Raw genomic sequence first — 57,671 nt, forward strand, 5'->3', positions numbered from 1 at the left:
CCGATGAATGCCACCCCTCGGCAGAGCGGCAAAGCCGCCGCCCGTGCCGCCAACAGTCAGCTCGTGCGCGACTTCGGGCTGCTGATCAAGTCCGCCACCCGCCTGGAACAGCGGATCGACAGCGCGCTGCGGCGGGAGTGCGGGATCAGTCACACCATGCTGGAGGTGCTCATACGGCTCTGCCGGCAGCCCGGCGAGGAGGTGTCGCAGCGACAGCTGGCCGACGACCTCACGCTCACCAGCAGCGGCACCACCCGGCTGATCGACCGCATGGAGGAAGCCGGTCTGGTCCGCCGCCTGCCGTCCCCCGAGGACCGCAGAGTGGCCCTGGTGGAACCGACCGATGAGGGCCGCACGGTGTTCCTGCGGGCCGCGCCGGTCCACGCCCGCGTGGTGGAGGAGTGCTTCGTCAAGCCGGTGGCCCCCGCCGACTACGCACGGCTGACCAGCGCACTGAGCGAGATCCACCAGGCGCTGGGTGAAGACGCCGGGTGACGACCTGACCGTCGGGGGTGTGGTCAGTCGCGGGGTATACGTCCCTTGCTGCGCATCGCGGTGAGGACGCGCTGCTCGGCCAGGGCGCGGCCGGCGGTGTGTGGGGTGACGTCTCGGCGCTCGGCCTCGTCGAGGACGGTGATCGTGTTGGCCCGCAGCCTGGTCGAGATCGCCTCGAAGATGGCGGTGGTGTCGGGCCGGAAGCCGGAGTAGCGGGCGTCCATCGCGAAGGCGGCGGCGACGACGCCTCCGGCGTTGGCCACGAAGTCGGGGAGCACGGTGATGCCGCGCTGGGCCAGGATGCCCTGTGCGTCGGAGGACGTGGGCAGATTGGCTCCCTCGACGACGAGTTTTGCCTTGATCTCGTGGGCGGTGGTGTGGTCGATGACGTCCTGCAGGGCGGCGGGCACCAGGACGTCGCAGTCCACGGTGAGTTCCGCGCCGGAGGCGAGCGTGGTGCCCCGGCCCAGGCGGCTGACGAAATGGTCACCGTGCGCTTCGCGGGCAGCCAGGAGCTCGTCGACGTCGAGCCCGCTGGGGTCGTGCAGGGCACCGTGGGCGGTGGAGACCGCCACGACGGTGGCGCCGAGTTCGGCGAACCGCCGGGCGGCCGCGCTGCCGACGGCACCGAATCCCTGGATGGCGACGCGGGCTCCGGCCAGGAGCAGACCCTGGCGCCGGGCCGCGGCGTCGGCGGTCTCGGCGACTCCGTAACCGGTGACGCCGAGCTTGTCGTACGCGACGCCGCCGAGGTGCTCGGGGGTGCCCACGGCCACCCCGCGGTCTCCCAGCTCGTCCTGGATGATGGCGGCGTCGCTCTCGGTGAGCCCCATGTCGAGTCCCATCACGTACTCGCGGGGCACCTCGTTGGACAGGGCCCGGGCGAACGCGCGCAGGATGGCCTCCTTGTCGCGGGAAGCCGGGTCGGCGACGATGCCGGCCTTGGCGCCGCCGTAGAAGAGGTCGACACTGGCCCACTTCCAGGTCATGACGCGGGCGAGGCGGGCCACCTCGTCGACGGTCACGTGGGGGCTCATGCGCGTTCCGCCCTTGCCCGCACCCCGGGCGGTGTTGTCGATGACCAGGACGCCCTTCATTCCGGTGCGCCGGTGCGAGACGACGACGATCTTCTCGGGGCCCCAGTCGTCAACGAGGGAGAGTGCGTCAGTCACGGGCGTTTTCCTTCTTCGTAGCGGGACTGCGGTGGGTGTGGGCGGCGGTGCCGGCCGTGGGCAGCGCCCGGGCGATGAGTTGCGCGAGGTGGGTGCCTGTGCGGTCGGTCTGCTGGGCGATCTGTGTGCGGCAGCTGAATCCGTCGGCGAGGATGTGCGTGTCGAGGGCGGCGGAGCGCACGGCGGGGAGCAGGACCTGCTCGCCCGCGGCGACGGAGACGTCGTAGTGGCCGCGTTCGAAGCCGAAGTTGCCGGCCAGGCCGCAACACCCGGATGCGAGCGCGGTGTTGTCGATGCCCATGCGGTGCAGCAGTGCGCTGTCGGCGCCGAAGCCGGAGGTCGCGTGCTGGTGGCAGTGGGTCTGGCTGATCGACGGGGCGTCCACGCGCGGGGGCTGCCAGTCGGCGGCCTGGTGGACGAGGAGTTCGGCCAGGGTGACGGTGGCTCCGGCGAGGCCGCGGGCGCGGGCGCGGGTGTGTTCGTCGCCGTCGAGGAGTTCGGGCAGATCGGTCCTGAGCGCCGCTGTGCAGCTGGGTTCCAGACCGACGACCGGTACACCGGCCTCGATCGCGGGGGTCAGGGCGGTGACGGTACGGCGTGCGATGCGTCGGGCGACGCCGAGTTGGCCGGTGGTGATCCAGGTCAGTCCGCAGCACTGGGTGCCGTCCGGGACCTGGACGCGGAAGCCGGCGTTCTCCAGCACCGCGACCCCGGCCCGGAGGACCTCGGGCGTGAAGTGGTTGTTGAAGGAGTCGACCCAGAGCATCACCGGGCCGCGTCCGCCGTCGCCCGGTGGTGTGCGGCGGCGGAACCAGGTCAGGAAGGTCTCGTCCGCGAAGCGGGGAATCTCGCGCCGGCCGTCGATGCCGCCCAGCCTCTTGACGACCGACGCCGGCCGGGAGGCGGTGAGGGCGTTGACCAGTCGCGGCATCCGGGCGGCCAGGCGTGACAGCAGCGGCAACCAGCCCATGGTGTAGTGCGAGGCGGGCCGCACGCGCCCCTTGTAGTGGTGGTACAGGAACTCCGACTTGTACGTGGCCACGTCCACCCCGACCGGGCAGTCGGCGCTGCATCCCTTGCAGGACAGGCACAGGTCGAGGGCGTCGCGGACCTCGGTCGACCGCCAGCCGTCGGTGATCACCTCGCCCTGCGTCATCTCGTACAGCAGGCGGGCGCGGCCTCGGGTGGAGTCCTTCTCGTCGAGGGTGACCCGGTAGCTGGGGCACATGACGTCACCGCGGTGAGCGGCGGTTCGGCATGTGCCGACGCCGACACAGCGGCGGGTGGCCTTGGCGAAGTCGCCGTCGTCGGCGTGGAAAGGGAAGACGGTGGTCAGGGGCAGTGGGGTGCGGTGCGGGCTGACCCGAAGGTTGCCGTCCACAGGCAGTGGTCGCACGATCATGCCGGGGTTGAGTCCGTTGTCGGGGTCCCAGATGTCCTTGAACTGCTCGAACAGGGCGACGACATCGGGTCCGTACATGAGCGGCAGCAGTTCGGAGCGGGCCTGGCCGTCGCCGTGTTCGCCGGACAGGGAGCCACCGTGCGCGGCGATCAGCTGCGCGGCGCCGGTGACGAAGGCGCGGAAGACGGCGGTGCCCTGCTCGGTGGTGAAGTCGAAGTTGATACGGACGTGCAGGCAGCCTTCGCCGAAGTGTCCGTAGACCACGCCCTGTAGGTCATACTGCTCGAGCAGACGGGTGAACTGGCGTAGGTAGGAACCCAGTTGGCCGGGTGGGACGGCCGCGTCCTCCCAGCCGGGCCAGGCTTCCGAGCCTCCCCCAGCCTCCGGCCGGGAGGTGCCCCCAGGCAGGCGGGTTGCCAGCCCCGCTCCGTCCTCGCGTATCCGCCACAGCCTCCCGGCTCGTACGGGATCGGTGATGACCTCACTGCCGGTGCACCCCGTGGCCTTCCGGGCGGTCTCGGCGAGTTCCGTCGCTCTGAGGGGCAACTCGTCCTCCGTCCCGCCGAGTTCGGCGAACAGCCATGCCCGGGCGGCGGGCAGGGTGTCGATCGCGGCGCGGGTCTCGGGGCGGGTGACGATGTCGGTCAGCGCCTGGTCGAGTCCCTCCAGCGCCAGCAGCCGATGGCTCAGCAGGGCGGGCACGGCGTCGGCGGCGGCGCCGGAGTCCTGGAAGCCGAGGACGACCAGAGCGCGGGCAGGCGGTGGGGAGATGAGGCGGACGGTGGCCGAGAGGATCACCGCCAGCGTGCCCTCGCTGCCGACCAGGGCCCGGGCGAGGTTGAAGCGGCGCTCGGGCAGCAGGTGTTCCAGCGCGTAGCCCGACACCTGCCGCGGGAACTGCCCCAGTTTCGTACGCAGCGCGGCCAGGTTGCCCTGGGCCAGCCGGTGCAGGGACGCGATCAGCCGCCCGCGGTCGTCACCGGCGGCGACGGCCTCGTCGATCTCCTGCTGGGTCATCTCGCCGAGCCGGACCACCGTGCCCCGGTAGGTGACCACCTCGAGTTCCAGGACGTTGTCGGCGGTGCGTCCCCAGGCCAGGGAGTGCGATCCGCAGGCGTTGTTGCCGATCATGCCGCCGAGTGTGCAGCGGCTGTGGGTGGACGGGTCGGCGCCGAACAGCAGGCCGTGGCCGGAAGCCGCCCTTTGCAGATCGTCCAGGACGATGCCCGGCTGCACCGTGGCCGTCCGCGCCTGTGGGTCCAGCGCGAGCAGCCGGTTGAAGTACCGGGAGAAGTCGAGCACGACGCCGGGCCCGACCGCCTGGCCGGAGGTGCTGGTACCGGCGCCGCGCGAGGTGACCGGCACCCCCAGGCGGCGGCACACGGCGAGCGTGTTGAGCACGTGCTGCCGCTCGCGGGGAAAGACCACGGCGAGCGGTATCTGACGGTAGTTGGAGGCGTCGGCCGAGTACTGTGCCCGGCTCCCGGCGTCACCGGCGACCGCTCCGCAGTCCCCTCGGCCGAGGGCGTCGGCCACCGCTGCCGCATCGGGACTGCCGAGGTCCTGGACTGTCGCGGTCACCGCGCCCCCTCCTTCGTGCTCACCGGTCCACCCACGATGCGGGGCGGCCCCCGGGCCCCACAAGGGCCAGCAGAACGAAAGAATTGACGCTCAAGGGCAAACAACGCTTATGCTCGGGGCCGGCTGTCCGCCCGCTCCCTCAGGAGTCCGTGTTGCTGAAGCCCCTGCACCTGCTCACGCTGAAGGCCGTCGTCCACAGCGGATCGTTCGCGATCGCGGCCCGCGATCTCGGCTACACCGCATCCGCGATCTCCCAGCAGATCTCCGCCCTGGAGAAGGAGACCGGACTGGTCCTGTTCGAGCGGGAGGCTCATGGGATCCGTCCGACGGCCGCGGCCCAGCGCCTGGTCGACCTCGGCGATCGTGTGCTGGCCGCCCTGGACGACCTGGATCACCAGGTTCAGGAGCTGGCCACCGGTGTCACCGGCCGATTGAGGCTGGGCAGCTTTCCCACGGCCGGCGTCAGGCTCGTACCGTCCGCCCTGTCGGCGTTCGTCGAGAACCATCCCCGTGCCCAGATCCAGCTGGAGGAGGGCGAGCCCGAGGAACTGGTCGCCGCGCTCGGCGACGGGGACCTGGACGTCGCCCTGGTGTACGAGTACGGGCTCAGCCCCCACTCCTGGCCCGATGGACTGACCCACCATCGGCTGGTGAAGGAGGACCTCGTGCTGCTCCGCGCCCGGGACAGCGGCCTGAGCGCGCATCTCCCCCACCTCTCCCGGGCCCGCTGGATCACCAGCCGAGAGGGCACCGCCGGTGCCCGGTCCGTCGTCCGGCTGTGCGCGGCGGCCGGGTTCGAGGCCGCGGTCGCGTTCCGCAGCAACAACTACGACGTCGTACGGGAGTTGGTGTCCGCGGGACTCGGGGTGGCGGTGGTACCGGCGCTCGGCCACGCGCCGAGCGACACCATTGAGGCCACCCGGCTCGCCCAGCGCTCGGCACACCGCACCGTGATGGCCCTGCACCGCAGCGAGAACAGCAATCCACTGCTGTCCACCATGCTGGACTCGCTGCGGCGGGCCGTGCCGGCGGACGAGCCGTTTCTGCACCTGGCCGAGCCGACGTGACCCTGCGTCTACCGCGCGGGAAGGTGGGCTACCGCGCGGGTCGCTCGCTCCCTGTCAGGCAACGGCAGCACGACAGGCCACCGTCGTGGCGGGGGTCACCACTGGCCTGAAACCATCACGCACGATGCCGGTCGGCAGAAGGGACCCGAGCGCGACACCTTGCGTCCCTGAGGGCAAGCAAAGCTGATGCGGGCATGGACCTTTCGCGGTCTCGCGGTTTTCCACTTCTCCGAACCAGGCCTGGGAAGTCCTGAGTTCACTCAGGCCGGTTCTACGGACGCGGGGAGATCGAGCGTTCCGTGGTCGACGATTCGGGCGTGACCTCTTCGCGAAAACGACAATCCCCCCTCTGAAGTGCAGTGATGGCGAGCGCGTAGTGCTGCTTCGACGAGCCTTGAAGCGTGCAAGAACGCGCCCGCGGGGTCGCAGAAGACGTTCGGCACAGCGTGGGGCGCGTGGGTTTGCCCGAGAAGGGGGTCGGGTTGAGCATGGAGTCACCTGACCGGCCCAAAGGGCCGCCGCTCGTGGCGGCGGCCCCCTGCTCGCAACAGGAGGCCGCCGGGCAGTTTGGGCGCAGAGGCGGTCAGCCGCCATGGGCCATGGCAGGGAATCCGGAACTCTCGAAGTCCGGTGTTCTGCCGTGCCGTTGCGCCAGAGCCTCGGACAGAAGGACTTCAATGGTGCAGTCCACTCTTTCCCTCGTCTCGGCCATCCTGGGAGTCCTTGGACCAGCTGTGGCCTTGGTCGTCGAACTTCGGCGGACCCGTTCCGAGCGTCGGGGCAGCTCTCACCGTCCTGACGTCGCTCCTGCGGACCAAGACGGCCGGCGGGACGACGCCGGCGAGGCCGAGAGGTAATCCAACGGACTGTGCAGCATCCTCGCCCCGCCCGTGCGCGATTCGTCCGCCACTTCCCGGTCGTCGGAAGAGATCACCAGCGTCTGTTCCGGCTGTTCGGCCAGGTGGAATGCGGTGTAGGCGAAATCGACCACCCCGCGTCCCGGGCGCTGCGGCCATCAGGCACGCGCTTCCGGGCTGCCCGCGGTCAGCTCGTCGGCCGCCTGGTTGTGGCTGAGCACGTCGTAGTTGCCGCCGATGACGTACGCCGGGTGCGGCTGGAGCAAGAGCGGGACGGCCGCCACCTCGGCAGCGAGCGGCTCGCGTTCTTCGGCTTCGGCCGCGGGCGGGTGACCGGTTCGAGGCGTACTTCGGGGCCGGACCTCAATACACGAGCCAAGCCGGAGAACACGAGCTAAGCCGGGGTATCGCGCCGGGTCTCGGCCACCGCCCGCAGGACGTCGACCAAGGCCGCCACCGTGGGCCGGCGCTCGGCGGAGGAGCGGAACATCACGACGATGTGCCGCTCGATCGTCTCGCGCAGCCTCACCACGTCGAAGCGCGAGGCACGCAGTCTGAGCATCAGATCCGTCACCGTGCTCACGCCGATACCGGCCTCGACCAGCGCCAGGGTGGCCGCGGTGTCCGTCACCTCGTGCCGCACATCCGGCTCGATGCCCGCCCGTCGGCAGGCGGTGCGCACGGCGCGGCCGTAGTAGCTGTCGGCCGACGGCATGATCCACCCCAGTTCCCGGGTGTCGGCCAGGGCGACCTCTTCGCGGCCGTCCATCGACCCGGTGGGCACCGCGAGGGAGAACCTCTCCCGGTAGAGCTGCGTCACCCGCAGGGCCGGATCGCGGCGGATGGGCACGTCGGGGTAGTCCAGGCCGAGTGCCAGGTCCACACCGCCGGAGGCCACGGCGTCGTACACCTCGTCCACGTCCATGTCGCGGCTGTGCACGGCCAGCCCGGGATGGGCCTCGTGCACGCGCCGCAGTGCCAGCGGCAGGATCTCCGCGGCGGCCGTGGCGAACAGGCCGACCCGCAGCACCCCGGAGACCTCGCCCCGGCTGCGCTCCAGCGCCTCGACAGCCTCGGCCTCCGTGGACAGGATCCGCTCGGCGTGACGGGCCAGCGTCCTGCCGGCGTCGGTCAGCTCCACCCGTCGCCCCACCCGCCGCAACAGCTCCATGCCCGTGGCCTTCTCCAGAGCGGCGATCTGCTGGGAGACACCGCCGGGGGTGTATCCCAGGGCCTGGGCCACCGCTGTGATGGTTCCGCGCCGGGTCAGCTCCACCAGGGAGCGCAGCTGAGAACTCGTCCAGTCCATATAGAGAATCTAATGGATCAGAAGCACCAACTGTTCATAGACGTCAACGGTCGGGTTGCGTCACCATGACGGACAGCTAGCTGATCAGCGTCTCTCCCCTCTCCGACGGACGAACTCACTGACGGCCCAAGCCACGCCCCGGACGAATACCCCTTCGGCTCGGGCGTCGGCCTCTGGAAGGGATCGGCATGTTGTCCTCCTCATCCACCGCGCCCGCCGCATCCACCGAATCTGCCGCATCCACCGAATCCGCCGCATCCACGTACCGCACCGTTCCACCGACAGCCGATGTCGTGATCATCGGCGGTGGCGTCATGGGTACGAGCATCGCCTTCCACCTGGCCGAGGCCGGGGTGACCGATGTCGTCGTGGTCGAGCGCGGCGACCTCGGGTGCGGCAGTTCGGGGAAACCGATCGGCGGAGTACGGGCCCAGTTCTCCGACCCGCTCAACATCGAGCTGGGCAGCCGCAGCCTGCGGGCCTTCGAGAACTTCCCCCGCCGCCCCGGTGCGGACATCCGCCTGGACAGCGTCGGCTACCTGTTCCTGCTCACCAGCGACCGGCAGGCCGCGGACTTCGAGATCAGTGTCCGGATCCAGAACGGCCTGGACGTCCCCACCCGCATGATCAGCCCCCAAGAGGCCCACCGGTTGTGTCCGTACGTCAGCACCGACGGCCTCGTGGCCGCCGCCTACTCCCCCACCGACGGCCACGCCCGCCCCGGCCTGGTCGTCCAGGGGTACGCCGACGCGGCGGCCAGGGCAGGGGTCAGGTTCGCCACGCACACCGCGGTGACCGGCATCGACACCACCGGCGACCGCGTCACCACCGTGCACACCGACCGCGGCCCGATCTCCTGCTCCACCGTCGTCTGCGCGGCGGGCGCCTGGTCGGGGCGGATCGGCGACATGGCCGGCATCAGCCTGCCGGTGCGACCGGTGCGCCGCCAACTCGCCTTCACCGAGCCCCTGGCGCCCCCGGTACCTCGTATCCCCTTCACCATCGACTTCTCGTCGTCGGCCTATTTCCACAACAGCGACGACGGGCTGCTGTTCGGCCTGGCCGACCCCGACCAGCCGGACGGCTTCGACACCACATGGACGCCGGAGTGGCTCGGCCTCTTCCGGGACGTCGTCCGGCACCGCGCCCCCGCGCTGGCCGACATGAAGACCTCCGGCGGCTGGGCCGGCCTGTACGAGGTCACCCCGGACCACAACGCGCTGATCGGACGCTCCGGCGAGCTGCCCAACTTCCTTTACGCCACCGGCTTCTCCGGCCACGGTTTCCTGCAGGCCCCGGCCGTCGGCGAGATCGTGCGCGACCTGCACCTGGACCGCACACCGTGCGTCGACATCTCCCCCTTCAGCGCCGACCGCTTCCAGGTCGGGGCCGAGATCCGCCCGGAGGCCCATGTGGTGTGAACTCCTGTGACCGCCAGCCCGATTGACCGCCCGTTGGAAAGGCAGACCCGTCGATGATCAGCCAGTGGCAGCTGCGCGCCGCCTTCGCCGCGCGGCTCTCGGACATGTACGGGCGGGAAGTCCCCGCCTACACCACGCTCGTGGACGTCTCGCGCGAGGTCAACGAGGATGTGCTGCGCGCACAGGGCGCCAACGCGGAACGGCTCGGCTCCATCAGCCGCGTGACCGCGGAACGGCACGGCGCCATCCGCGTCGGCACCCCCGCCGAACTGAGCCAGGTCGCCCGCGTCTTCGGTGCCCTGGGCATGCACCCGGTCGGCTTCTACGACCTGCGGGAAGCCGCCGCCAGCGCGATCCCCGTCGTGTCGACCGCGTTCCGTCCCGTCGACGGCGAGGAACTGGCCCGCAACCCCTTCCGTGTCTTCACCTCCATGCTCACCCCGGCGGACCCGCGGTTCTTCGACGCCGATCTCCGCTCCCGCCTGGAAGCGTTCCTCGCCGCCCGCGAACTGTTCCCGCCGGAGCTGCTCGCCCTGGCCGACCGGGCCGTGGCGGAACGGGAACTGCCGGACGCCGAGGCCGAGCGCTTCCTCCAACTCACCGTCGGTGCCTTCGAGTTGTCGACCGAACCGATCGACAAGGTCTGGTACGAGACCCTGGAGAAGATCTCCGCCGTCGCCGCGGACATCGGCGGCGTACGCAGCACCCACATCAACCACCTCACCCCGCGGGTCCTGGACATCGACGAGCTCTACCGGCGCATGACCGAGCGCGGTATCGAGATGATCGACGCCATCCAGGGACCTCCCCAGTGGAAGGGCCCCGATCTGCTGCTGCGCCAGACGTCCTTCCGGGCACTGGCCGAGCCCCGCGCCCAGCGCACCGAGGACGGCAGCGTGATCAGCGGTGCTCTGCGCGTACGATTCGGCGAGGTCGAGGCCCGCGGCATCGCGGTCACCCGCGAGGGCCGGGCGCTCTACGACCACCTGCTCGGTCTCGTCGACCAGCAGGCGGCACTCCATCCGGGTGCGGACCGGGCCGACCGGGCCGAACTCGCGCGCACGCTGTGGGCCGAGCACGTCCCCGGCACGGAGCGGGAACTCGCCGCCCAGGGTCTGGGGTACTTCACCTATCGCGTCGTGCCCGACCGGCCGCGGGACGGCAGCCGCCCGCCCACCGGCATCGACGACTTGGTGGAGCAGGGCTGGGTACGGGCCGAGCCCATCGTCTACGAGGACTTCCTGCCCCGTTCCGCGGCCGGCATCTTCCAGTCCAACCTCAGCGGTGAGGGATCCCGGGACAACGCCCAGGAAGGCGCCGCCTACGACAGCGAATGGCTCTCCGGCGCCATCGACCGCGAAGTCCTCGACCCCTTCGCCCTGTACGAACGGCAGCAGAACCAGTCTCTCGCCCAAGTCGCCCAGGAGCTGCGGCTCGACGGCACGCCGGGCTGACCCGCGGGTCCGGCCTCCTCACCCCTCACCACCGTCACCACCTTCTAGGGAGCATCATGACCAGCACCCCCCTGCCCACCACCGACGACCTGCGCGCCCGTGCCCGCGCGAGTCTGGAGCGCATCGGCGTGACCGTCCCGGAAGGCGCCGACTTCCAGGCCCGTACGCCCATCACCGGCGAGGATCTCTTCGGCCTGACCGCCGCGACCGCCGCCGATGCCGAGGAAGCCGTGGCCGCGGCCCGCGAGGCGTTCCTCACCTGGCGCACCACCCCGGCCCCGCGTCGCGGCGAACTCGTGCGCCGCCTCGGCGAGTTGCTGCGCGACCACAAGAGCGACCTGGCCGACCTCATCACCATCGAGGCGGGCAAGATCCGCTCGGAGGCGCTCGGCGAGGTCCAGGAGATGATCGACATCTGTGACTTCGCGGTCGGTCTGTCCCGCCAGCTCTACGGCCGCACCATCGCCTCCGAGCGACCGGGCCACCGCCTCGCCGAGACCTGGCACCCGCTGGGTGTCGTCGGCGTCATCTCCGCGTTCAACTTCCCCGCCGCAGTGTGGTCGTGGAACACCGCCGTCGCCCTGGCCTGCGGCGACACGGTGGTCTGGAAGCCCTCCGAGCTGACCCCGCTGATCTCCCTGGCCTCCGACCGACTGCTGGCCCAGGCCGCCGAAGAGGTCGGCGCCCCACGCGACGTACACCGTCTCCTGCTCGGCGACCGCACCCTCGGCGAGAAGCTCGTGGACGATCCGCGGGTCGCACTCGTGAGCGCCACCGGCTCCACCCGCATGGGCCGCGAGGTCGGCCCCCGGGTCGCGGCCCGCTTCGGGCGCAGCCTGCTGGAGCTCGGCGGCAACAACGCCGCCGTCGTCGCCCCGTCCGCCGACCTCGACCTCGCCGTCCAGGGCATCGTCTTCGCCGCCGCCGGCACCGCGGGACAGCGCTGCACGACCCTGCGCCGCCTGATCGTCCACCGCGACATCGCGGACACGCTCGTCGCGCGCCTGACGGCCGCGTACGCCAAACTCCCCATCGGCAGCCCGTTCGACGAGACCACCCTCGTCGGACCGCTCATCACCACCGCCGCCCTCGACGGCATGCGGGACGCCGTCGCCCGCGCTCAGGCGCAGGGCGGAAAGGTCCTGGCGGGCGGGAACCGGCGCCTGGCCGACACGGCACCCCGGGCCGCCTACGCCGAGCCGGTCATCGTCCGCGTCGACGAACAGACCGACGTCGTCCGCGAGGAGACCTTCGCCCCGATTCTCTACGTGCTGACCTACGACACGTTCGAGGAGGCCATCGCCCTGCACAACGACGTCCCCCAGGGCCTGTCCTCCAGCATCTTCACCCGCGACCAGCAGGAGGCCGAGCGCTTCCTCTCCGTCGAGGGCTCCGACTGCGGCATCGCCAACGTCAACATCGGTACCTCCGGCGCGGAGATCGGCGGAGCGTTCGGCGGCGAGAAGGAGACCGGCGGCGGCCGGGAGTCCGGCTCCGACGCCTGGCGCGCCTACATGCGCCCGGCCACCAACACCATCAACTACTCCAGCGAACTCGCCCTGGCCCAGAACGTCAGCTTCCTCTAGTTCCTCTGGTCCTCTGGGGGTCCTCTGGGTCCTCTGGGTCCTCTGGGTTCCTCCAGAGGTGTCCGACGCATCCGCGCGGGCAGGCGACCCGCGCGGATGCGTCATGCCCGCTCGCCTGACGCGTGCCGCTCAGGGAGCAGTCGCCGGCCGTGACGTGACGGACGCCGGCAGGTCCGGCTGTGGCGGACGCTCCGGTGCCCTGCGCAGGCTGAGCACCATGGTGAGGCCGCCACCCGGAGTGTCCTCGGCGTTGAGGGTTCCACCCATGGCCTCGGCGAACCCGCGGGCGACCGCGAGACCGAGGCCGACGCCGGCGCCGCGGGGGGCGTCGCCGTAGCGCTGGAAGGGCGCGAACATCCGTTCCCTCGCCTCCTCGGGGACACCGGGGCCACGGTCGACCACCCGGACCTCCACCCGGTCGGCGATGGCGCTTGCCGACACCAGTACCGGCGTACCCGCGGGGCTGTACTTGACCGCGTTCTCCACGATGTTCGCCACCGAGCGCTCCAGCAGTCCCTTGTCCACCGCGACCATCGGCAGGGTCTCGGGAATGTCCAGCCCCACGCTGTCCTCCGGCAGGCCGACGAGCGCCATCGGCACCACCTCGTCCAGGTCGACCTCCCTGATCAGTGGGGCCACGGTGCCGGTCTGCAGCCGCGACATGTCCAGCAGGTTGCCCACCAGGTGGTCGAGGCGGTCGGCGCCCTCCTCGATCGCGGCCAGGAGTTCGGCCTGGTCCTCCTCGGACCACTCGACGTCGTCCGAGCGCAGGGACGACACCGACGCCTTGATGCCGGCGAGAGGGGTGCGCAGGTCGTGGCTGACCGCGGCGAGCAGGGCGGTGCGGATGCGGTTGCCCTCGGCCAGTTCCTTGGCCTGCTGAGCTTCCTGCTTCAGACGCTGGCGGTCCAGGACGACGGCGGCCTGGGCGGCGAACGCGGCCAGCACCCGGCGGTTCTCGGCGGGCAGCACCCGGCCGGAGAGCGCGAGCGCCATGTGGTCCCCCACCGGCACGTCGACGTCCGCGGTGTCAGGGGACTGGCAGGGCCGCGGGCCCACACTGCCCGCGCAGGTCCACGGTGCCACGTCGCTCTCCCGCTCCAGCAGGGCGACCGACTCCATGGCGAAGGTCTCGCGGACCCGTTCCAGCAGCTCCTCCAGGCCGGTCTCGCCGCGCAGCACGTTGCCCGCCAGGAAGGACAGGATCTCCGACTCGGCGCGCAGCCGGGCCGCCTGATGGGTGCGGCGGGCGGCCAGGTCCACCACGGACGCCACCGACACCGCCACGGCGACGAAGACCACGAGGGCGACGATGTTCCTGGCATCGGCGATCATGAGCCGGTGCAGGGGCGGGGTGAAGTAGTAGTTCAGCAGCAGAGAGCCGAAGGCGGCCGAGGCCAGCGCCGGGTAGAGGCCCCCGAGCAGGGCCGCCGCCACCGTCAGGGTCAGGAACAGGAGCATGTCGTTCGCGAGGCCGAGGTCGGCGTTGACGCCGGTCAGGAGCAGGGCCAGGATCACCGGGCCGACCAGGCCCACCAGCCAGCCGGCGATGATCCGCGAACGGCCGAGCCGGGCGCCCCGCGCCACCGGCAGCCCACGCCCCTTGCCCGCCTCGTCATGGGTGATCAGGTGGACGTCCAGGTCGGGCCCGGAGTCGCGGGCCACCGTCGCACCGACGCCCGGCCCGAAAACGTACTGCCAGCCCTTGCGCCGTGAGACGCCGAGCACGATCTGCGTGGCGTTGGCGCCGCGCGCGAAGTCGAGGAGCGCCACCGGAATGTCGTCGCCGACCACATGGTGGAAGGTGCCGCCAAGGTCCTCCGCCAGCGTGCGCTGCAGGGCCAGTTCCTTCGGGGAGGCGGAGGTCAGGCCGTCGCTGCCGGCGACATAGACCGCCATCACCTCACCGCCCGCGCCCTTCTCCGCCAGCCGCGCGGCCCGGCGGATCAGCGTCCGGCCCTCCGGGCCGCCGGTGAGCCCCACGACAATGCGCTCGCGCGAGCCCCAGATCTTCGACACCTGGTGCTCGCTGCGGTACTCGGTCAGGTACGCGTCGACCCGGTCGGCCACCCACAGCAGCGCCAACTCCCGCAGGGCCGTGAGGTTGCCGGGGCGGAAGTAGTTCGACAGGGCCGCGTCGACCTTGTCGGGCTGGTAGATGTTGCCGTGCGCCATGCGGCGGCGCAGTGCCTGTGGCGACATGTCGACCAGGTCGACCTGGTCGGCTCGGCGCACGATCTCGTCGGGAACCGTCTCGCGCTGCCGTACGCCGGTGATCGACTCGACCACGTCACCCAAGGACTCCAGGTGCTGGATGTTGACCGTGGAGATCACATCGATCCCGGCGGCAAGCAGTTCCTCGACGTCCTGCCAGCGCTTGGTGTTGCGGGAGCCGGGGACATTGGTGTGGGCCAGCTCGTCCACCAGGGCCACCCGTGGCTGCCGGGCCAGCACGGCATCCACGTCCATCTCCGTGAAGACGCTGCCCCGGTACTCCAGCTCCTTGCGCGCGATCTCTTCCAGTCCGTGCAGCATCACCTCGGTGCGCGGCCGGTCGTGGTGTTCCACGAAGCCGACCACGCAGTCCGTGCCCCGCTCGATACGGCGGTGGGCCTCGGACAGCATGGCGTAGGTCTTGCCGACGCCCGGTGCCGCACCGAGGTAGATCCGAAGCGTGCCGCGTGCCATGTTCTCGTCTCTTCGGTCTGGAGGGGTCCGTCTGGAGGAGTCCGTCGGGAAGGATCCGTCTGGAGGGGGTCGTCCCGAGGGATCCGCCTGGAGGGGTCCGTCTCCAGTTTGCGTCGCGGCGGGGCCGTCGTCGGCGTGACCTCCGCGACAGCCCCCCGTCAGCTCTTCGCCACGAGTTCCTTCAGCGCGATGTTGAGTTCCAGGACGTTCACCCGGGGCTCGCCCATGAAGCCGAGGGTGCGGCCCTCGCTGTGCTCGCCGACCAGCTTCACCACCTGGGCGACGGACAGACCGTTCTTCTCCGCGACCCGGTGCACCTGGAGGTCGGCGTACTCCGGGGAGATGTCCGGGTCCAGGCCGGAGCCGGAGGACGTCACCGCGTCGGCGGGGACGTCGGACGGCTCGACCGTGTAGCCGGCCACCGAGTTGTCCTTGATGACCGCGGCTTTGGCGTCCTTGACCCATTTGATCAGCTCTTCGTTGTCGCCGGAGCGGTTGGTGGCGCCGGAGACGAGGAGCTTGTACCGGGTGTTGACGCTGTTGGCGCCCAGGCCGTTCTGCGGACGTCCCTGGAACCACTTCAGGTCGGGCTCCGGGGTCTCCTCGCCCCTCTTCAGCGGCAGGTTGTACGACTGCCCGATCAGGGAGGAGCCGACCACCGTGCCGTCCGCCCTGATCTCCGAGCCGTTGGCCTCGTCGTTGAAGAGCGCCTGGGCGACGCCGGTGACGACCAGCGGGTAGACGACCCCGGTGACCAGGGTCAGTACGAGCAGGGCCCGCAGGCCCGCGCCGAGCAGCCGGGCAGTCTTCACAAGGGAGTTGTTCATGTCCTTCACCCGACCCCGGGGATCAGAGAGATGAGTACGTCGATGATCTTGATGCCGATGAAGGGGGCGACCAGCCCGCCCAGGCCGTAGATCCCGAGATTGCGGCGGAGCATCCTGTCCGCGCTGACCGGGCGGTACCGCACGCCACGCAGGGCGAGGGGCACCAGCGCGATGATGATCAACGCGTTGAAGACGACCGCCGAGAGGATCGCGGAGTCGGGCGAGGACAGCCGCATGATGTTCAGCCTGTCCAGGCCCGGGTAGACCGCCGCGAACAGCGCGGGGATGATCGCGAAGTACTTCGCCACGTCGTTGGCGATGGAGAAGGTCGTGAGCGCGCCCCGGGTGATGAGGAGCTGCTTGCCGATCTCGACGATCTCGATGAGCTTGGTCGGGTTGGAGTCGAGGTCGACCATGTTCCCGGCCTCTTTGGCCGCCGAGGTGCCGGTGTTCATCGCCACGCCGACGTCCGCCTGGGCCAGTGCCGGGGCGTCGTTCGTGCCGTCGCCGGTCATCGCGACCAGTTTGCCGCCCGCCTGCTCGCGCTTGATCAGCGCCATCTTGTCCTCGGGGGTGGCCTCCGCGAGGAAGTCGTCGACGCCCGCCTCCTCGGCGATCGCCTTCGCGGTCAGCGGGTTGTCACCCGTGATCATGACGGTCTTGATGCCCATGCGGCGCAGCTCCTCGAAGCGCTCCCGCATGCCCTCCTTGACGACGTCCTTGAGGTGGATCACGCCCAGCACCCGGGCACCGTCGGGGTCTTCGACGGCCACGAGCAGCGGCGTACCGCCCGCTTCGGAGATGCGGCCCGCGATCGTGTCCGCGTCGTCGGCGATCTCGCCCCCCTGCTCGCGCACCCAGGCGATGACCGAACCGGCCGCCCCCTTGCGGACCCTGCGTCCTTCCACATCCACCCCCGACATCCGGGTCTGGGCCGTGAACGCGATCCACTCGGCTCCCGCGAGCTCGCCCTGGTGCCGCTCGCGCAGCCCGTAATTCTCCTTAGCCAGTACGACGACGGAGCGGCCCTCGGGCGTCTCGTCGGCCAGCGAGGAGAGCTGGGCCGCGTCCGCGACCTCGGCGGCCGTGACGCCCCCGACCGGTACGAACTCGGCGGCCTGCCGGTTGCCCAGCGTGATGGTGCCGGTCTTGTCGAGCAGCAGCGTCGACACGTCGCCGGCCGCCTCGACGGCCCGGCCGGACATGGCGAGCACATTGCGCTGCACGAGGCGGTCCATGCCCGCGATTCCGATCGCGGACAGCAGCGCGCCGATGGTGGTGGGGATCAGGCAGACCAGCAGGGCCACCAGCACGACCAGGGTCAGATGCGTGCCCGCGTAGTCCGCGAACGGCGGCAGCGTGGCGACGGCCAGCAGGAAGACGATGGTGAGAGACGCGAGCAGGATGTTGAGCGCGATCTCGTTGGGGGTCTTCTGCCGTGCGGCTCCCTCGACCAGGTTGATCATGCGGTCGATGAAGGTCTCACCCGGCTTGGTCGTGATCTTGATGACGATCCGGTCGGACAGCACCTTCGTACCGCCGGTGACGGCCGACCGGTCACCGCCCGACTCGCGGATGACGGGTGCCGATTCACCGGTGATCGCCGATTCGTCGACGGAGGCGACGCCCTCCACGACGTCACCGTCGCCGGGAATGATGTCTCCCGCCTCGCACACGACCAGATCGCCGATCTTCAGCCCGGTACCCGGCACCCGCTCCTCGGTCGTACCGTCCTCGGCCAGACGGCGGGCGACGGTGTCGGTCTTGGCCCTGCGCAGGGTGTCGGCCTGCGCCTTGCCGCGGCCCTCTGCGACCGCCTCGGCGAGGTTGGCGAAGATCACGGTGAGCCAGAGCCAGGCGCTGATCGCCCAGCCGAACCAGTCGCCCGGATCCTTGAACGAGAAGAGCGTCGTCAGCACCGAGCCGACGAGCACGACGAACATCACGGGCGACTTGACCATCACCCGCGGGTCGAGCTTGCGGAACGCGTCCGGCAGCGACTTCACCAACTGCCTCGGATCGAACAGACCCGCGCCGACACGCCCTTCGTCCTCGCGGCCGGTCGGCACGTCCTGGTGCGGCGCCCGGGTCGGAGTGGCTGTGGACATGGACATGGAGTCCTCTTGCTTCTCTGTACGAGTCGTCATGCCGCCAGCCCCTCGGCGAGCGGGCCCAGCGCGAGGGCCGGGAAGTAGGTCAGACCGGTGATGATCAGGATCGCGCCCACCAACAGGCCGGTGAACAACGGCTTCTCGGTGCGCAGCGTCCCGGCCGTGGCCGGGACCGGTGTCTGCTCGGCGAGCGAACCCGCGAGCGCCAGCACGAACACCATCGGAAGGAAGCGGCCGAGCAGCATCGCGATGCCGAGGGTGGTGTTGAACCACTGGGTGTCCGCGTTCAGCCCGGCGAAGGCCGAGCCGTTGTTGTTGGCCGCCGAGGTGTAGGCGTACAGGATCTCGCCGAACCCGTGCGCACCGGAGTTCGTCATCGAGTTCGCCGGGGTCGGCAGCGCCATCGCGAACGCGGTGAAGACGAGCACCAGGGCGGGTGTGATGAGGATGTAGCAGGCGGCCAGCTTGATCTCGCGGGTGCCGATCTTCTTGCCCAGGTACTCGGGCGTACGGCCGACCATCAGACCGGCGATGAACACCGCGATGACCGCCATGATCAGCATGCCGTACAGACCGGAGCCGGTACCGCCGGGCGCGATCTCGCCCAGCATCATGCCGAGCATCGTGATCCCGCCGCCCAGACCGGTGAAGGAGGAGTGGAAGGAGTCCACCGCTCCGGTCGAGGTCAGCGTGGTCGACACCGCGAAGATCGACGACGAGCCGACACCGAACCGCGTCTCCTTGCCCTCCATCGCCCCGCCCGCGATGTCGAAGGCCGGGCCGTGGTGGGCGAACTCGGTCCACATCATCAGGGCGACGAAGCCGACCCAGATCGTGGCCATCGTCGCCAGGATCGCGTACCCCTGCCTGACCGAGCCCACCATGACGCCGAAGGTGCGGGTCAGGGAGAACGGGATGACCAGCAGCAGGAAGATCTCGAAGAGATTGGTGAACGGCGTCGGGTTCTCGAAGGGGTGGGCGCTGTTGGCGTTGAAGTAACCGCCGCCGTTGGTGCCCAGCTCCTTGATGGCCTCCTGCGAGGCGACCGCACCGCCGTTCCACTGCTGCGAGCCGCCCATGCTGTGCCCATTGAAGAATTGCCCGACCTCGTGGATGCCGGAGAAGTTCTGGATGACCCCGCAGGCGACCAGGACGATGGCGGCGATCGCCGCGCCCGGCAGCAGAACGCGGATCACGCCGCGCACCATGTCGGACCAGAAGTTGCCCAGCTCACCGGTGCGCAGAGGGGTCCCCGCTGCTCCAGCGGAGCCGAGAGCCCGGGAGACGGCGAAGCCGCGTACGAGCGCGACCGCGACGGCGATCCCCACGGCCGCGGAGACGAAGTTCTGCACGGCCAGCCCGGCGGTCTGCACGACGTGGCCCATGGCCTGCTCGCCGTAGTACGACTGCCAGTTGGTGTTGGACACGAACGACGCGGCGGTGTTGAACGCCTGGTCCGGGTCGATCGAGACGAAGGCCGGTGAGCCGGGCAGCGAGCCCTGGATCCGCTGCAGCAGGTAGAGGAAGAGGACCCCGGCGGCCGAGAACGCGAGGACTCCGCGCAGATAGGCGGGCCAGCGCATCTCGGTGTCCGGGTCGGCACCGATGCCCCGGTAGATCCACTTCTCCACTCGCCAGTGCTTGTCGGAGGAGTAGACCCGGGCCATGTAGTCGCCCAGGGGCCGGTGGGCGAGGGCCAGCGCCGCGATCAGCGCGAGCAACTGGAGCACGCCCGCAACAACAGGACTCATGTCGCGGCTCAGAACCTCTCCGGGAAAACCAGGGCGAGGATGAGATAGCCCAGCAGGGCGACGGCCACGACCAGGCCGACGACGGTCTCGACGGTCACAGCTTCGTCACCCCCTTGGCGACGAAAGCCACCAGCGCGAACACCGCGACCGTGGTGATGACGAGGGCCAGGTCGGCCATCGCGAGCTCCTGGGTGAGGTTCGGAAATCCGTAAGAGGATCGGACGAGTAGAGGAAAACGCCTCTCAGGCCGGATCCGACGGCCGTTGACGACTCCCTTACGGGGGCTCCGGCACCTTTGACGCGTCTCTTACGGCCGTCCGGGATCCGCATCCTTGGTCCGCATCCTTGGTGCGGACCGCCGTAGCGCCCGGGTCGGGTGCTGACACTGTGTATCCGCCCCTGCCGCGCCGGTCACCCTGCCCTCGCCCTCGCGTACAGGTCGGTCCGCGCCGGTTTCGTCCTGGACCTCCGGATTTTGACGCGCCGCTGCCGTCCGACCGGTCCGTCTTAACGCACCCTTGACGCGATCAGCGGCCTCTTCCTTAGGACCTTGCGTCACTCTCTGCTTACGCTGGTGCCGCCGTCCGTGTGATGGCCGGAATCCCGCAACGAGCCGCACACCAAACGAGCCGCACATCAGGAGAACACCTCGATGGCCACCACCGAAAAGACGCAGCCGAGCCGGTTGCGGACGTGGATGCTGGAGGGCCTCTCCGACATGGCGGGGAGCCACCAGGGTCCGCACGCCCAGCCCGAGCTCGCGCACAAGGGCCAGCGATGGTGGCGCGTGATGTGCCTGACCGGCGTCGACTACTTCTCCACCCTCGGCTACCAGCCGGGCATCGCCGCCCTCGCCGCCGGCCTGCTCTCGCCCGTGGCCACCATCGTGCTCGTGATCGTCACCCTGGGGGGCGCACTGCCCGTGTACCGGAGGGTGGCCGAGGAGAGCCCGCACGGGCAGGGCTCGATCGCGATGCTGGAGCGGCTGCTGACCTTCTGGAAAGGCAAGCTGTTCGTCCTCACGCTGCTCGGGTTCGCCGCCACCGACTTCCTGATCACCATCACTCTCTCGGCGGCGGACGCCTCCACCCACCTGGTCGAGAACCCGCACCTGAACAGCGTCCTGCACGACCAGCAGATGCTGATCACACTCATCCTGGTCGCCCTGCTCGGCGCGGTGTTCCTCAAGGGATTCCTGGAGGCCATCGGCGTCGCCGTGGCTCTCGTGGGCGCCTACCTCGCGCTGAACGCCGTGGTCGTCGCCGTGGGCCTGTGGCACGTGGTCACCGAGGGCCATGTCGTCACCGACTGGTCAACCGCCCTGACGGCCGAGCACGGCAATGTCTTCGCCATGATCGGCGTCTCCCTGCTGGTCTTCCCGAAGCTCGCGCTCGGCCTCTCGGGGTTCGAGACAGGCGTCGCGGTGATGCCGCACGTGGAGGGCGAGCCCGGTGACACCGAGGAGCGGCCGGTCGGCCGTATCCGGGGCACGAAGAAGCTGCTGACCACGGCCGCTGTGATCATGAGCGTGTTTCTGATCTGCACGAGCTTCCTCACCACGCTGCTGATCCCGGAGAAGGAGTTCGAGGAGGGTGGCAGCGCCAACGGCCGCGCGCTGGCGTTCCTGGCTCACGACTACCTCGGCAACGCCTTCGGCACGGTGTACGACGTCTCGACGATCGCGATCCTGTGGTTCGCCGGAGCGTCCGCCATGGCCGGGCTGCTCAACCTGATGCCCCGCTATCTGCCCCGCTACGGCATGGCTCCGCACTGGGCCCGCGCCGTCCGCCCCATGGTGATCGTCTTCACCCTGGTCGGCTTTCTCGTCACCTGGATCTTCGACGCGGACGTGGACGCCCAGGGCGGCGCCTACGCCACGGGTGTGCTGGTCCTGATCTCCTCGGCGGCCATCGCCGTGACCATCGCGGCCCGCAAGGCCCGCCAGCGCGGCTGGACCATCGCCTTCACCGTCATCTCGGCGGTCTTCCTCTACACGACGGTTCTGAACATCATCGAGCGCCCCGACGGCGTGAAGATCGGCGCATGCTTCATCGCCGCCATCATCATCGTCTCGCTGCTCTCCCGCCTCGCCCGCGCCTTCGAACTCCGTGTCACCCGCGTCGAGCTGGACACCATGGCGGAACGATTCGTCAGGGACACCGCCCACCGCAAGATCCGGTTCATCGCCAACGAGCCCGACAACCGCGACATCACCGAGTACCGGGAGAAGATCGAGCAGATCCGCCACGACAACGACGTCCCGACCCCCGAGGACTTCATCTTCGTCGAGGTCACCGTCACCGACCCCTCCGAGTTCGAGGCGGGCCTGACCGTGCGCGGCGAGGTCCTGCACGACCGCTATCGGGTCCTGACCCTGGAGAGCTCCTCGATCCCCAACGCCCTGGCGGCCCTGCTCCTCCACGTCCGCGACAGCTCCAGCCAGATCCCGCACATCTACTTCGAGTGGACCGAGGGCAACCCCTTCGCCAACTTCCTCCGCTTCTTCCTCTTCGGCCAGGGCGAGGTCGCCCCCGTCACCCGCGAGGTCCTCCGCGAGGCCGAACCGGACCGGTCACGCCGGCCGCGGGTCCACGTGGGCTGACCCGACCTCGCGCGAGCTGCGCATCCGTGTCCGGGCCCGGTCGCTTCGTCGCTTCTCGAAAACCGGGCCTGGTCACTTCTCGAAATCCGGGCCCGGTCATTTCTCGAAGCGGTAGCCCATGCCCGGCTCGGTGATGAGATGCCGCGGGCGGGCGGGGTCCGGCTCCAGTTTGCGTCGCAGCTGGGCCATGTAGACCCGCAGGTAGTTGGTCTCGGTCTGGTACGCGGGGCCCCAGACCTCCTGAAGGAGCTGTTTCTGGCTGATCAGCCTGCTCGGGTGGCGGATCAGCACCTCCAGCAGGTGCCACTCCGTCGGTGTCAGCCGCACGTCGTTCCCACCCCGCCGCACCCGCTTCGCGATCAGATCGACGGTGAATTCCTCCGTGGTGACGATCGCGGTGGCGTCGGTGGTGTCCGCCTCCTCGGTACGGCGGACAGCGGCGCGCAGCCGGGCCAGCAGCTCGTCCATGCTGAAGGGCTTGGTGACGTAGTCGTCGGCTCCGGCGTCAAGGGCCCTGACCTTCTCCTCCGAGGTCTGGCGGGCGGACAGCACCAGGATCGGCGACCGTGTCCAGCCCCGTAGCCCCTTGATCACTTCCACGCCGTCCATGTCGGGCAGACCCAGATCGAGCAGCACCACATCCGGGTGGTGGGCGGCGGCGAGCCGGAGCGCGGTGGCCCCGTCGGCGGCGGCATCCACGTCGTAGGCGCGCGCCCGCAAGTTGATCACGAGAGCGCGTACGAGCTGCGGCTCGTCCTCGACCACCAGCACCCGGGTCATCGATGTTCCTCCTTCGTGCGCGCCTCCATCCTGACAGTTCAGGATCAGCGCGGCGCCCTTCCCCCGGTCGTTAACGGCTCCCATACGACGACCCGCTCACTCTTGACGCGCCCCATACGCCGAGGGGGCGCGTGGTGCGCCTCGCTGAGTCAGTCACCCCCGTCGGCGAGGGTGCCGATGTCGACGTCGATCAACGATATTCACACGTCGAGACCTCCGCGCCTGACGAGCTGGCTCGCGATGACGTTCCGCTGGATCTCGTTGGTGCCCTCGCCGACGATCATCAGCGGGGCGTCTCGGAAGTAGCGTTCGACGTCGAATTCGGTGGAGTAGCCGTATCCGCCGTGGATGCGGACGGCGTTGAGGGCGATCTGCATGGCGGTCTCGGAGGCGAAGAGCTTCGCCATGCCCGCCTCCATGTCCACGCGGCGCCCCGCCTCCGCCTCCCGGGCCGCGTACAGAGTGAGCTGGCGTGCCGCCGTCAGCGAAGTCGCCATGTCTGCGAGGTAGTTGCCGATCGACTGATGCCTCCAGATCTGCTTGCCGAACGACTCCCGCTCCTGCGCGTAGGCGAGGGCGTCCTCCAACGCGGCCCGGCCGACGCCGAGCGCGCGGGCGGCGACCTGGAGGCGTCCGGTCTCCAGGCCCTTCATCATCTGCGCGAAGCCCTTGCCCTCGACCCCGCCCAGTACGGCATCGCCCGGCGCCCGGTAGCCGTCGAACGACAACTCGCAGCTCTCCACGCCCTTGTAGCCGAGCTTGGGCAGGTCACGGGAGACGGTGAGGCCGGGTCCGTGCTCGACGAGCAGGATCGAGATGCCCTGGTGGGCGGGTTCCGCATCCGGGTCGGTCTTGCACAGCAGGGCGATCAGGCCCGCCCGCCGGGAGTTGGTGATCCAGGTCTTCGCGCCATTGACCACGTAGCCGTCGGCGCCCTTGCGGGCGACGGTGCTCATGGCCTGGAGGTCGGAACCGCCGCCCGGCTCGGTGAGCGCCATGGTCGCGCGGATCTCGCCGGTGGCCATCTTCGACAGGTACCGGCGCTTCTGCTCCTCGGTGCCGAAGTCCAGCAGCAGCTTGGCGACCACGGTATGGCCGCCCATCGCGCCGGCCAGGCTCATCCAGCCGCGGGCCAGCTCCTCGGTGATGAGGACGTAGCACGGGGTGGAGACCGGGGTGCCGCCGTACTCCTCCGGGACGGCGAGGCCGAAGATGCCGAGCCGCTTCATCTGCTCGATCAGGGCCTCGGGGTAGGTGTTGGCGTGCTCCAGTTCCCGGACGACAGGCTTCACTTCGTTGTCCACGAAGTCGCGCACTGTCCTGACGATGAATCGCTCGTCCTCGGACAGGATGTCGAGGGTGCTCATGCTGTGACGCTCCTTGCTGACAGGGCGGAAGGACTGAAGGACTGACAGGTGGTCAGATGACGCGGTCGCCCCTCAGGCCCTTGATGTCGGCTGTGCTGTGTCCCAGTTCGGCCAGGATGGCCTCGGTGTGTTCGCCCACGGCGGGGACGGCGTCCATACGCGGACCCGCCCCCGCAAGGTCGACCGGCGGCACCAGCGTCGGCACGGCCACACCCCCGGGGATCCCCACGTCCTGCCAGCGGCCCCGCGCATCGAGCACGGGATGCGCGAGGAACTCCTCGACATCGTTGACCCCGGCGTTGGCGATGCCCGCGCCGTCCAGCACCGTCATCACCTCCGCACTGTCCGAGCAGCGGAACCGCTCGGCCACGATCGCGTCGAGCTCCTCGCGGTGCGCCACACGGTCGCTCCCGGTGGCGAAGCGCGGATCGTCGACCAGCTCCGGGCGCCGCAGGAAGCGTTCGCACAGGGCGGCCCATTCGCGTTCGTTCTGGATGGAGAACAGCACGTCCTTGCCGTCGGCGGCGGTGTAGGCGCCGTAGGGGGCGATGGTGGCGTGCTGGGTGCCGATGCGTGGGGGCTGCATACCGCCGTGGCGGGTGTAGTAGGCGGGCTGGCTCATCCACTCGGCCAGTGCCTCGAAGAGGGAGACCTCGACGGCGCGGGCGACACCGGTGGTGGCGCGGGTGTACAGGGCGGTGAGGATGCCGGAGTAGGCGTACATGCCCGCGGCGATGTCGGCGATCGACACCCCGGTACGGGCCGGGCCGTGTGCGTTGCCGGTCAGCGACACCAGGCCGGTCTGGCACTGGACGAGCAGGTCGTAGGCCTTGCGGTCGGCCCACGGCCCGCTGGTGCCGTAGCCGGAGATGGTGCAGCAGATCAGGGACGGCTGCCGGTCGGCGAGGGCGGGCGCGTCCAGGCCCAGCCGGGCGGCGGCGCCGGGAGCGAGGTTCTGCACGAACACGTCGGCGCCGCCCAGCAGTTGCTCCAGCACGGCCCGGCCCGCGTCCGACTTCAGGTCGAGAGTGAGGGATTCCTTGGAGCGGTTGAGCCACACGAAATAGCTGGACTGGCCGTGCACGGTGGTGTCGTACCGGCGTGCGAAGTCGCCCTCTCCCGGGCGCTCCACCTTGATGACCCGCGCGCCGAGGTCGGCCAGCTGCCGCGTGGCGAAGGGAGCCGCCACCGCCTGCTCGACACTGACGACGGTGACACCGGACAGCGGCAGCCGTCCCGTCGGTTCCTCGGGGTGCTCGGGCATGCGGTGACCTCCAGGAGCGGGCGAAGTACCATCATGAACACTCATGACATCCATAGTGAAATAGCAAGAACTGATATCACCATGCTGGGACCCAATGGAGGTGAGGAGGCCCCTTGGACATCAAGCAGCTCAAAGCGCTCGTCACCGTCGCGGAGGTGGGCAGTGTCACGCGTGCCGCGGAGCTGCTGCATCTGGTGCAGCCCGCCGTGACCCGGCAGATCCGCACCCTGGAGGAGGAACTCGGCGTCCCCCTCTTCGAGCGCACCCGGCAGGGCATGCGTCCCACCGAGGCCGGCGCGATCATGGTGGACCGCGCACGGCGTGCCCTGAACGAGCTCGAACGGGCCCGCGCCGAGGTGCAGCCCACCCCCGGCGCCGTGACCGGCATCGTCACCATCGGCCTGCTGGAGAGCACCAGCGACCTGCTCTCCGAGCCGCTCGTGTCGGCCGTCGCCCACCACCACCCCGGAGTCGAACTACGTCTGATGACCGCCTACTCAGGCCACCTCCAGCAGTGGCTCGACGACGGCGACCTCGACCTGACCCTGCTCTACAACCTGGACAGCACGCCGTCCCTCAACGCCCGCCCGCTGGTACGGGAGCACCTGTGGGCCGTCGCTCCCCCGTCCGCCGGGCTGCGGGCCGACCGGCCCGTGCCGTTCTCGGAGGCCGCATCGCACCCCCTGGTCATGCCCGCCTCCGGGCACGCCCTGCGTACGCTCATCGACGGCGCGGCGGCACGGGCGGGGGCCGCCATGGACGTCGTCGTCCAGACCAACTCCATGCGCGTACAGAAGCAGCTCGTCCTGGCCGGGCACGGCTGGACCGTCCTGCCCGGCGTCGGTATCGCCGAGGACGTCGCGCAGGGCAGCCTGAGCGCCGCGCCCCTGTGCGAGCCCGACGTATGGCGCTCGATCGTTCTCGGCACTCCACGGTCCGGCCGCACGCCGCCCGCCGTCCAGGTGGTCGCCCGGGAACTGGTCCGCCAGATCAACTCGGCCGTGACGCAGGGCAGATGGCCCTCCGCCCAAGCCCAAGGGACCGCTGCGGACGTCCCTCCGCATCCCGGCGCGTCATAGGCGAGGAGCGGGCGCCCGGCGAAGGGCGCCGACCGCGCATCCTGCTGCCGGTGCCCTGCCGCCATGGTTCCGCAGGTCGCCGGCCGTGCGGGGTGCGCGTCATGCGGGCAGGGCATGCGGGCAGGGCATGCGGGCATCACCATTTTCTATTGTTCAACCTCATCCATCAGCACTCATGATGATGGCACCTTGAGCCGACCGAGCAGCGGAGTCGCTACGGATGAGCCAGACCCACGCACCGGCACCCTCCTGGCAGGAGGACGTATGCGCCGCACTGAAGAAGCGCGGCATCCAGCAGATCGCCCATGTCCCTGACTCCGGCCACTCCCACACCATCCTCGAAGCCCAGCGCGACCCGGCCATCCGCGACGTGGTGCTGACCACCGAGGAAGAGGGCGTCGCCGTCGTCAGCGGCGCCTGGCTGGGTGGTCAGCGCTCCGTGCTGCTGATGCAGAGCAGCGGCGTGGGCAACTGCGTCAACATGTTCTCCCTGCTGCGGATGTGCCGGTTCCCCTTCCTCACTCTGGTGACCATGCGCGGCGAGTACGCCGAGTTCAACCCGTGGCAGGGACCCATGGGCCGTACCACCCAGCAGGCCCTGGAACTCATGGGCATCACCGTCGTACGGGCCGACCGCCCGGAGGATGTCGAGGAGACCGTCGAAGCGGCGCTGGACTCGGTGTTCGAGGCGGGCGAGCGCGTCGCCGTACTCCTCGGTCAGAAGCTGATCGGCCGCAAGAAGTGGGAGCGCAAGTGATGACCGCCCTCGGCGCCCAGGCCCGTACCGGCACTCAGGCCCAGACCGGCACCCCGCCCCGGATCGACCGCCGCCGCTTCGTCGCCGACCTGATCTCCCGTCTCCCCGAGGACGCCCTGGTGGTGTCGGGGCTCGGCTCGCCCAGCTACGACGTGTTCGCGGCCGGCGACCGTCCCGGCAACTTCTACCTCTGGGGCGCGATGGGCGCCGCCGCGCCGCTCGCCCTCGGTCTCGCCCTGGCGCAGCCGGAGCGCCCGGTCGTCGCGATCACCGGCGACGGCGAACACCTCATGGGGATCGGCGCGTTGGGCACCATCGGTGCCGTACTGCCGCCCAACCTCACCATCGTCGTACTGGACAACGCGCACTTCGGCGAGACCGGTATGCAGCCCAGTCACACCGGGCTGGGCACCGACCTGGTCGCCGTCGCCCGGGGCTTCGGCATCCGCGACACCGTACGGATCACCGACCTCGACCAGGCCGAGGACCTCGCCGCCCGAATCCGGGCCCGCACGGCGACCACGTACGCGCAGGTGCTGATCACCACCGACGAGCCGCCGCGCGCCCTGCCGCCCCGTGACGGCGTGGCCAACAAGAACTCCTTCCGCGCCGCGCTGGGCCTGAGCACTTTCTGACCCGTGCCCGACCGGACCGGGCCGTTGAATCGAGATTCGCCATGCAGCGCTACGACATGTTCATCGACGGGGAGAGCCGGGGGCCCGCCGGAGGCGAATGGTTCCCCACCGACAACCCCTACCTGGGCACCCCGTGGGCCGAGATCGCCCAGGGCGGGTCGCAGGACGTGGACGACGCGGTACGAGCCGCCGACCGCGCCCTGCACACCGGCCCCTGGGCCGAGTCGACCGCCAGCGCACGAGGTGCGCTGTTGCGGCGGCTCGGTGACACGATCGCCGACAACGCCCGACGCCTCGCCGAGACCGAAGTGCGTGACAACGGCAAGCTCTTCACCGAGATGTACGGTCAACTGAGCTATGTGCCACAGTGGTTCCACTACTACGGCGGGCTCGCGGACAAGATCGAGGGCACCGTCCCCCCCGCTGGACAAGAAGGGCTACTTCACCTACACGAAGAAGGAGCCCGTGGGGGTGGTCGCGGTGATCACGCCCTGGAACTCCCCGCTGTTGCTGCTGGCCTGGAAGATCGCCCCGGCACTTGCCGCCGGGTGCACCGTCGTCATCAAGCCGTCGGAGTTCACCTCCGCCTCCACCGTGGAGCTGGTCCGGCTCTTCCACGAGGCGGGGCTGCCGCCCGGCGTGGTCAACGTCGTCACCGGGTTCGGCAAGGACGTCGGCGCCACCCTCGTCGAACACCCGCTGGTCCGGAAGATCACCTTCACCGGCTCGGACGCCACCGGCCGCCACATCAACCAGGCCGCCGCCCGCGACTTCAAGCACGTCAGCCTCGAACTCGGCGGCAAGTCACCCAACATCGTCTTCGCCGACGCCGACCTCGAAGCCGCCGTCAACGGCGCCGTCTCCGGCATCTTCGCCGCCACCGGACAGACCTGCATCGCCGGCTCCCGGCTGCTGGTGCAGGAGAGCGTGCACGACGAACTCGTGGGCAGGGTGGTGGAACTGGCGCGCACCGCCCGCATGGGCGACCCCATGGACGAGGGCACGCAGGTCGGTCCCATCACCACCCCGGCGCAGTACGCCAAAGTCCTCGGCTACGTCGACATCGCACAGCGGGAAGGCGCCGAACTCGCTCTGGGCGGCAAGCCCGCCGCCCGCCCGGAGTGCGGCAGCGGCTGGTTCGTCGAACCGACCATCTTCACCGGCGTACGCAACAGGATGCGCATCGCGCAGGAGGAGGTCTTCGGGCCTGTCCTCGCGGTCATCCCGTTCACGGACGAGGACGAGGCCGTCGCGCTCGCCAACGACAGCCGCTACGGCCTCGGAGCCGGCGTCTGGACGAGCGACATCGGCCGCGCCTTCCGGATGGCCGACCACATCCGCTCCGGCACGGTGTGGGTCAACACCTACCGCGCGGTGAGCTATCTGGCGCCCTTCGGCGGCTTCAAGGACTCCGGCATCGGCCGCGAGAACGGTATCGCCGCCGTCACCGCGTACCTGGAGGACAAGAGCGTCTGGATCAACACCGGGGCGCCCACCGGCAACCCGTTCGTCCTGCGCTGAAAGGCCCGCAAAAGCAAGCGCCCTTCCCCCAGCGACAAGAGCAACGGAGCTTCCCATGTCGCAGCCATCCGCTCCCGCCTCCGCACGCTCCCGGGTCACCGCCAACGTCATACGCGGCTGCCTGGGAAACCTGATCGAGTGGTACATACTCGGCGCTGGCCGCCATCATCAAGGCCGAGATGTTCCCCACCAAGGTCCGGGCCCTGGGCGTGGGCCTGCCGCACGCCCTCGTCACCGCGACCTTCGGCGGACTGACGGAGCCGATCGCGCTGGCGCTGAAGGAGGGAGGCCACGAGGTGGTCTTCTTCTGGTACGTCACCGCGTGCGTGGCGCTGACCTTCCTGGCCACCGTCTTCGTACGCGAGCCGTCCCGCACCTCGCTCCTGGAGACGGCCCCCTCACTCGACCAACGCCCAGCGGCACACAAGATCTGAAGGACAGAAGGACCATGCTGCCCACCCCGTCCCCGCTCAGTTCGTACGTGGAGTCCTGGACTCCCGGGCCGGTCACGGACGACGACCCCCTGCCCACCGGCCCGGCGGCCGCTCTCTCGGCCGTACTGGACCTGCCCGGCGCCGTCGCCAAGGCCGGTGAGCCGCTCCCCCCGCTGTGGCACTGGCTGTATTTCCTGAACTGGCCCGCGCAACGGGATCTCGGAGCCGACGGCCACCCCCTGCACGGACACTTCCTGCCGCCGATCCCCCACCGGCAGCGCATGTGGGCCGGAGGCCGTTGCGAGATCACCGAACCGCTCCGCCTCGGCGAACCGGCCGAACGCATCAGCTCCCTGAGTTCCGTCACCGCCAAGCACGGCCGCACCGGCGAGCTGCTCTTCGTCACCGAGCGCCGGGAATTCCGGCAGCACGGCCGGACGTGCCTCGTCGAGGAACAGGACATCGTCTACCGGTCCGGACGCGGCGCCGGACAACACCCCGGCCAGCTCGACGAGTCCGCCTCACCGTGGCCCGAGGACCCCTGGCAGCTGCCGCTGCACCCCGACCCGGCGCTGCTCTTCCGCTTCAGCGCCCTCACCGCGAACGCGCACCGCATCCACTACGACGCCCCGTACTGCCGGGACGAAGAGGGCTACCCCGGGCTCGTCGTCCACGGCCCGCTGCTGGCCCTGCTCATGCTCGAACTGCCCCGCCGCCACACCCCGGAACGCCGGGTGCGCACGCTGTCCTACCGGCTGCGGCGGCCGGTGTTCGCCGGCGAGCGCCTCGTGGCCTGCGGCACCCCCTCCGACCAGGGCGCCGAACTGCGCATCGCCACCCACAGGGAGGCACGGCACGCCACGGCGCAGGTGACCTTCGTATGAGCACGCTCCCCGACCGCATCGCCACGGCCAAGAGCCTGCTGTTCGTGCCGGGAGACCGGCCCGACCGCTTCGACAAGGCGCTCTCCTCCGGAGCCGACCTGGTCATCGTCGACCTCGAAGACGCGGTCGCCGCGCACGACAAGGACCGCGCCCGTGACCACGCCGCCGCCTGGCTCGCCCTCGGAAACCGGGCGGTCCTCAGGATCAACCCGCCCGGAACTCCCTGGTCGGAGGCCGACCTCAGCACTGCGGCGGACCACGGATGTCCGGTGATGGTGCCCAAGTCCGAGGACCCCGCCGTACTCGCCGACCTCGCAGCCCGCACGGCCGGACGGTGCGACCTCATCCCGCTCATCGAAACCGCCCTCGGCGTGGAGCGGGCCCACGCCGTGTGCGCCACGCCCGGCACATCGCGCGCCGCCTTCGGCAACGTCGACCTGGCCGCCCAACTCGGCGTCACCCACGACGACCACGCGGCGCTGGCGTACGCCCGTGCCAGACTGGTCCTCGCCTCGGCCGCGGCAGGCATCAGCCCGCCCGTCGACGGCGTCACCACCGCCGTACGCGACGCGGTCGTGCTCACCGCGGACATCGCCCACGCCCGGCGGCTGGGCTTCACGGGCAAACTCTGCGTTCACCCGGCCCAACTCCCGGCTGTCGCCGACGAGTTCGCCCCGTCGGCGGAGGAGCTGCGGTGGGCCCGTGCCGTCCTTGACGCCGGGGACTCCGTCACCACGGTCGACGGAGAGATGGTCGACAAGCCGGTGCTGGATCGCGCCCGGCGCGTTCTGTCGCTGGCCGACGAAGGGCACCTGTCCCCCACGAATAAGTGCAGTTCACTCGAAGATGCTTCCAACTCCTCTACCACAGAGGTTTTCTGACGGACCATCGGGTAACTCGGCGGGGCGTCGGCCGGGAGGGACCCGGCCGGGAGAGGAGTTTCGATCATGAACCGTACAGTTGGCCGGACGGCCGGGATCCTGACGAGTGCGACGGCCATGGCCGTCCTGCCCTCGGTCAGCGCGGCGGCGGCTCCCGCACAGGCGCAGCCCTGCGTGCAGAAGGTGGCCGTCGTCAACAACGCGGGCTTTGTCCTTTCATGGACCCCCACCGCCCGCACCGGCGAACAGTCGGCCCCGTCCGACGACTACCCGATCAACCAGACCAGGATCATCGACCTGTCCACCACGGCCTTCGCGGAGAGGACGGACGTCCGTCCGTATGTGCAGGCGGTCGGCGGGACCAATGAGTTCGGCAGTTCCTACGTGTCCTACTGCGACAACGGCCAGACGGCCACGTACACCGTCACCGGGACCACCTTCGACTACTCGGTCACCCGGCTGACCTGACCAGCCTCCCACGGGAAGCCGCGCCGGAAGCGGACGTGATGTGTCTTCCGTTGCGCAAGCCAGCGTCCGCTTCCCCCGGCCCCCTGGAAGGCGTTCCGTCCCCGCACGTGCGGGGATTCTGGGAGAATCGGGTCAACGTCCGTCTCTCGTAGGAGTGCATGTGCCGGTCGGTTCGGTCGGGCTGGGCCTCGCGCGGCACCGCCCCGTGCGGCATCGGTGACGCAGCTCCCCCGGCAGCGCCCCCAGCCGGAGACAACGGCCCGTCTGCTGGGATCGCGCCTACGCCAACTGCGTGTCGCACGCGGCGAGACCCTGGAGGAAGCGGCCGTTGTGATCCGCGGCTCGGCCGCCAAGGTCAGCCGTCTGGAACGAGGCATTACCCCGGCGAAAGCGCGCGATGTGCGCGATCTGGCGACTCATTACGGGGCGAGCCCTGAGGACACGTCGGAGATCGAGTACCTGCTGTCCCAGGCACACAACCGCGCCTGGTACAAGCAGTACAGTGACGTCACACCAGGCTTCCTGCGGCGTCTGATCAGCCTTGAGCAAGGCACCGAGCGCATCATCACGTACGAGGCCTTCGTGGTGCCGGGCCTTTTGCAGACTCATGACTACGCCCGAGCCGTGGTGGAGGCGGCACTTCCGCAGGACAGCGCCAATGAACGGCGCGTCGCACTCCGTATGGAGCGCAAGCGGATCTTGAAGCAGCCGGACCGGCCGCACATGACCGCGCTGCTGGACCAGGGTGTGCTGATGCGGCCACGTGGCGGCCCTGAGGTCATGTGCCGCCAGCTGGAGCACCTGCTGGAGATGGGGCACATCCCGGGAATCAACATCCGCGTGATCGAGTTCGAGCACAGCGGCGACGTATCACCCCCCTACCCCATCACCCACCTGCGCCTTCGTGACGGCGGCCCGCCCGAGGTGGTCTACGTGGAGAGCATCGACAGCGCGCACTACCTGACGCGTCCCGCGGAAACCGAGACCTACCGGTTCGTCCTCAACCGGCTGATGGACGCCGCCGCCGACCGACTGCGCAGCGAGGAGCTGCTGAGGAAGGCCGCGACGCGCTATCGCGCGATGGCCGGCCAGAGTCGCCGCGGTTGACGGACGGACGGCTCGTCGCTCGGGCCAGGTGCCCGTGGAGCAGGGCCGCACCGTCGAAGTGCCAGCATCACAGGCGTACCACGCCGCCCCACTCCTCCCATTCGTTGCCCTCGCGCCACACCGTCAGGTCCGAGTCCGGGCGCCACGTACTGACTTCGACCAGTCCGGGATCCAGCAGCTCCCAGCCGTCGAGGAAGGTCCGCACCTCGGCCTTGGAGCGGACTCGCCCCCACCGCCCGCCTGTCGCACTGGCCATGAGGTCGGTGACGCCGTCGCGCACCCGGGCGTCGTCGCTGACGAGTTGGCAGACCACCATGTAGCTTCCCGGGGCCAGCCTGTCGGCGACACGGCGCAGCAGCGCTGCGGGGTCGTCCTTGTCGGGCAGGCAATGCAGCACGGACACGAACAGCGCGGCGGTGGGCTCGTCGTCGCGGATAAGACGCCGAACGTCCTCGTGATCCAAAATCTTGTCCGTGTCACGCATGTCGGCGCAGAGAACGGCTGTCTGATCATTCTCGGCGAGCATGGTCCGCCCGTGAGCCAGCACGATGGGGTCGTTGTCCACATAGGCGACCCGCGCATCGGCATGAATCCGCTGAGCGACCTGATGGACGTTGTCCCGGGTCGGGAGACCGGAGCCATGGTCGAGGAACTGCCGGATCCCGCAGTCGTCGGCCAGGAAGCGCACGACGCGGCGCAGGAACGCGCGATTGGTCAGCGCCAGTTCCCTGCTGCTGGGAGCGATCTCCAGCAGCGCGCCGCAGGCCTCACGGTCACTCGCGTAATTGTCGGTCCCGCCCAGGAGCCAGTCATACATCCGGGCCACACTTGGTGTGCTGATATCGAAATGCGGTTCCCTCTGCGCCCCTTGGCCCATACGTCCTCCCCGATGCGGCACCGAGTGCAGCAGACGCTGCGAGAACCACTCATCGTATAGGCACGGTTACGACTGCGGAATCGCCTCAACTGATCCTTCACAGGCACAACTTGGGGCCGCAGCCCAATGCGGCGTGACGCAGGAGAGCAAGGAGCCAGGGAGGTGCAGCACGCTCGGCCACCGCGACAAGAGCGCCCATCTCCTCGGATTTCACGCCCATGAGGTCGGCGGCGTTGTCCCGCGACAGCGCCAACACATGACGCAGCACCAGGGCGTCGGCATAGGAGGGACTCAGCAGGTGATGCGCGAGCCCCGCCGCCACGGCACTGCAACAGCACGGTGCGTGCCGGGCCAGGGCGGAACGCAACAGATGCCACACGACAGCTGCCGGCCCGGCGCTGCTGAGCACTTGGGGCCAGACGGCGACGAGATCGTCGAAGAGCGCGTCCACCACCTGAGCGGCCGTGTCGTACCGCCCGGTGCGGGCGACGGCATACCGCAGATACCCGTGATACGTACGCTCACGGAAAGCCGCATAGTCCAGCGGTCCACTGGACACCTCACCGGCCGGCAACCGCCTTCCCCCTCCCCTCCGGTAGGCAGACCATGGTCGGGCGAGCCCCGGATTTCCCCCTGACAGACGCGGTCACATTAGCTGCGGCACGGGAGCCGTGCCACACCTTCGAACACCATGCAAGGCGCACCTCGACGCCCATATCGACCTGAGATGGAGAGGGCCGAAAACAAGCCCGCACACACTCACCCCAAGTGGTCACTTTCCATGGGCGATCTCGATCGATGCGATCAATTTTGACAGCCGGCAGAGGCTTTTCGGAAATCTTGAAACCACTTCAACCATTCACATTGCACATACACATCGCATCTGGTAAAGCACCGATCCCGGAGAATATCCGAACTGATGCTCATCAGTTCAGCCTTTGGCCTGACAGGCGGAGTGACGAATTCCATTCCGCTGCACGTGCAGATGCAACGCAGGGCCACTTTGAGACCCCACGCACGTCCACGGCTGGGGCCGGAGTGCAAGGACGTCGGGGCACTTCGTACAATTTGGTGCCGAACGATATCGTCGGTCCCATGCGCCGCGGTGGCGCCGAAGGAGTGTGCCCGTGCCCGGCCAACGATCCATCACCGAAGCCGAGAAGCTGGCCGCGGCAAAGCTCGGTGGCATCCCGATCCGCCGTGAGCAGATGGCGGTGGTGGCCAACATCTACCGCGCGGCCTCGGCCGTCCGGCAGCATCTGGAGAACTCGGTGCTGCGCGGGTCCGATCTGACCTGGACGGCCTTCGTCGTGCTCTGGGTGATCTGGATCTGGGGCGAGTCGGAGACCCGGCACGTCGCGGAGGAGGCGGGCATCTCCAAGGGCACGCTGACCGGGGTCTCCCGCACCCTGGAGGCGCGTGGCCTGGTCCGGCGGGCCGGTCATCCCACCGACGGCAGGCTGGTGCTGCTCAGCCTCACGGAGGAGGGCGAGCAGCTGATGCGACGGGTGTTTCCGCAGTTCAACGAGGAGGAGGCCTTCGTCGCCGGGCAGCTCAGCGACGAGGAGTGCCGCAGCGTCGCCGACGGGCTGCGCCGCGTCGTGCTCCAGGTCGAGGAGCACGGCGAGGAGCGCCGCCTGGCGCTCCTGGACGGAGCGGAGCCCGCCCCGCGCCGCAGCGGACGCCGCCCCAAAGCCTGAACCACCAGGCCTGAACCACCAGGCCTGAGCCGACAGGCCTGAGCCGAGAAGCCTGAACCGAGAAGCCCGACCCGGACCTGCCGCGATGACGTCAGCAGAGGTCGCGCGGACGGCGGCCGCCCTCGCGCGCGGCCCGTACGAGCGTGTCGAAGAGGCCTTGCTGCGCCGGGTCCTCGTGAGCGGTGTCCTCGGGGTGCCACTGCACGGCCGCGAACCAGCTGTGCGAACCGGGGAGTTCGAGGGCCTCCACCGTCCCGTCGGCGGCACGGGCAGCGACCGTGAGGCCCGCGCCCGTGCGGTCCACCCGCTGGTGGTGGTAGCAGGAGGCCTCGACCTTCCCGGTGCCGGTGGCCTGCTCCAGGAGCGTGTCCCGCTGGATCGCCACCGGGTGCACCACATGGCGGTGCTCGCGCTCCGGACCGCCCATGTCCTGGTGCAAGGTGCCACCGAGAGCGACGTTGACGACCTGCAGGCCCCGGCAGATCGCAAGGGTCGGCAGACCCGCGTCCAGGGCCTGCCGGGCGAGTTCGAGGTCGAAGCCGTCCTGTTCCTCGTCCACGTCGTAGACGCTCTCGTGGGCCTCGCCACCGCCGTAGCGGTACGGGGCGAGGTCGCCGCCGCCGGGCAGCAGGACGCCGTCGAAACGGGCGAGCCGGGCGGCCACTTCGACCGGGTCCGCGGTGCCGCGGGGGGCGTGCGGATGGAGGCCGGCGGGCTCGCCGCCGGCCCGCCACACCGCCTCGATCAAGGCGCGGGCGCTGACCTCGGCGGCGTACCGCAGTGCGGAGGTGGAGGCGGCGAAGCGGGCGGGTATCGCGATCAGCGGCCGGTTCACGGGGCTCACAGCTGGATCCAGGTGGTCTTGATCTCGGTGTACTTCTCCAGCGCGTGCGCCGACTTGTCGCGGCCGTTGCCGGACTGCTTCATGCCGCCGAAGGGCACGGTCAGATCGCCCTCCTCGTAGCAGTTGACCCAGACGGTGCCGGCCTTCAACGCGCGGGAGACCTGGTGCGCGGTGGACAGGTCGCTCGTCCACAGCCCGGCGGCGAGGCCGTACTCGGTGGCATTGGCGAGTGCCACCGCCTCGTCGAGGTCGTCGAAGGTGAGGACGGACAGCACCGGGCCGAAGATCTCCTCGCGGGAGAGCCGCATGCCGGGGTCCACCTGGTCGAAGACGGTCGGCTCCACGAAGGATCCGCCGCTGTCGGGCCGTGTCCGGGCGCCGCCCGTACGAAGCCTGGCTCCCTCGTCGAGACCTGTGCCGATGTGGTCCAGTACGCGTTCCAGGTGCCCCTCGCCGGCCAGGGCGCCCATCTCGGTGCAGGGGTCGAGCGGATCCCCGACCCGGAGTTCCCGGGCCCGCCGCACGACGGTCTCGGTGACGCGCTCGGCGATCGAGGAGTGCACGAGCAGCCGGGAGGGCGCGGTGCACATCTCGCCCTGGTTGAAGAAGATGCCCCAGGCGGCGGTGGCGGCGGCCTTCTCCAGGTCCGGGGCGTCCGGAAGGATGATGTTGGGCGACTTGCCGCCCAGCTCCAGCCACACCCGCTTGAGGTTGGAGTCGGCGGCATAGCGCAGGAAGTGCCGCCCGACCGCGGTCGAGCCCGTGAAGGCCAGGACGTCCACGTCGAGGTGCAGGCCGATCGCCCGCCCGGCGGTGGGGCCGTCGCCCGTGACGACGTTCAGGACGCCCGGCGGCAGCCCGGCCTCGGTCGCCAGCCGACCCAGCAGGAGGGCGGACAGCGGGGAATTCTCGGAGGGCTTCAGCACGACGGTGCAGCCGGCGGCCAGCGCCGGGGCGATCTTCCAACTCGCCAGTGTCAGGGGGAAGTTCCAGGGAACGACCGCGCCGACGACACCCGTCGGCTCGCGCGTGACGAGCGCGAGCGCGTCGGGTGCGGTGTGCGGCGACTCGTCGGTGAGCTTGTCGGCCAGCTGTCCGTACCAGCGGAAGGTGTTGATCGCGGCGCGCAGTTCGATGGCGTGCGCGTCCGTGATCGGCTTGCCCATCTCCAGGCTGACCGTCAGCGCCAGCCGGTCGCGCCGCTCCTCCAGCAGGTCCGCGATACGCAGCAGCACGCGGCCGCGGTCGGCGGGTGCCAGGCGCGGCCAGGGACCGGAGTCGAAGGCCCGACGGGCGGCGGCCACGGCCGCGTCCACCTCCGCGGTTCCTCCATCGGCGACCTGGGTCAGCACCTGGCCGTCCCGGGGCGAGACGACGGCGTAGCTCGCGCCACCACCGGGTTCGTCGGCGCCGGCGATGTGGTGGGCGCCGGGCAGGTCCAGCTCCTTCGCGCGGCGCAGCCACTCCTCGTGGGTGACATCCAGCATGCGGGCCTCCAGGTCACACCCAATACATTTGGATTCAAACGATATGCGCGCCGAACGGACCCCGCAAGGCTCCCCGGCCGGGAATCGGACGTATCATTTGGGTCCGTACGACCAATCGAAAGGGGCACACACCGTGCGAGCACTCATCGTCCGGCACGAGCACGTCACGGAGCCCGGGCTGGTCGGAGACCGGCTCGCCGAACACGGATACGAGCTCACCACCGTGACGGTCGTGCCCGAGCCGCGCCACCACGCGCCGGACGTGCCGTTCGACTTCCCCGACGCCGCCGACTGGGACCTCATCGTGTCCCTCGGCGCCCCCTGGTCGGTCTACGACCACGCGGCCGTCGGCAGCTGGATCGACGGCGAGCTCGCCCTGCTGCGCAAGGCCCAGCACCTCGGCGTACCCGTCCTCGGCGTGTGCTTCGGAGCCCAGGCACTCACCACCGCCCTCGGTGGCTCGGTGGAGGTGGCCCCACGCCCCGAGATCGGCTGGACCGAGATCGAGACCGACCTCCCGGCCCTCGTACCGCCGGGGCCGTGGTTCCAGTGGCACTACGACCGGTGCGTCCTGCCGCCCGGCGCCGTGGAGCTGGCCCGCAACGCGGTGTGCGCGCAGGCCTTCCGGGTGGGGCGCAGCCTGGGCGTGCAGTTCCACCCGGAGATCACCACGGCGATGGTGAGTGGCTGGCTCGGCCTCGGCGGCGCGGAACAGTGCGTACGGCACGGGGTCGACCCGCACGCACTGCTCGCGCGAAGCCGCGCCATGGAAGCCGACGCACGCGCCAACACCCGCCTGCTGGTCGACGGCTTCCTGGAGCAGGCGGCGAACACCACCGCCTGACGAAGGCGGACCCCACCGCCTGACATAGGCGGACCCGACCGCCTGGACGCGGCTGCTGCACGCGGCTGCCGACGCGGGGATCAGGCGGCCGCCGAGGCCTCGCCGCGCACCACCCGTGCCGTCACGGCCCCCAGGAGCAGGACCACCGGGACACTGAGCGCGAGCCAGGTCGCGGTGCCCGAGTCGCCGCCGATGAGCGTGGTGAAGTTGGCGAGGATCAGCCAGATGGCGCCCGCGATGCCCAGCGCGCCCAGAGCCGGGGCGATCAGGGTGTTCCACGGCCGGGTGTCGAGGCGCGTGCGACGGAAGTAGACGATCACCGAGACGGACGTCAGGAAGTACAGGAGCATGATCCCGAGGACGGCCACCCCGCTGAACCAGGAGAACAGGGTCAGTACGGGGTCCTTGCCCAGCAGCGCGAACGGCACGACCAGCAGCGCCGCGATCGCCGTCTGCACGCCCCCGGCGACCCAGGGGGAGTGCCGCTTGTTGAGCGTCGAGACCCTGCGGGGCAGCATCCCCTCGCGACCGAGCGAGAACAGGTAGCGGTTGGCGGAGTTGTGGAAGGCGAGGATGCCCGCGAAGAGCGAGGTGGCGAGCAGGATGGGCAGGACGTCGTTGACCCAGCTCCCGAACTGGTCGGCGACCGGCGCGAAGACGAACACCGTCGCGTCGCCGCTTTCCAGGGCCTTCCCGGCGGCCGCGGTGGCGCCCGACGCACCGTAGGAGGAGATCAGCATCCAGGAGACGAAGGCGAAGAAGCCGGTGACGACGGCGACCGACAGATAGGTGGCCCGGGGGACCGTCCTGCGTGGCTCCCGCGCCTCCTCGCCGTAGATCGCGGTGGCCTCGAAGCCGAACATCGACGCCACGGCGAACATCAGCGCCACACCGGGCGCCCCCTGCAGGGCGGCCTTCGGCGAGAAGCTCTGGGCGAAGCCGAGCCCCTCGGGCCCGCCGCCCTTGAACAGCGTGACCAGGGCGAAGACGAGCAGGATGCTGAACTCCGCGAGGACGAAGGCGGCGAGGACCTTGGCCCCCATCTCGATGCCGACGGCGCCGAGAACCTGGACGACCACCATGGTGGCCACCGCCCAGACCCACCAGGGCACGTCCAGTCCCGCGTGGTGCGCGACGAGCCCGCTCACCAGGGATCCGTACAGGCCGTACATGGCCGCCTGGATCGTGCAGTAGGCGAAGAGGGCCACGCCCGCGCTGCCGGTGCCGGTGGTCCGGCCCAGGCCCTTGCCGATGTACGTGTAGAAGGCGCCGGCGTCCACGACATGGCGGCCCATGGCGACGAAGCCTACGGAGAAGAGCAGGATCACCAGACCGGCCGCGGCGTACGCGGCGGGGACACCCGCTCCGTTGCCGATGCCGACGGAGACGGGGACGGCTCCGGCTATGCCGGTCAGCGGGGCCTGCGCGGAGAGGACGAAGAAGAGGATGCCCAGGACGCCGAGGGCGTTGGGCTTGAGCTTGCCTGCGGTGGGTGCGTCATGCGCGGCCTGCTGTCTCACGACCGTGTGACTGTCCACTCGGATCACCTGCCGGGGAAGGGGGAGAGGGATTTTGTTTCAGGCCAAACGAGTTGCCTCATAGTGGGCTGGAACTATCCGTTTGACAAGGGGGTGCTCCCGGATTCCTGCGGCGCCCTCGTGCTGCGGTTGTGGGGACGGATGCGCTCTCTGAGGTCAGCCGTCCCGCTCGGCGTCCCCGTCGGCGTCGAGCAACCGCAGCAGGGACCGCAGCTCCTCCAGGGCGGCGTCGGTGACCTGCGGTTCGCCGAGCACGAGCTGGTGCAGGACGAGGCCGTCCAGGGCGGCGAAGACGAGCCGCATCAGCGCCGGGCTCGCACCACCCGGCAGCATGCGGGTCAACTCGCGCTGGGTCGCGTCGAAGTACTCGTCGTACAGCGCGCGCAGTTGTGGCAGCAGCTCCGGCCTGCGGCGGGACTCGAGCATCAGCTCGTACTGGAACGCCTGTATGTCCGGGTCCGCGGTGACCATCTCGGACAGCCCGGCCGAGAAGTCCGCGACCTTGCCGGTACCCGGCTCCACCGCGCTGGTGCTCAGGCTGGTGCGCACTGCGTGGGTCAGCGCCTCCTCGATGAGCGCGTCGCGGGAGCCGAAGTGGTGCACGACCAGGCCGTGGGTGACCCCGGCCTCCTCCGCCACGGCGCGATAGGTGAGCTTGCGCAGACCGGCCCGGGCCACCACCCGTACGGCGGCGCTCAGCAGGGCCTCGCGGCCCGCTCCGTAGTGCACCCGCTTGCGCGGCCGGCCGCGCCTGCCGGCGCCCTTGCCCTCGGTCGTGTCGTCGGCGGATTCGGTCACGTGAGGGACCCTACCCGGCGGTTACGGGCTCCGGCCGTCCGTATGCGCATGCGGAGGATGTCCGGTACGCGGTACGTCAGCCTCGCTTCGGCGGGCGGATACCGCGGAACTCCCAGTCGCCTCCGAGGGCGGTCGACAGGACCTCCTCGGACTCGGTGGGCTGGGCGCCGACGTCGGTACGGATCGGGGTGGGGCCGGTGACGATGTGGTTGCTGAGCCGGCCCAGGCCCTCGACCTCGACCTCGACGACGTCCCCCGGCTGGACGGGGCGCGAGTTGGCCGGGGTGCCGGAGAGCAGGACGTCGCCGGGGCAGAGGGTGATGGTGCGGGCGATGTCGGCGACGAGGTAGTGCATGTCCCACTCCATCTCGTCGGTCGAACCGTCCTGCACCACCTCGCCGTTGACGTACGTCCGCAGGTACTTGCCGCGGAAGTCCCAGTCGGTGACCAGACCGGGGCCGAGCGGGCAGAGGGTGTCGGAGCCCTTGACCCGGAGCATGGAGCCGGCGTCGGTGTCGCGGAAGTCGTGCAGGCCGTAGTCGTTGGCGATGGTGTAGCCCGCGATGTACTCCCCCGCCTCGGCCTGCGAGATGTTGCGCGCGGCCTTGCCGATGACGATGGCGACCTCGCCCTCGTAGTTGAGCCACTTGCAGCCCTCGGGGCGGACGACGGCTCCCTTGTGGGAGTTGAGGGCCGAGGTCGGCTTGTGGAAGTAGGTGGGTGTGCCGGGGAGTCCGATCTGGAACTCGTCGACGCGGCTGCGGTGGTTGAGGTGAACGGCGATCACTTTGGACGGGAGGACCGGTGGCAGATGGTGCGCCTCGTCGGTCTTGACGCGGCGGCCGTCCCCGGCGACGAGCTCGTGACCTTCGACGGTGACCTGAACGGCGGCGCCGTCCAGGAGGATGCGGCGGTACTCAGGCATGGGTGGGCTCCTGTGCGGGGGTGCGGGGTGCGGTCCAGCCGTCGGCGGGGCGGTCGAACCAGAGGTGGACCTGGCCGGTGCCGACGGAGTTCTCGTACTCGCCGTACTGGCGGGCCCGGGCGGTGCAGGCCCGTTCGCCGAGTGCGCCGGCCATCATGAGGTAGTGGAAGAACCTGGCCTCGGGCTTGTACTTCCAGAACTCGTCCATCGTGTCGAGGACCTTGTCGTGGCGGCCCTCCTTGAACCAGGCGATGCGTTCCTCGTCGGCCGCGCGGGCCTCGGGGGTGAAGATGTGGCTGAGGTCGCTGGCCTCGTGGTCGCGGATCTCGCGCAGCGGCCAGAAGGTGTGCGAGAGGGCACCGGAGGCGATCAGCAGGACCCGGCGGCCGGGTGTGGCGGCGATGCCGTCGGCCAGCGCCCGCCCGAGCCTGAGGTGGTCCTCCATGTCGCCGGTCTGGCAGACCCCGATGGTCACCCACCGCTTGTCGGGCAGCCCCTCGCCGAGGAACTTCCAGAGGTTGGTGGTGGCGTAGTAGATCGGCAGGTACTCGTCGTCGATCGCGGTGATCCATGTGCCGTGCTTGTCGGCGAACTTCTCGATGTTGTGGGCGAGTTCGGGATCGCCGGGGAAGTCGTACGGCATACGGCACATGCCACGCGGCAGTTCCTCGGAGGTGAACAGTCCCGCGCGCCGCGCTTGCGCGGTCACGACGAACTCGACGGTCGTGGCCCAGTGGGAGTCCAGCACGACGACGGTGTCGTACTCGTCGGCGGTATCGCGCTCGAAGACCTCCCGGCGCAGCTCGTGCAGCCCGGTGACGAGGGTGATCTCCTTGCCCTCGTTGAGCTCCAGCCGGTCGGCCTCCGGCAGCACGATGGTGGGGACGTGGGCGAGGAGGCCCGCCCCGACGATTTCACCCATGGTCGGCCCATCCCTTCGGAGCGGTCACGGTGTTCTTTACGTCGCAGTAGAAGTCGAAGCTCCAGGTGCCGCCCTCGCGCCCGACTCCGGAGTGGCGGGAGCCGCCGAAGGGCGCCTGGAGGTCCCGTACGAAGAAGCAGTTGACCCACACCGTGCCCGCGACGAGCCGCGCGGTGACCCGCTCGGCACGCTCCGGATCGCCCGTGGCGACGGTGGCGGCCAGCCCGAAGCGGGTGTCGTTGGCCAGCCGGACCGCCTCTTCCTCGTCGGCGAAGGTCTGCAGGGTCAGGACCGGGCCGAAGACCTCCTCCTGCACGATCTCCGAGTCCTGGGCGACATCGGTGAGCAAGGTCGGCGCGTAGTACTGCCCCTCCTCGCGGTGCCCGCCGATGACGGCGCGCGCCCCGGCCTCGACCGCCCGCCGCACGAAGCCGTCGATCTTCTCCAGCTGGCGGGGATGGATGTTGGGCCCGATGTCGGTGGCCTCGTCCCGCGGATCGCCCTGCTGGAGCCGCGAGGCCTTCTCCACGAAGCGGCGCGTGAACTCCTGGGCGACCGTCTCCTCGACGAGGACGCGGGTCGCGGCCAGGCAGACCTGCCCGGCGTTGTCGTACTGCTCCACGGCCAGGTCGACGGCGAGGTCGAGGTCCGCGTCCGCGAAGACCAACAGCGGTGACTTGCCGCCGAGTTCAAGGCTGAGCGGGGTCAGGTTGGCGGCCGCCGACGCGGCGATCCGCCGCGCGGTGGGCACCGACCCGGTGAAGCTGATCCGGCGTACGTCCGGGTGCGAGGTCAGGGCGTCACCGATCTCGACCCCGTACCCCTGGACGACATTGAGGACCCCCGCCGGAAGCCCCGCCTCGGCGGCGATGTCCGCCAGAAGCGAGGCGGTCAGCGGCGACCACTCGGCCGGCTTGAGGATCACGGTGTTCCCGGCCGCCAGGGCCGGGGCGACCTTCCAGGTCGCCAGCATCAGCGGGGCGTTCCACGGCGTGATCAGTACGGACGGACCCGCCGGATCCCAGCTGACGTGGTTCGTGTGCCCCCGCGTCTCGAAGTCCTCGTGGTCCAGCTTGAGCAGCCAGTCCGCGAAGAACCGGAAGTTGTGCGCGACACGGGGCATCACACCCCGACGGTGCGACCGCAGCAGAGCCCCGTTGTCATGGGTCTCCACGGTCGCGAGCTCTTCGAGGCGTTTCTCGACGCCGTCGGCGATGGCGTGCAGTGTGCGGGCGCGCTCGGCGCGGGAGGTACCGGCCCAGGCCGGGAACGCGGCCTTCGCGGCGGCGACAGCGGCGGCGACCTCCTTGGGAGTGCCGCGCGAGATCTCACCGAGGACACTTCCGTCGATCGGCGAGGAGTCGGCGAAGGTCTCGGCGGAGGCGACACGTTCGCCACCGATCCAGTGCCGGGTGTCGACGGAAACGCCGCCGACGGAGATTTTCGTGGGCATGAGAAGGGCTCCTGTGAAACGAGGGGGACGCTGACTTACTCAGGGGCGCGGGGCTGTGACGTATGCGGCTCCGCCGCGTGGGCGCGACGAGCCACACACGACCCGCGCACCGACGACGGCCTACTCCGCCCCGGACGTACCGGACTCCAACAACCGCCCGCCGTCCCAAACCACCCCCACCTGCCGGTAGTAGGCGGCGATCGGCTCCCGGACCTCCAGCCGGGCAAGCTCCTCCGTGGGCGCCTCGAACAACTCCAGCTCGGCCTCGCCCACCCACGGCTGGCCGCCCTCGAAGGACGCCGCCCCGGACTCGATGAGCTCGTCCAACGCCAGCCCCTTGCCCTTCTCGATGGACGGCAGCCAACGGTGGTGCGCCATCGGATGGCCGTTCACGAAGCCACCGCTCTCGGACGGCTCCCGCAACGTCACCACCGCCTGGGCGAGACGCCGATCCGCCGCGGCCAACGTCGCCCCGAACCGCGCCCCCGCCGAAATCCGCGGAGCGGGCCCGTACGGATGGGGTCGCGTCTGGTGGATCGAGCCGAGCTTCTTCGGGTAGCCCTGGTGCAGCCCGCGCGCGATCGCGAAGTCCTTGTCGACCCAGATGTAGACGCAGCGCGAGTACGTCCGCCCCTTGTACCGGCAGCGGACGACGGCGAACGCCTCCTTGTACTGGGAGAGCACCGGATCCAGCAGTTCCTCCCCCGCGGCCGAGCAGGACTGCCAGTCGGCCCAGATCAGCGCGACCGCACCGGGGTCCTCGTCGGCCAACTCCAGTGGTTCGGGGAGGAGTTCGCGTACACGGGCCGGATCGGTGCGGTACTCGACAGTGAGTAGGTCGCCGGAGTAGAGCCAGGGTGGCGAGGGGATCAGCGACGAGTCGCCGGACGCCGTCTTGGGGTGGAGGTAACCACGGACGCTGGCCATGAGGTCGGTTCCTTACGCGATGAGGGCGGGCTGCTTGAGCAGCTGTGCGCGGTAGCGGGCGGCACCGGACGCGACGGCGCGACCGCCGAGGGCGACGACGCCGGTCAGACGGTCGTCGCGGTGGTAGCCGACGAGGACGTCACCCTCCGGGTCGCCGTCCAGGACGCGGACGTCGTCGAGGCCGAGTACCGGCGCACCGAAGGACTGCAGCCGGAAGTCGTGCTGGTCGCTCCAGAAGGTGGGCAGCGGCGCGAAGGGGGTCAGGTCGACGGGGTCACCGCCCAGATGGGCGACGAGAACCCTGGCCGCGTGCTTGGCGGTGTCGGTGGGGATGGACCAGTGCTCGACGCGGCGGGGGACGCCGTCGTAGCGGGCGTTGGGGAAGCGGGCGACATCGCCGACCGCGACGACGTACGGCCATCCGCCCACCCGGAGCAGTGCGTCGGTCAGCACCCCGTCCGACAGGTCGAGACCGTTGCCGTCCAGCCACTCGGTGTTGGCGACCGAGCCGACGGACTCCACGACCACGTCGGCCGGAAGGACCGTACCGTCGCCGAGGACGACACCGGTGACACGGTCCTCGCCCTCGAAGCCGGCCACGCCCGTGCCGAGCGCGAAGCGCACGCCGCGCTCCTCGTGCCGCCTGCGCAGCGCACCGGCCAGCAGTTCGCCGAGCGGTCCGACCATGGGCAGCGGCAGCGGGTCGACCACGGTGACGTCGTCGACGCCGAGACCGACCGCGGTGGCGGCCACCTCGCAGCCGATGAATCCGGCGCCGATGACGACGACCCGCGCGCCCGGCCGGGTCAGCTCGGCCCGCAGGGCCTCGGCGTCACCGAGGGTGCGTACGGTGTGGCGGCCGGCCGAGGGGCCCGCGCGGCGCAGCCGCCGGGGGCGCATCCCCGTCGCGACCACCAGGCCGTCGAAGGGCAGCTCCTCGCCGCCGTCGAGCACGACGACACGCTCGGCAAGGCGGGCAGCGGCGACGGGGGTGCCGAGCCGCCACCCCACATCGGCGGCGCTCGCCCTCGGAGTGAAGGCCAGGGACTCGAAGGGTGCCTTCCCGGCCAGCACTTCCTTGGACAGCGGTGGCCGGTTGTAGGGCATGTGGGGCTCGTCCCCGATGACCGTGATCGTTCCGGTCCAGCCGGCCGCGCGGAGTTGTTCGGCGGCGCGCAGACCTCCCATGGAGGCGCCGGCGACGACGATGCGTCCGGTGGTCATGTCAGGCCTCGATCCGGATGGCCTGCAGCGGACAGACGTCCGCGGCCTCCTCGACCTCGTCGCGCAGCGCGTCGTCCGGGTCGCTGACGTAGGCCAGCCGCCCGTTGTCGTCCAGCTGGAAGACGTCCGGGGCCGCGAAGACACACTGGCCGTGGTCCTGGCACTTGTTCATGTCGACGACGACCTTCATGGCCGGTCCTCCTGGAGGTGAGGTACGTCGGAGCGAGGGATGGTGGGAAGAGAGGGCCCGGCGCGCGGCCGGGCCCCGGGGCCAAAGGGGTCCGCGGAAGCGAACCCCCTACTCGTTTGGCTTCAAACAACATAGGAAGCAGCCGAGCCCTGGTCAATAGCTATCCGTATGGATAAATTTTTGGCCCGCACCTCTTGCGGGTGGGCGGGGTGGTCCATATCGTTTGCTATCAAACGACTTGCGCCGGGCCACGCGACCGGCAGCCCCCGTAGTTCGGCAGCCCCCATAGCCAGGTAGGCCGTCAGCCCGGCGGCCCCCCCCCGGACCGTCGGCCACCACGCCCCCGTTCCCATCCGCCAAGGAGACATCGGTGAGCGCTCAAGACACTCCGGAAGTCCGCCCCCACATGGAGCGGCTCGCCGCCGACGGCATCGACGTGGTCCGGGTGACGTACCCGGATCTCATCGGCACCGACCGCGCCCGTGACGTCCTGCTGGACCATCTGCCCGCCGCCTGCGACCACGGGCTCGCCTTCTGCCGGGCCGTCTACCACACCACTCCCCGGGGCGGGGTCGTCCCGGTCACCGGCGGTCTGGAGGCCGGGCTGCCCGACATCTGCGTACGCCCCGATCTCGGCACCCTGCACGCCCTGCCGTGGGAGCCCGGCGTCGCCTGGTGCCTGGGCGACACCCTCGACCCCGCCACCGGTTCCCCCTCCCCCGAGTCGCCGCGCGACCTGCTGCGCTCCGTGCTCGCCCGGTGTACGGAGGCGGGTCTGCGGCCCGTCATCGGCCCCGAACTGGAGTACTTCCTGCTCGACCAGGACCCCGGATCGCCGGGCGGCTGGCGCCGCTACGCGCAGGCCGACGCCGGTGTCGTCTACACCGCCGGGCTGCGCGCCGACGCCGACAACCATCTGCTGCGAACGCTGCGGCACCTGCGTGATCTCGGGATCCGCGTGGTCACCGGGAACCACGAGTTCGACGCCGGACAGTTCGAGATCAACCTGGCCCACTCGGAGGCCATGGACGCGGCCGACCGCGCCTTCCTCCTCAAGGCGGCCGTCAAGGAACTCGCCCGCAAGGAAGGCAAGTTGGCCACCTTCATGGCCAAGCCGTTCAACGACGCGGGCGGCTCGGGCTTCCACCTGCACTTCTCCGGCGAGTCCACCGAGGGCGATGCGGGACGCAACGTCTTCGACGACCCGGCCGGTGCCTTCGGGCTGTCGGACACCGGCCGCCACGCCATCGCCGGCATCCTCGCGCACGCCCCGGCCCTGGCCGCGCTGCTCAACCCGACCGTCAACTCGTACAAGCGGTTCGGCCCGGACACCCTCGCCCCCTGGCTGATCGACTGGGGCCTGGACAACCGCAGCGCCATGGTCCGTATCCCGCCCGAGCGCGGCTCCGGCGCCCGCCTCGAAGTGCGCCTCGGCGACGCCAGTGCCAACCCGTACCTGGCGATCGCCGCTCTCTGCGCCGCCGTACTGCTCGGCGTACGGGAGGGCAAGGAGCCGCCGGCCCCGCTGGAGGGCTACGGCTACGACACCGAGAAGTCCCGGATGCTGCCGACGACGCTGTCCGCCGCGCTCGACGCCCTGGAGGCCGACGAAGCCCTCACCGCGGCCCTCGGCAAGGACTTCACCGAATCCTTCCTCACCTACAAGCGCGACGAGGTCGCCCGCTTCAACCGCCATGTCACCGACTGGGAGTTCGCGGAGTACTCCTCCCACCTCTGATGATCCGTCCCGCCTTCAGGAGCACTTCATGACGAACCCCTTCGAGCCCATGCCGCTCGCCGAGGTCGACCTCGCCGACAACGACAAGTTCCTCGACGGCGTCACCCCGTGGCGGATGTTCCACACCCTCCGACACGAGGACCCGGTCCACTGGCAGCCCGAAGAGGCCCCCAACTCCGGCTTCTGGGCCGTCACCCGGCACGCGGACATCGCCACCGTCGACCGCGACGCCGCGACCTTCACCTCGACGAAGTTCGTCAACCTCGAAGAAGTCGACGAGGACCAGATCAAGAAGCGGGCCTCCATCCTGGAGCTGGACGGGGTGCGTCACCGCGCGTTGCGCAGCCTGCTGCAGCGCCAGTTCGGCCAGGTCGTCATCAACCAGTACGCCGACTTCCTGCGCGGCCTCACCGCCACCACCCTGGACGCCGCGCTCGCCAAGGGCACCTTCGACTTCGTCGCCGAGGTCTCCGCCGACTTCCCCATCAACGTCCTGGCCCGCCTGCTCGACGTACCGCCGGAGGACAACCAGCAGCTCATCGACTGGGGCAACCGGATCATCGGCAACACCGACCCCGACTACGCCGACGTACTGCTGCACAGCGAGGAGAGCGAGAAGTACCGCGACCTGCCGTTCCGCTCCCCCGCCTCGCTCGAAGTCTTCGAGTACGGGCGGGAGCTGGCCCGGCAGCGGCGCGGCGGGGACGGCACCGACCTGGTCTCCCGGCTCGTCAACCAGACGCCGCGCGACGGGATCCCGCTGTCCGAGCAGGACTTCGACAACTACTTCCTGCTGCTGGTGGTGGCCGGCAACGAGACGACCCGGCACACCATCTCCCACTCCATGCTCGCGCTCATCCAGCACCCCGAGCAGCTGGCCAGGCTGCAGGCCGACCCCTCCCTCATCCCCACCGCGGTCGAGGAGTTCCTGCGCTGGGCCTCCCCCGTCTATCACTTCCGCCGCACAGCGACCCGCGACGTCGAACTCGGCGGCAAGCGGATCAAGGAAGGCGACAAGGTCGTCATGTGGTACGCCTCCGGCAACCGCGACGAGAAGGTCTTCGGCAACCCCTACGACTTCGACGTCAGCCGCGAGCACAACGACCACGTCACCTTCGGCAAGGGCAGCCCCCACCTGTGCCTGGGCAACCTGCTCGCCCGCACCGAGGTCCGCATCATGTTCGAGGAGCTGATCCCGCGCCTCGCGGACATCCGCCTCGCCGGCGACGTCCCCCGCGTCCGCTCCAACTTCGTCAACGGCGTCAAGAAGCTCCCGGTCGAGGTCACGCCGGCCTGACGGGCGTAGTCAGGTACGGCCGGTGGGCGCCGGAGCCGAGGCGGTGGACACCGGAGTCAGGCCGATGGGCGCCGTGGCGGCCCAGCCCCTACCGTGGTAGTCGGAGGACCTGATGGGCTTCGCCGACGATCATCTGATTCCGCTCGTCGACGAGGGGCTGGGCAACAGCGCGTACCTCGTCGACCTGGGCGACGGCCGGGCGCTGACCGTGGACGCCAGTCGCGACCTGCGGGCTGTGCGTGCCGCCGCCGAACGGCACGGGCTCACGCTCACGGTGGCCTTCGCCGCCGACACGCACCTGCACGCCGACTTCCTCTCGGGCTCCGTGCAGCTCGCCCACGACGACGGCGCCGCGGTGCTGGCCTCCGCCGCCGGACACCGGGCCTTCCCCCACCAGGGCCTGGGCGACGGCGACGAGGTCGATCTGGGCGGCCTGACCCTGCGGGCGCTGGCCACCCCCGGCCACACCGACGAGCATCTGTCCTTCCTGCTGCTGGACGGCGCCCGGGAGCTGGGCGTCTTCACCGGCGGCTCGCTGATCGTCGGCTCGGCCGCCCGCACCGACCTGCTCGGCGGCGACCGGGCCGAAGAGCTCGCCCGCGCCCAGTACCGGTCCCTGCGACGCCTGGCCGAGCTGCCGGACCCGGTGGCCGTCTGGCCGACCCATGGCGCGGGCTCGTTCTGCTCCGCCCCGCCCGGGGCCGAGCGCACCACCACGATCGGCGATCAACGGCGGTCCAACCAGCTGCTCGCCGCACCGGACGAGGACACCTTCGTACGGCAGCTGCTCGGCGGACTCGGCTCCTACCCGGCGTACTTCGCCCGCCTCGCCGAAGCCAACCGGCGCGGCCCCGCCGTTCTCGGCTCCGCACCCGGACTCGCCGCGCTCACGGTGGCCGAGGTGCGCCGGCTGCTCGGCGAGGGCGCGCAGGTGGTCGACGTACGGCCGGTCGCGGACTTCGCCGCCGGTCATGTCCCCGGCGCCCTCGCCATCCCGCTGCGCGACCAGTTCGCCACCTGGCTGGGCTGGCTGCTCCCCGACGACGTACCCCTCGTCTTCGTCACGGCACCCGGGCAGGACCTCACCGAACTCACCTGGCAGGCTCTGAAGATCGGCTACGAGCGGCTGCCGGGTCACCTCCCGATGGCGGCCTGGACCGCCGACGGCGGCGAGCAGCAGCGCGTCGAGCTGCTGACCGCGGACCGCCTGGCCGACCGTCCCGTCCTCGACGTCCGCCAGCGGGCCGAGCGCGGCGCCGGACACATCCCCGGATCGGTCGGCATCGAACTCGGCGAACTCCCCGCCCGTACCGGTGAGGCACCGGGCGGCGCGGTCGTGCACTGCGGGCGCGGCCTGCGCGCCATGACCGCCGCCAGCGTCCTCCAGCGCGCCGGACACCAGGACCTCGCGGTCCTCGACGGCGGGCCCGCCGACTGGGCCGAGGCCACCGGCCGTCCCCTTCAAGAGGGCACATGACGGTGGCGGCCCGTCCCCCACAGCAAGCGGTGCGCTAAGGTCCTGCCGGTCGTGTCGATCTTCGGGTGGTTCGGGAAGTGAGGGAGGTGAGGCCGGTGGCGGTGACAGAGTTCGACGAGAGTGAGCGGTTGATCTGGGCGGGTCGGGCCGCCGCCTATGCCGGGAGCTTCGCCCGGCTGTGTGCCTGGCCGGTGCCGAAGCTGCTGGACGCCGCCGAAGTGGGCCCGGACGTGCGGATGCTGGATGTGGGCACCGGGCCCGGGACCGTGGCCGTTGCCGCGCGGTCCCGCGGGGCGACGGTGACGGCCGTCGACGCGGAGCCCGGCATGGTCGAGCTGGCCAGGCAGGCGGAGCCCGCGGCGGACATCCGGGTCGCCGCCCTGCCGGAACTTCCCTTCGAAGACGGGGAGTTCGATGCCGTCGTCGCCAACTTCGTGCTGAACCACGTGGGCCGGCCCAAGAAAGCGCTGGCCGAGTTGCGCCGCGTGGCACGGCCGAACGGATGGATCGCGCTGACGATCTGGGCGGCACCTCCCGCGGCAGGGCAGGCCCTCATCGGCCGTGCCCTTCAGGCGGCGGGCGCCGTACGGCCACCCCACCTGCCGTCCCTCGCGCCTGAGGACGACTTCCCACGAGATGAGCGCGGCCTTACGAAGCTGCTGGCGACGGCGGGGCTGCGCGACGCGTCCTGCGAGACGCTCAGGTGGAACCACCGTGCCAGTGCCGAGGAATGGTGGAGCGGACCGGCGGCCGGCGTGGCTTCCATCGGGCAGCACGTGCAGAGCCAGCCGCCCGGGAAGCGTGCCGAGATCAAGCGCCACTTCGATGTGTTCAGCTCGGAGTTCGCCGATTCCGACGGCGTGCTGACGTTGCCGCACGCCGCCTTGCTGGCCCGCGCTCGTCGCTGACCCGGTCGGCGACGCGACCGGGGTCAGCGCAGACTCAGCCGGTACGTCAGCGGCGACCTCCCGGTGATCAGGACCCGGATGCCGGCCGGTGTGAGCGAACCGCTCATCCAGGAGTACCGCTCGCCCGCGTCCACCACCGGCGGCTGCTTCCCGCCCTTGCCGTTGCCGGGGCCGAAGGTGATCCGGTCGTCGCCGACGGCGTACGTGGCTTCTCCGCCGACGAGTTGGTACGTGTCCGGGGAGCCGGTGACGGTTTCCAGGCCGTCGCCGGTCAGGGTGCCGCCGGGGCGGAAGCAGAGCTCCAGGGCGAACGGCACCTCGGAGCCGCTCAGTTCGACGTCAAGCGTCCAGGAGCCGTCCGCCGCCTCCCTCACCATCACTTCGGTGCGGAGCGTGCGGTACTCCTTCGGCCGGTGCGGGAAGTCCATCGCCGACCAGAAGCGGCCGTCGTCGGTGAGCGGGTAAAGGCCGTCACGGCGGTGGTGCTGCGGCGGCAGGGGCTGGTGGAACGCGCCCCGGACCTCGGCGGTGAGCCGCCAGCCCCCGTCCGCCGCTCGCTCCAGGTTCTCCGCACGGAAGTGACCGAGCGCGAAGAACTGTGGGGCCAGCCGGAGCGAGTCCAGAATCGCCGCACCCTTGCGCATCTTGAAGAAGGTGGGGTTGGTGGACAGCCCGGAGGAGATGGCGTGCACGTCGGGGAAGTCGGTGCCGCCGAAGACGCTCGCCGTGGCGTCCTGGCGGCGTACGCGCACCAGCGCGCAGCTCGGGTCGTGGTGCTCGTAGTCCGTGGGCAGTTCGGTGGCTCGCGGCAGTTCCCGGGCCAGTTCGGGCCGGTCCAGGACTTCGGCCAGTCGGTCGCCCAGCGGGGTCTCGCCGAAGGCCTGCCCGGTCCCCCGCTTCCGCAGCAGCGCGGCCACCGCCGCGAACCGCCCGTCACCGTCGCGGATCGCCAACTCCCGGTACTGGAGCCAGAACTCGGGAAGGTGACACGGCGTCGTCTGGTCCTGGCGTCGTGAATGGACCGTCTCCACCTCGCCGTTGGGCTCGATGACGTAGAGAGAGGCGTTGAGGTTGTCGCGGACGTGTCCGTACAGGTCCGGACGGTTGTGGAAACGGGCGATGGTCAGCAGGGCCGGATTGGACACCGCCGCCGCGTAGTTGGGGCTGCGCTCGCTGTACTCGCCGCCCGGCAGCTGGTCGATGCCCTCCGCGAGCCAGGCATCGACGCGCCGCCGGTACGCCGGGTCGGGCCAGCGGTGGTGGATGCGGGCGAGCGCCGCGCACACCAGCCATCGATGGTTCGGGGTGTGCAGCCCACCGGTGGCGAGCCCCGGGCCGGCCGAGCGCAGGATCCCCTCGACGGTCGCCCGCAGCTTCTCCGTCGGCCGGTGATCGTCCTCGTCGAGCAGGCTGTACGCCAGGTTCAGGTCGACGATCGAGAACGCGGTGTCCGGCGGCGAGTGGGCCGCGCCCTGGTCCCAGAGCCCGTCGTCGAACTGCTCCTCAGCCAGCGCGTCCGCGAGTTCCCCCAACGGCCCCAGCAGCGCGCCGTCACGGTGATGGGCCGAGCCGTCGTGCACATAGACCGAGGTGAGGGTGCGCAGCGCACGGGCCGAGGAGCGCGCCTTGCCCCTGTCACGCAGTTCGGTGAGGTACGCGCCGTACCCGTCGAGGATCGATGTGGCGCGGGCGTCCGCGGCGGCGGTGAGAAAGGTGAGGAAGTCGGTGTCCTCCCCGGCCGCCTCGACTCCCGTGCCTGCCACGGCGGTTCCTTGACCGGTGGCAGCTGTGGCGGCCGCGGCGGTGACCCCGGTGGTCGCGGAGGTGAGGAAGGTCCTGCGGCCCATCATGCGGCCTTCTTTCGAGCGGTGTCGGAGTGGGAGGGCAGCCGTACGTCGATCGCCGTCAGCGCCATCGCCAGCGGCCCGGGAACCAGGAACGCCAGCGGCAGCAGCATCCACGCGCACAGCGCGGCCGCCGCCACCGCGAGGAGTACGAGGCCGGAGCCCTCCACGTCCCGTACGGCGTCCCGGGCCGCCGCGCGCACCGCGGCACGCCAGTCGGTGAGCGACTCGGGGCGGGCGCAGGCGCGCAGGCCCACGACAGCGGCGTACGCGGCGATGCAGGCGGCGACTGCGGCGAAGAGCGGCGCGCCCGGCAGCCCGGCGCCGGCCAGCGCCAGGTCGGCCAGCACCAGCAGCAGGCCCGCCGTGGACAGCACACCGGCCACGAGGTCACCGGCCCGCAGCCGTCGCCGCAGCTCCGCCACGTACCGTCCCGCCGTGGCGGGCCGGTCCTCCCGCGTCCCGCGCAGGACCGCGCACGCCGTGGACAGCGCCGCCGGCAGCGTGACGACCGGCAGCGACACGAGGGTCGTGCACACACCCACACTCAGTACGTCCGCGAACAGGGTCATCCGCGGTCCGAAGATCTCGCCCGCCTCGCGGGTCTGCCCGGCGCTCATCCCTTGACCCCCGAGTTCGCCATGCCCTCGACCAGGAACCGCTGGAAGGCCAGGAAGAACAGCACGATCGGCAGCAGCGCGATCACCGACATGGCGAACATCGGGCCGAAGGCGGACTGGCTGGACGCGTCCACGAACTGCCTGAGCGCCAGTGTGAGCGTGAACTTCTCGGGCGAGAAGAGATAGATCAGCTGGGTGAAGAAGTCGTTCCAGGTCCAGATGAAGGTGAAGATCGCCGTGGTGATCAGCGCGGGACGGGTCAGCGGCAGGATGACCAGGAAGAAACTGCGGAACGGCCCGCAGCCGTCGATCCGCGCCGCCTCCTCCAGCTCACGCGGCAGTCCCCGCATGAACTGCACGATGAGGAAGACGAAAAAGGCCTCCGTGGCAAGGAACTTGGGCAGGATCAGCGGCCAGTAGGTGTTCACCATGCCGAGCTGGTTGAAGAGGATGTACTGCGGGATCAGCACGGCGTGGTGCGGCAGCATGATCGTCGCGATCATGAAGGCGAACAGCGGCCCGCGAAAGCGGAAGCGCAGGCGCGCGAAGGCGTAAGCGGCCAGGGAGCAGCTGAGTACGTTGCCGATGACGGCGCCGCCCGCGATGAACAGGGAGTTGCCGAGCAACCGCCACACGGAGACCTCGTTCACGCCCTCCAGAGCGGTCGAGTAGTTGGACCACTCCAGGCTGCTGGGCAGCAGGTCGAGGCTCGCGATCACCTCGTCGGCGGGCTTGAGCGAGGTGGCGAGCAGCCACGCCAGCGGATACAGCATCACCAGGAGGGCGGCCAGACAGCCGGCGTACAGGGCGACGCGACGCCAGGCAACGGGCTTGCGGACGGCGGGAGTTGCGGTGGTCATCGGTCCCCCTCGGAAGCGTAGAAGACCCAGGAGCGCGAGGTGCGGAACAGCACGGCGGTGACGGCGCCGATCACGAGGAGCAGCGTCCAGGCCATCGCGGAGGCGTAGCCCATGTGCGAGGCGACGAAGCCTCGGTCATAGAGGTAGAGGGTGTAGAAGAGCGTCGAGTCGGCCGGGCCGCCCTTGCCCGCGCTGATCGCGAAGGCGGGGGTGAAGACCTGGAAGGCCTTGATGGTCTCGAGCACCAGGTTGAAGAAGATCACCGGGGACAGCATCGGCACGGTGATGGACAGGAACTGCCGCCATCGGCTCGCCCCGTCCACGGCCGCCGCCTCGTAGAGCTCCGAAGGGATCTGCTGGAGACCGGCGAGGAAGATGACCATCGGCGCGCCGAACTGCCACACCGTCAGCAGCACGACGGCGAACAGCGCCCAGCCGGGCTGGTTGACCCAGCCGCCGGTGCCGAGCAGGTTGTCGACGGTGCCGCCGTCGTTGAAGATCGCCCGCCACACGAGGGCGATGGACATCGAGGCGCCGAGCAGGGACGGCGCGTAGAAGGCCGAGCGGTAGAAACCCTTCCCCCGTCGCATGGACTTCAGGGCGAGCGCGACGATCAGGGCCAGGCCGAGTTGGAGGGGCACGGCGATCACGACGTAGGTGAGGGTCGCGACGACCGAGCGCCAGTAGCGCGGGTCCTCGGTGAACATCTGCGTGTAGTTGCGCAGGCCCACCCACTGGGGCGGGTTGAACAGGTCGTAGTCGGTGAAGGAGAGATAGAGCGAGACGGCCATCGGGAGCAGGGTCAGTACGGACGCGCCGAGGACCCATGGGGAGAGGAACACCCAGGCGGCGCCTTCGCGCCTGCGGCGCGGTGGCTTCTTCACGGCGGCGTCCTGCCGAGCACGCGCGGCCGTCGGTATCTCGGTGGTGGTCATGACCTCAGCTCCGCCTTCGCCTCGGTGATGAAGTTCTCGGCCGCCTCGCGGGGCGACATCCGCTCGTACGACACCTGGTCGTAGTCGCGCTGGAAGGTGGTCTGCAGCGCGTTGTCGCCCGAAGGGGGCGCTTTCGGCGGGGCGTTGAGGTCGCCGTCCAGGGAGGCCTGGAAGTCGGCGACCGTCTTGTCGAAGTCCTTCAGCTCGGGCGTGATCGCCTCGCGGATCGACTCGTTGACGGGGATGCCGCGGGTCGCGCCGAGGATCTTCGCCGCGTCGGCGTCGTTCAGCATGAAGTCGATGAACTGAGCGGCCTGCTTGGGGTATCCGGAGTTGTCCGCGATGCCCATGAACATCGACGGCTTGAAGTACTGGCCGGGCGTGCCGTCCTCACCCGACGGCATGGGCGCGAGGGTGACTCCGCTCGGGACGAGGGCCAGGAAGCCGCTGGACGGCGCGTCCCAGTTGTTGTCGGAGATCGCCTTGCCGCCGCGCCCGAGCGGCGTGTTCTCGACGGTGCTGTCGAGTTGGGTGGTCTGTTCGGCGGGCGAGACGGCTCCCTCGCGGCGCAGCTTGTCCGTGAAGGTCCACCATTTCGTCAAGTCGTCGGCGTCGAAGCCGAGTTGCTGGTCCTTGGTGTAGAGGTTCTTGCCCTGGCCACGGAGCCACACCTCGAAGGCGTCCTCGCTCCAGCCCGGGTCGGTGCCGCCGGGCTTGCCGGACTTCTTCGCGAGGGCGCGCATGGTGTCGGCCCAGTCGCTCC

At 70.1% G+C, this 57,671-nt stretch carries 50 protein-coding genes and 1 pseudogene (1 of these 51 only partly in view); 22 read left to right on the forward strand and 29 right to left on the reverse strand.

Annotated elements, in window-relative coordinates; all coding sequences use genetic code 11:
• Positions 1-3: 3 nt before the first annotated feature.
• Complete coding sequence (locus FE633_RS07910; protein ID WP_138044378.1) at positions 4-495, forward strand: MarR family winged helix-turn-helix transcriptional regulator; 492 nt, start codon at positions 4-6, stop codon at positions 493-495.
• 23 nt (positions 496-518) lie between these two features.
• On the opposite strand, the gene FE633_RS07915 is transcribed toward FE633_RS07910, so the two are convergent.
• Both FE633_RS07915 and FE633_RS07920 read right to left on the reverse strand, forming a co-directional pair.
• A complete protein-coding gene (locus FE633_RS07915) occupies positions 519-1,667 on the reverse strand; it encodes a Glu/Leu/Phe/Val family dehydrogenase (RefSeq protein WP_138044379.1) in 1,149 nt (382 codons plus the stop codon).
• Positions 1,660-4,650: an FAD-binding and (Fe-S)-binding domain-containing protein gene (locus FE633_RS07920; RefSeq protein WP_138044380.1), complete on the reverse strand. Its 2,991-nt coding sequence runs from the start codon at positions 4,648-4,650 to the stop codon at positions 1,660-1,662. The genes FE633_RS07915 and FE633_RS07920 overlap by 8 nt, the downstream gene beginning before the upstream one ends.
• A gap of 149 nt (positions 4,651-4,799) precedes the next feature.
• On the opposite strand from FE633_RS07920, the gene FE633_RS07925 reads away from it, so the two are divergent.
• Positions 4,800-5,717, forward strand: coding sequence for a LysR family transcriptional regulator (locus FE633_RS07925; RefSeq protein WP_246113491.1), 918 nt, complete (start codon positions 4,800-4,802; stop codon positions 5,715-5,717).
• A 1,015-nt stretch (positions 5,718-6,732) separates the two neighbouring features.
• Here FE633_RS07925 and FE633_RS49705 read toward each other — a convergent pair.
• Positions 6,733-6,858, reverse strand: coding sequence for a hypothetical protein (locus tag FE633_RS49705; RefSeq protein WP_425473158.1), 126 nt, complete (start codon positions 6,856-6,858; stop codon positions 6,733-6,735).
• A 110-nt stretch (positions 6,859-6,968) separates the two neighbouring features.
• Positions 6,969-7,883 carry a LysR family transcriptional regulator gene (locus tag FE633_RS07935; RefSeq protein ID WP_138044381.1) on the reverse strand — a complete coding sequence of 305 codons (915 nt, stop codon included), beginning with the start codon at positions 7,881-7,883 and terminating at the stop codon, positions 6,969-6,971.
• A gap of 314 nt (positions 7,884-8,197) precedes the next feature.
• Between FE633_RS07935 and FE633_RS07940 the strand changes: the two genes are divergently transcribed.
• Genes FE633_RS07940 through amaB form a run of 3 tightly spaced genes read left to right on the forward strand, consistent with a single transcriptional unit; the run spans position 8,198 to position 12,344 of the window.
• Positions 8,198-9,304, forward strand: a complete 1,107-nt coding sequence (locus FE633_RS07940; RefSeq protein ID WP_246113505.1) for an NAD(P)/FAD-dependent oxidoreductase — start codon at positions 8,198-8,200, stop codon at positions 9,302-9,304.
• 53 nt (positions 9,305-9,357) lie between these two features.
• Complete coding sequence (gene hglS, locus FE633_RS07945) at positions 9,358-10,758, forward strand: 2-oxoadipate dioxygenase/decarboxylase (RefSeq protein WP_138044383.1); 1,401 nt, start codon at positions 9,358-9,360, stop codon at positions 10,756-10,758.
• 56 nt (positions 10,759-10,814) lie between these two features.
• Entirely contained in the window at positions 10,815-12,344 is a 1,530-nt protein-coding gene (gene amaB / locus FE633_RS07950) for an L-piperidine-6-carboxylate dehydrogenase (protein ID WP_138044384.1), read from the forward strand.
• 129 nt (positions 12,345-12,473) lie between these two features.
• On the opposite strand, the gene FE633_RS07955 is transcribed toward amaB, so the two are convergent.
• The 5 genes from FE633_RS07955 to kdpF form a co-directional block, all read right to left on the reverse strand.
• Entirely contained in the window at positions 12,474-15,032 is a 2,559-nt protein-coding gene (locus FE633_RS07955; RefSeq protein ID WP_138044385.1) for a sensor histidine kinase, read from the reverse strand.
• A 158-nt stretch (positions 15,033-15,190) separates the two neighbouring features.
• Positions 15,191-15,859, reverse strand: a complete 669-nt coding sequence (locus tag FE633_RS07960; protein WP_138044386.1) for a potassium-transporting ATPase subunit C — start codon at positions 15,857-15,859, stop codon at positions 15,191-15,193.
• A gap of 5 nt (positions 15,860-15,864) precedes the next feature.
• Positions 15,865-18,006: a potassium-transporting ATPase subunit KdpB gene (gene kdpB / locus FE633_RS07965; RefSeq protein ID WP_171059853.1), complete on the reverse strand. Its 2,142-nt coding sequence runs from the start codon at positions 18,004-18,006 to the stop codon at positions 15,865-15,867.
• Entirely contained in the window at positions 18,003-19,721 is a 1,719-nt protein-coding gene (kdpA, locus tag FE633_RS07970; protein ID WP_138044387.1) for a potassium-transporting ATPase subunit KdpA, read from the reverse strand. Before kdpA ends, kdpB begins: the two co-directional genes overlap by 4 nt.
• 8 nt (positions 19,722-19,729) lie before the next feature.
• Positions 19,730-19,819 carry a K(+)-transporting ATPase subunit F gene (gene kdpF / locus FE633_RS07975; protein WP_138044388.1) on the reverse strand — a complete coding sequence of 30 codons (90 nt, stop codon included), beginning with the start codon at positions 19,817-19,819 and terminating at the stop codon, positions 19,730-19,732.
• Positions 19,820-20,373: 554 nt separating this feature from the next.
• Between kdpF and FE633_RS07980 the strand changes: the two genes are divergently transcribed.
• The gene (locus tag FE633_RS07980) at positions 20,374-22,323 is read left to right on the forward strand and encodes an APC family permease (RefSeq protein ID WP_138044389.1); all 1,950 of its coding nucleotides are present in this window, start codon (positions 20,374-20,376) and stop codon (positions 22,321-22,323) included.
• A gap of 96 nt (positions 22,324-22,419) precedes the next feature.
• Here FE633_RS07980 and FE633_RS07985 read toward each other — a convergent pair whose 3' ends face one another.
• The 3 genes from FE633_RS07985 to FE633_RS07995 form a co-directional block, all read right to left on the reverse strand.
• Entirely contained in the window at positions 22,420-23,103 is a 684-nt protein-coding gene (locus tag FE633_RS07985; protein WP_138044390.1) for a response regulator, read from the reverse strand.
• A 200-nt stretch (positions 23,104-23,303) separates the two neighbouring features.
• Positions 23,304-24,470 (reverse strand): acyl-CoA dehydrogenase family protein, encoded by a 1,167-nt coding sequence (locus FE633_RS07990; protein WP_138044391.1) that lies wholly within the window; start codon positions 24,468-24,470, stop codon positions 23,304-23,306.
• A gap of 52 nt (positions 24,471-24,522) precedes the next feature.
• Positions 24,523-25,734, reverse strand: a complete 1,212-nt coding sequence (locus FE633_RS07995; protein ID WP_138044392.1) for a CaiB/BaiF CoA transferase family protein — start codon at positions 25,732-25,734, stop codon at positions 24,523-24,525.
• Positions 25,735-25,847: 113 nt separating this feature from the next.
• On the opposite strand from FE633_RS07995, the gene FE633_RS08000 reads away from it, so the two are divergent.
• The 10 genes and pseudogenes from FE633_RS08000 to FE633_RS08040 all read left to right on the forward strand — a co-directional run bounded on the left by FE633_RS08000 (position 25,848) and on the right by FE633_RS08040 (position 33,500).
• Positions 25,848-26,813, forward strand: a complete 966-nt coding sequence (locus tag FE633_RS08000; RefSeq protein WP_138044393.1) for a LysR family transcriptional regulator — start codon at positions 25,848-25,850, stop codon at positions 26,811-26,813.
• A gap of 220 nt (positions 26,814-27,033) precedes the next feature.
• Positions 27,034-27,570, forward strand: a complete 537-nt coding sequence (locus FE633_RS08005) for a thiamine pyrophosphate-binding protein (protein ID WP_138044394.1) — start codon at positions 27,034-27,036, stop codon at positions 27,568-27,570.
• Positions 27,570-28,205 (forward strand): thiamine pyrophosphate-dependent enzyme, encoded by a 636-nt coding sequence (locus tag FE633_RS08010; protein ID WP_138044395.1) that lies wholly within the window; start codon positions 27,570-27,572, stop codon positions 28,203-28,205. Before FE633_RS08005 ends, FE633_RS08010 begins: the two co-directional genes overlap by 1 nt.
• Before the next feature lie 56 nt (positions 28,206-28,261).
• Positions 28,262-28,564 (forward strand): annotated as a pseudogene (locus tag FE633_RS49165) (aldehyde dehydrogenase family protein); the annotation flags it as partial.
• Positions 28,563-29,726 carry an aldehyde dehydrogenase gene (locus FE633_RS08015; RefSeq protein WP_246113492.1) on the forward strand — a complete coding sequence of 388 codons (1,164 nt, stop codon included), beginning with the start codon at positions 28,563-28,565 and terminating at the stop codon, positions 29,724-29,726. The pseudogene FE633_RS49165 and the gene FE633_RS08015, both read left to right, overlap by 2 nt.
• Before the next feature lie 179 nt (positions 29,727-29,905).
• Positions 29,906-30,160, forward strand: coding sequence for a hypothetical protein (locus FE633_RS08020; protein WP_212747182.1), 255 nt, complete (start codon positions 29,906-29,908; stop codon positions 30,158-30,160).
• A gap of 14 nt (positions 30,161-30,174) precedes the next feature.
• Positions 30,175-31,044 (forward strand): HTD2 family dehydratase, encoded by an 870-nt coding sequence (locus tag FE633_RS08025; protein WP_138044396.1) that lies wholly within the window; start codon positions 30,175-30,177, stop codon positions 31,042-31,044.
• Positions 31,041-31,925 (forward strand): HpcH/HpaI aldolase/citrate lyase family protein, encoded by an 885-nt coding sequence (locus FE633_RS08030; RefSeq protein WP_138044397.1) that lies wholly within the window; start codon positions 31,041-31,043, stop codon positions 31,923-31,925. The genes FE633_RS08025 and FE633_RS08030 overlap by 4 nt, the downstream gene beginning before the upstream one ends.
• Positions 31,926-31,991: 66 nt before the next feature.
• Positions 31,992-32,393: a hypothetical protein gene (locus tag FE633_RS08035; RefSeq protein ID WP_138044398.1), complete on the forward strand. Its 402-nt coding sequence runs from the start codon at positions 31,992-31,994 to the stop codon at positions 32,391-32,393.
• A gap of 216 nt (positions 32,394-32,609) precedes the next feature.
• Positions 32,610-33,500, forward strand: a complete 891-nt coding sequence (locus FE633_RS08040) for a helix-turn-helix domain-containing protein (RefSeq protein WP_171059854.1) — start codon at positions 32,610-32,612, stop codon at positions 33,498-33,500.
• Between the two features lie 67 nt (positions 33,501-33,567).
• Here the strand turns inward: FE633_RS08040 and FE633_RS08045 are convergent, their stop codons facing one another.
• Together FE633_RS08045 and FE633_RS08050 are read right to left on the reverse strand one after the other, a co-directional pair.
• Complete coding sequence (locus FE633_RS08045) at positions 33,568-34,377, reverse strand: SAM-dependent methyltransferase (RefSeq protein ID WP_138044400.1); 810 nt, start codon at positions 34,375-34,377, stop codon at positions 33,568-33,570.
• 97 nt (positions 34,378-34,474) lie between these two features.
• Entirely contained in the window at positions 34,475-34,936 is a 462-nt protein-coding gene (locus FE633_RS08050; RefSeq protein WP_138044401.1) for a hypothetical protein, read from the reverse strand.
• A 568-nt stretch (positions 34,937-35,504) separates the two neighbouring features.
• Between FE633_RS08050 and FE633_RS08055 the strand changes: the two genes are divergently transcribed.
• Positions 35,505-36,077, forward strand: coding sequence for a MarR family winged helix-turn-helix transcriptional regulator (locus FE633_RS08055; RefSeq protein ID WP_119098906.1), 573 nt, complete (start codon positions 35,505-35,507; stop codon positions 36,075-36,077).
• 91 nt (positions 36,078-36,168) lie between these two features.
• Here FE633_RS08055 and FE633_RS08060 read toward each other — a convergent pair whose 3' ends face one another.
• Together FE633_RS08060 and FE633_RS08065 are read right to left on the reverse strand one after the other, a co-directional pair.
• Positions 36,169-36,912 (reverse strand): gamma-glutamyl-gamma-aminobutyrate hydrolase family protein, encoded by a 744-nt coding sequence (locus tag FE633_RS08060; RefSeq protein ID WP_138044502.1) that lies wholly within the window; start codon positions 36,910-36,912, stop codon positions 36,169-36,171.
• Positions 36,913-36,917: 5 nt separating this feature from the next.
• Entirely contained in the window at positions 36,918-38,408 is a 1,491-nt protein-coding gene (locus tag FE633_RS08065) for an aldehyde dehydrogenase (protein WP_138044402.1), read from the reverse strand.
• Between the two features lie 133 nt (positions 38,409-38,541).
• Between FE633_RS08065 and FE633_RS08070 the strand changes: the two genes are divergently transcribed.
• On the forward strand, positions 38,542-39,252 hold the full coding sequence (locus tag FE633_RS08070) for a type 1 glutamine amidotransferase (protein ID WP_138044403.1): 711 nt from the start codon (positions 38,542-38,544) through the stop codon (positions 39,250-39,252).
• Between the two features lie 80 nt (positions 39,253-39,332).
• Here the strand turns inward: FE633_RS08070 and FE633_RS08075 are convergent, their stop codons facing one another.
• From FE633_RS08075 to FE633_RS08110, 8 genes are all read right to left on the reverse strand, one after another.
• On the reverse strand, positions 39,333-40,790 hold the full coding sequence (locus FE633_RS08075; protein WP_138044404.1) for an APC family permease: 1,458 nt from the start codon (positions 40,788-40,790) through the stop codon (positions 39,333-39,335).
• 156 nt (positions 40,791-40,946) lie between these two features.
• On the reverse strand, positions 40,947-41,588 hold the full coding sequence (locus FE633_RS08080; protein ID WP_138044405.1) for a TetR/AcrR family transcriptional regulator: 642 nt from the start codon (positions 41,586-41,588) through the stop codon (positions 40,947-40,949).
• Between the two features lie 76 nt (positions 41,589-41,664).
• A complete protein-coding gene (locus tag FE633_RS08085) occupies positions 41,665-42,513 on the reverse strand; it encodes a fumarylacetoacetate hydrolase family protein (protein WP_138044406.1) in 849 nt (282 codons plus the stop codon).
• Positions 42,506-43,435, reverse strand: coding sequence for a 3,4-dihydroxyphenylacetate 2,3-dioxygenase (locus FE633_RS08090; RefSeq protein ID WP_138044407.1), 930 nt, complete (start codon positions 43,433-43,435; stop codon positions 42,506-42,508). Before FE633_RS08090 ends, FE633_RS08085 begins: the two co-directional genes overlap by 8 nt.
• The gene (locus FE633_RS08095; protein ID WP_138044408.1) at positions 43,428-44,888 is read right to left on the reverse strand and encodes an aldehyde dehydrogenase; all 1,461 of its coding nucleotides are present in this window, start codon (positions 44,886-44,888) and stop codon (positions 43,428-43,430) included. The genes FE633_RS08090 and FE633_RS08095 overlap by 8 nt, the downstream gene beginning before the upstream one ends.
• Positions 44,889-45,008: 120 nt before the next feature.
• Positions 45,009-45,815, reverse strand: coding sequence for an acetoacetate decarboxylase family protein (locus FE633_RS08100; RefSeq protein ID WP_138044409.1), 807 nt, complete (start codon positions 45,813-45,815; stop codon positions 45,009-45,011).
• Positions 45,816-45,827: 12 nt separating this feature from the next.
• Entirely contained in the window at positions 45,828-47,039 is a 1,212-nt protein-coding gene (locus tag FE633_RS08105) for an NAD(P)/FAD-dependent oxidoreductase (protein ID WP_171059855.1), read from the reverse strand.
• A 1-nt stretch (position 47,040) separates the two neighbouring features.
• Complete coding sequence (locus FE633_RS08110) at positions 47,041-47,229, reverse strand: ferredoxin (RefSeq protein ID WP_138044410.1); 189 nt, start codon at positions 47,227-47,229, stop codon at positions 47,041-47,043.
• 370 nt (positions 47,230-47,599) lie between these two features.
• Between FE633_RS08110 and FE633_RS08115 the strand changes: the two genes are divergently transcribed.
• From FE633_RS08115 to FE633_RS08130, 4 genes are all read left to right on the forward strand, one after another.
• Entirely contained in the window at positions 47,600-48,967 is a 1,368-nt protein-coding gene (locus tag FE633_RS08115) for a glutamine synthetase family protein (RefSeq protein ID WP_138044411.1), read from the forward strand.
• A gap of 28 nt (positions 48,968-48,995) precedes the next feature.
• Positions 48,996-50,264, forward strand: coding sequence for a cytochrome P450 (locus FE633_RS08120; protein WP_138044412.1), 1,269 nt, complete (start codon positions 48,996-48,998; stop codon positions 50,262-50,264).
• Between the two features lie 112 nt (positions 50,265-50,376).
• Positions 50,377-51,741 (forward strand): MBL fold metallo-hydrolase, encoded by a 1,365-nt coding sequence (locus tag FE633_RS08125; RefSeq protein ID WP_138044413.1) that lies wholly within the window; start codon positions 50,377-50,379, stop codon positions 51,739-51,741.
• Positions 51,742-51,842: 101 nt separating this feature from the next.
• Entirely contained in the window at positions 51,843-52,649 is an 807-nt protein-coding gene (locus FE633_RS08130; RefSeq protein WP_138044504.1) for a class I SAM-dependent methyltransferase, read from the forward strand.
• A gap of 23 nt (positions 52,650-52,672) precedes the next feature.
• Here FE633_RS08130 and FE633_RS08135 read toward each other — a convergent pair whose 3' ends face one another.
• The 5 genes in view from FE633_RS08135 to FE633_RS08155 are tightly spaced (each overlapping or abutting the next) and all read right to left on the reverse strand, a layout consistent with a single transcriptional unit that may run on beyond the window.
• On the reverse strand, positions 52,673-54,499 hold the full coding sequence (locus tag FE633_RS08135; RefSeq protein ID WP_138044414.1) for a hypothetical protein: 1,827 nt from the start codon (positions 54,497-54,499) through the stop codon (positions 52,673-52,675).
• Positions 54,496-55,113, reverse strand: coding sequence for a hypothetical protein (locus tag FE633_RS08140; RefSeq protein WP_138044415.1), 618 nt, complete (start codon positions 55,111-55,113; stop codon positions 54,496-54,498). Before FE633_RS08140 ends, FE633_RS08135 begins: the two co-directional genes overlap by 4 nt.
• The gene (locus FE633_RS08145) at positions 55,110-55,973 is read right to left on the reverse strand and encodes a carbohydrate ABC transporter permease (RefSeq protein ID WP_138044416.1); all 864 of its coding nucleotides are present in this window, start codon (positions 55,971-55,973) and stop codon (positions 55,110-55,112) included. The genes FE633_RS08140 and FE633_RS08145 overlap by 4 nt, the downstream gene beginning before the upstream one ends.
• Entirely contained in the window at positions 55,970-56,908 is a 939-nt protein-coding gene (locus FE633_RS08150; RefSeq protein ID WP_138044417.1) for a carbohydrate ABC transporter permease, read from the reverse strand. The genes FE633_RS08145 and FE633_RS08150 overlap by 4 nt, the downstream gene beginning before the upstream one ends.
• On the reverse strand, positions 56,905-57,671 hold the 3' portion of the coding sequence (locus tag FE633_RS08155) for an ABC transporter substrate-binding protein (protein ID WP_138044418.1). Its footprint extends 520 nt past the window's final position; the window shows 767 of its 1,287 coding nt (coding positions 521-1,287); its start codon lies beyond the right edge, outside the window — the gene reads right to left on this strand; the stop codon is at positions 56,905-56,907. Before FE633_RS08155 ends, FE633_RS08150 begins: the two co-directional genes overlap by 4 nt.

Source organism: Streptomyces montanus (genome assembly GCF_005786655.1).
In the GTDB taxonomy this organism is placed as follows: Bacteria; Actinomycetota; Actinomycetes; order Streptomycetales; family Streptomycetaceae; genus Streptomyces; species Streptomyces sporangiiformans.

Bases quoted from the DNA above. Each gene is read 5' to 3' on its own strand.
- FE633_RS07910 (WP_138044378.1), top strand. From the start codon at position 4: ATGAATGCCACCCCTCGGCAGAGCGGCAAAGCCGCCGCCCGTGCCGCC.
- FE633_RS07935 (WP_138044381.1), bottom strand. From the start codon at position 7,883: ATGGACTGGACGAGTTCTCAGCTGCGCTCCCTGGTGGAGCTGACCCGG.
- FE633_RS07940 (WP_246113505.1), top strand. From the start codon at position 8,198: ATGGGTACGAGCATCGCCTTCCACCTGGCCGAGGCCGGGGTGACCGAT.
- hglS (WP_138044383.1), top strand. From the start codon at position 9,358: ATGATCAGCCAGTGGCAGCTGCGCGCCGCCTTCGCCGCGCGGCTCTCG.
- amaB (WP_138044384.1), top strand. From the start codon at position 10,815: ATGACCAGCACCCCCCTGCCCACCACCGACGACCTGCGCGCCCGTGCC.
- FE633_RS07955 (WP_138044385.1), bottom strand. From the start codon at position 15,032: ATGGCACGCGGCACGCTTCGGATCTACCTCGGTGCGGCACCGGGCGTC.
- FE633_RS07960 (WP_138044386.1), bottom strand. From the start codon at position 15,859: ATGAACAACTCCCTTGTGAAGACTGCCCGGCTGCTCGGCGCGGGCCTG.
- kdpB (WP_171059853.1), bottom strand. From the start codon at position 18,006: ATGACGACTCGTACAGAGAAGCAAGAGGACTCCATGTCCATGTCCACA.
- kdpA (WP_138044387.1), bottom strand. From the start codon at position 19,721: ATGAGTCCTGTTGTTGCGGGCGTGCTCCAGTTGCTCGCGCTGATCGCG.
- FE633_RS07980 (WP_138044389.1), top strand. From the start codon at position 20,374: ATGGCCACCACCGAAAAGACGCAGCCGAGCCGGTTGCGGACGTGGATG.
- FE633_RS07985 (WP_138044390.1), bottom strand. From the start codon at position 23,103: ATGACCCGGGTGCTGGTGGTCGAGGACGAGCCGCAGCTCGTACGCGCT.
- FE633_RS07990 (WP_138044391.1), bottom strand. From the start codon at position 24,470: ATGAGCACCCTCGACATCCTGTCCGAGGACGAGCGATTCATCGTCAGG.
- FE633_RS07995 (WP_138044392.1), bottom strand. From the start codon at position 25,734: ATGCCCGAGCACCCCGAGGAACCGACGGGACGGCTGCCGCTGTCCGGT.
- FE633_RS08005 (WP_138044394.1), top strand. From the start codon at position 27,034: ATGAGCCAGACCCACGCACCGGCACCCTCCTGGCAGGAGGACGTATGC.
- FE633_RS08010 (WP_138044395.1), top strand. From the start codon at position 27,570: ATGACCGCCCTCGGCGCCCAGGCCCGTACCGGCACTCAGGCCCAGACC.
- FE633_RS08015 (WP_246113492.1), top strand. From the start codon at position 28,563: ATGTGCCACAGTGGTTCCACTACTACGGCGGGCTCGCGGACAAGATCG.
- FE633_RS08020 (WP_212747182.1), top strand. From the start codon at position 29,906: ATGTTCCCCACCAAGGTCCGGGCCCTGGGCGTGGGCCTGCCGCACGCC.
- FE633_RS08025 (WP_138044396.1), top strand. From the start codon at position 30,175: ATGCTGCCCACCCCGTCCCCGCTCAGTTCGTACGTGGAGTCCTGGACT.
- FE633_RS08030 (WP_138044397.1), top strand. From the start codon at position 31,041: ATGAGCACGCTCCCCGACCGCATCGCCACGGCCAAGAGCCTGCTGTTC.
- FE633_RS08035 (WP_138044398.1), top strand. From the start codon at position 31,992: ATGAACCGTACAGTTGGCCGGACGGCCGGGATCCTGACGAGTGCGACG.
- FE633_RS08045 (WP_138044400.1), bottom strand. From the start codon at position 34,377: ATGGGCCAAGGGGCGCAGAGGGAACCGCATTTCGATATCAGCACACCA.
- FE633_RS08065 (WP_138044402.1), bottom strand. From the start codon at position 38,408: ATGCTGGATGTCACCCACGAGGAGTGGCTGCGCCGCGCGAAGGAGCTG.
- FE633_RS08085 (WP_138044406.1), bottom strand. From the start codon at position 42,513: ATGCCTGAGTACCGCCGCATCCTCCTGGACGGCGCCGCCGTTCAGGTC.
- FE633_RS08090 (WP_138044407.1), bottom strand. From the start codon at position 43,435: ATGGGTGAAATCGTCGGGGCGGGCCTCCTCGCCCACGTCCCCACCATC.
- FE633_RS08095 (WP_138044408.1), bottom strand. From the start codon at position 44,888: ATGCCCACGAAAATCTCCGTCGGCGGCGTTTCCGTCGACACCCGGCAC.
- FE633_RS08100 (WP_138044409.1), bottom strand. From the start codon at position 45,815: ATGGCCAGCGTCCGTGGTTACCTCCACCCCAAGACGGCGTCCGGCGAC.
- FE633_RS08105 (WP_171059855.1), bottom strand. From the start codon at position 47,039: ATGACCACCGGACGCATCGTCGTCGCCGGCGCCTCCATGGGAGGTCTG.
- FE633_RS08110 (WP_138044410.1), bottom strand. From the start codon at position 47,229: ATGAAGGTCGTCGTCGACATGAACAAGTGCCAGGACCACGGCCAGTGT.
- FE633_RS08120 (WP_138044412.1), top strand. From the start codon at position 48,996: ATGACGAACCCCTTCGAGCCCATGCCGCTCGCCGAGGTCGACCTCGCC.
- FE633_RS08125 (WP_138044413.1), top strand. From the start codon at position 50,377: ATGGGCTTCGCCGACGATCATCTGATTCCGCTCGTCGACGAGGGGCTG.
- FE633_RS08135 (WP_138044414.1), bottom strand. From the start codon at position 54,499: ATGATGGGCCGCAGGACCTTCCTCACCTCCGCGACCACCGGGGTCACC.
- FE633_RS08140 (WP_138044415.1), bottom strand. From the start codon at position 55,113: ATGAGCGCCGGGCAGACCCGCGAGGCGGGCGAGATCTTCGGACCGCGG.
- FE633_RS08145 (WP_138044416.1), bottom strand. From the start codon at position 55,973: ATGACCACCGCAACTCCCGCCGTCCGCAAGCCCGTTGCCTGGCGTCGC.
- FE633_RS08150 (WP_138044417.1), bottom strand. From the start codon at position 56,908: ATGACCACCACCGAGATACCGACGGCCGCGCGTGCTCGGCAGGACGCC.